Origin of the sequence: Streptomyces sp. NPDC059989 (genome assembly GCF_042736975.1) — a bacterium.
Lineage (GTDB): Bacteria > Actinomycetota > Actinomycetes > Streptomycetales > Streptomycetaceae > Streptomyces.
This window is the reverse complement of sequence record NZ_JBHWUO010000038.1, coordinates 1-56,793: the sequence shown is the minus strand read 5'-3', so window position 1 is coordinate 56,793 and position 56,793 is coordinate 1. Positions and strand designations below refer to the sequence as shown.

Annotated in this window: 47 protein-coding genes, 1 tRNA gene and 1 pseudogene (1 of these 49 only partly in view); 20 read left to right on the top strand and 29 right to left on the bottom strand. The window is 71.3% G+C overall.

The genetic code is table 11. From position 1 onward, the window contains the following. Window positions 1-1,616, top strand: partial view of an LCP family protein gene (locus ACFWBN_RS28555; protein WP_385180791.1) — the 3' portion only. The gene continues 67 nt to the left of window position 1, outside the view; 1,616 of the gene's 1,683 nt are visible here — the last part of the coding sequence; its start codon lies off the left edge, out of view; it ends in the stop codon at window positions 1,614-1,616. Between the two features lie 66 nt (window positions 1,617-1,682). Here ACFWBN_RS28555 and ACFWBN_RS28550 read toward each other — a convergent pair whose 3' ends face one another. Continuing rightward, the gene (locus ACFWBN_RS28550; RefSeq protein WP_385180787.1) at window positions 1,683-2,708 is read right to left on the bottom strand and encodes a glycosyltransferase family 2 protein; all 1,026 of its coding nucleotides are present in this window, start codon (window positions 2,706-2,708) and stop codon (window positions 1,683-1,685) included. 294 nt (window positions 2,709-3,002) lie between these two features. Here ACFWBN_RS28550 and ACFWBN_RS28545 point away from each other — a divergent pair, with 294 nt between their 5' ends. After that, window positions 3,003-4,382 (top strand): LCP family protein, encoded by a 1,380-nt coding sequence (locus ACFWBN_RS28545; RefSeq protein ID WP_385180852.1) that lies wholly within the window; start codon window positions 3,003-3,005, stop codon window positions 4,380-4,382. A gap of 18 nt (window positions 4,383-4,400) precedes the next feature. On the opposite strand, the gene ACFWBN_RS28540 is transcribed toward ACFWBN_RS28545, so the two are convergent. After that, entirely contained in the window at window positions 4,401-4,937 is a 537-nt protein-coding gene (locus tag ACFWBN_RS28540; RefSeq protein ID WP_385180784.1) for an acyl-CoA thioesterase, read from the bottom strand. 106 nt (window positions 4,938-5,043) lie between these two features. Between ACFWBN_RS28540 and ACFWBN_RS28535 the strand changes: the two genes are divergently transcribed. Beyond that, window positions 5,044-6,387, top strand: a complete 1,344-nt coding sequence (locus tag ACFWBN_RS28535) for an LCP family protein (RefSeq protein WP_385180781.1) — start codon at window positions 5,044-5,046, stop codon at window positions 6,385-6,387. A gap of 74 nt (window positions 6,388-6,461) precedes the next feature. Here the strand turns inward: ACFWBN_RS28535 and ACFWBN_RS28530 are convergent, their stop codons facing one another. Then, complete coding sequence (locus tag ACFWBN_RS28530; protein ID WP_385180778.1) at window positions 6,462-7,544, bottom strand: sugar phosphate nucleotidyltransferase; 1,083 nt, start codon at window positions 7,542-7,544, stop codon at window positions 6,462-6,464. A gap of 249 nt (window positions 7,545-7,793) precedes the next feature. On the opposite strand from ACFWBN_RS28530, the gene ACFWBN_RS28525 reads away from it, so the two are divergent. Together ACFWBN_RS28525 and ACFWBN_RS28520 are read left to right on the top strand one after the other, a co-directional pair. Further along, on the top strand, window positions 7,794-9,833 hold the full coding sequence (locus tag ACFWBN_RS28525) for a calcium-binding protein (protein WP_385180775.1): 2,040 nt from the start codon (window positions 7,794-7,796) through the stop codon (window positions 9,831-9,833). A 192-nt stretch (window positions 9,834-10,025) separates the two neighbouring features. Further along, entirely contained in the window at window positions 10,026-11,435 is a 1,410-nt protein-coding gene (locus ACFWBN_RS28520) for a hypothetical protein (protein WP_385180773.1), read from the top strand. Window positions 11,436-11,505: 70 nt separating this feature from the next. Here the strand turns inward: ACFWBN_RS28520 and ACFWBN_RS28515 are convergent, their stop codons facing one another. Continuing rightward, a complete protein-coding gene (locus ACFWBN_RS28515) occupies window positions 11,506-12,663 on the bottom strand; it encodes an acyl-CoA dehydrogenase family protein (protein ID WP_385008545.1) in 1,158 nt (385 codons plus the stop codon). 194 nt (window positions 12,664-12,857) lie between these two features. Here ACFWBN_RS28515 and ACFWBN_RS28510 point away from each other — a divergent pair, with 194 nt between their 5' ends. Further along, a complete protein-coding gene (locus ACFWBN_RS28510) occupies window positions 12,858-14,201 on the top strand; it encodes a UDP-glucose dehydrogenase family protein (RefSeq protein ID WP_385180770.1) in 1,344 nt (447 codons plus the stop codon). Window positions 14,202-14,487: 286 nt separating this feature from the next. Here the strand turns inward: ACFWBN_RS28510 and ACFWBN_RS28505 are convergent, their stop codons facing one another. Then, window positions 14,488-15,300 carry a glutaminyl-peptide cyclotransferase gene (locus tag ACFWBN_RS28505; protein ID WP_385180767.1) on the bottom strand — a complete coding sequence of 271 codons (813 nt, stop codon included), beginning with the start codon at window positions 15,298-15,300 and terminating at the stop codon, window positions 14,488-14,490. Window positions 15,301-15,634: 334 nt separating this feature from the next. Here ACFWBN_RS28505 and ACFWBN_RS28500 point away from each other — a divergent pair, with 334 nt between their 5' ends. Further along, window positions 15,635-17,389 carry a DUF6923 family protein gene (locus ACFWBN_RS28500; protein WP_385180764.1) on the top strand — a complete coding sequence of 585 codons (1,755 nt, stop codon included), beginning with the start codon at window positions 15,635-15,637 and terminating at the stop codon, window positions 17,387-17,389. 204 nt (window positions 17,390-17,593) lie between these two features. Here the strand turns inward: ACFWBN_RS28500 and ACFWBN_RS28495 are convergent. From ACFWBN_RS28495 to ACFWBN_RS28475, 5 genes and pseudogenes are all read right to left on the bottom strand, one after another. Beyond that, window positions 17,594-17,837: pseudogene (locus ACFWBN_RS28495) on the bottom strand (IS5/IS1182 family transposase); the annotation flags it as partial. A gap of 46 nt (window positions 17,838-17,883) precedes the next feature. Further along, window positions 17,884-18,948, bottom strand: coding sequence for a membrane dipeptidase (locus ACFWBN_RS28490; protein ID WP_385180762.1), 1,065 nt, complete (start codon window positions 18,946-18,948; stop codon window positions 17,884-17,886). Between the two features lie 215 nt (window positions 18,949-19,163). After that, window positions 19,164-20,342: a dipeptidase gene (locus ACFWBN_RS28485; RefSeq protein WP_385180759.1), complete on the bottom strand. Its 1,179-nt coding sequence runs from the start codon at window positions 20,340-20,342 to the stop codon at window positions 19,164-19,166. Further along, a complete protein-coding gene (gene purE, locus ACFWBN_RS28480; RefSeq protein WP_385180756.1) occupies window positions 20,339-20,875 on the bottom strand; it encodes a 5-(carboxyamino)imidazole ribonucleotide mutase in 537 nt (178 codons plus the stop codon). The genes ACFWBN_RS28485 and purE overlap by 4 nt, the downstream gene beginning before the upstream one ends. Then, window positions 20,872-21,990, bottom strand: coding sequence for a 5-(carboxyamino)imidazole ribonucleotide synthase (locus ACFWBN_RS28475; protein ID WP_385180849.1), 1,119 nt, complete (start codon window positions 21,988-21,990; stop codon window positions 20,872-20,874). The genes purE and ACFWBN_RS28475 overlap by 4 nt, the downstream gene beginning before the upstream one ends. Window positions 21,991-22,267: 277 nt before the next feature. Here ACFWBN_RS28475 and ACFWBN_RS28470 point away from each other — a divergent pair, with 277 nt between their 5' ends. After that, window positions 22,268-22,831, top strand: a complete 564-nt coding sequence (locus ACFWBN_RS28470) for a GtrA family protein (protein ID WP_385180846.1) — start codon at window positions 22,268-22,270, stop codon at window positions 22,829-22,831. A 20-nt stretch (window positions 22,832-22,851) separates the two neighbouring features. On the opposite strand, the gene ACFWBN_RS28465 is transcribed toward ACFWBN_RS28470, so the two are convergent. Both ACFWBN_RS28465 and ACFWBN_RS28460 read right to left on the bottom strand, forming a co-directional pair. Next, window positions 22,852-24,117 carry an ATP-binding protein gene (locus ACFWBN_RS28465; RefSeq protein WP_385180753.1) on the bottom strand — a complete coding sequence of 422 codons (1,266 nt, stop codon included), beginning with the start codon at window positions 24,115-24,117 and terminating at the stop codon, window positions 22,852-22,854. Between the two features lie 13 nt (window positions 24,118-24,130). Then, window positions 24,131-24,808 carry a response regulator transcription factor gene (locus tag ACFWBN_RS28460; protein ID WP_030961403.1) on the bottom strand — a complete coding sequence of 226 codons (678 nt, stop codon included), beginning with the start codon at window positions 24,806-24,808 and terminating at the stop codon, window positions 24,131-24,133. A 494-nt stretch (window positions 24,809-25,302) separates the two neighbouring features. Here ACFWBN_RS28460 and ACFWBN_RS28455 point away from each other — a divergent pair, with 494 nt between their 5' ends. Continuing rightward, complete coding sequence (locus ACFWBN_RS28455; RefSeq protein ID WP_385180750.1) at window positions 25,303-26,820, top strand: peptide MFS transporter; 1,518 nt, start codon at window positions 25,303-25,305, stop codon at window positions 26,818-26,820. Between the two features lie 68 nt (window positions 26,821-26,888). Here the strand turns inward: ACFWBN_RS28455 and ACFWBN_RS28450 are convergent, their stop codons facing one another. From ACFWBN_RS28450 to hutU, 8 genes are all read right to left on the bottom strand, one after another. Further along, the gene (locus ACFWBN_RS28450; RefSeq protein ID WP_385180748.1) at window positions 26,889-28,193 is read right to left on the bottom strand and encodes a hypothetical protein; all 1,305 of its coding nucleotides are present in this window, start codon (window positions 28,191-28,193) and stop codon (window positions 26,889-26,891) included. Next, entirely contained in the window at window positions 28,193-29,287 is a 1,095-nt protein-coding gene (locus ACFWBN_RS28445; RefSeq protein WP_385180745.1) for a hypothetical protein, read from the bottom strand. The genes ACFWBN_RS28450 and ACFWBN_RS28445 overlap by 1 nt, the downstream gene beginning before the upstream one ends. Further along, entirely contained in the window at window positions 29,284-30,351 is a 1,068-nt protein-coding gene (locus ACFWBN_RS28440; protein ID WP_385180742.1) for a hypothetical protein, read from the bottom strand. Before ACFWBN_RS28440 ends, ACFWBN_RS28445 begins: the two co-directional genes overlap by 4 nt. 17 nt (window positions 30,352-30,368) lie before the next feature. After that, window positions 30,369-31,049, bottom strand: coding sequence for an LPXTG cell wall anchor domain-containing protein (locus ACFWBN_RS28435; protein WP_385180739.1), 681 nt, complete (start codon window positions 31,047-31,049; stop codon window positions 30,369-30,371). 121 nt (window positions 31,050-31,170) lie between these two features. Next, a complete protein-coding gene (hutI, locus tag ACFWBN_RS28430) occupies window positions 31,171-32,349 on the bottom strand; it encodes an imidazolonepropionase (RefSeq protein ID WP_385180736.1) in 1,179 nt (392 codons plus the stop codon). 257 nt (window positions 32,350-32,606) lie between these two features. Continuing rightward, window positions 32,607-33,947 carry a formimidoylglutamate deiminase gene (locus ACFWBN_RS28425; protein WP_385180843.1) on the bottom strand — a complete coding sequence of 447 codons (1,341 nt, stop codon included), beginning with the start codon at window positions 33,945-33,947 and terminating at the stop codon, window positions 32,607-32,609. Next, window positions 33,938-35,128 carry an allantoate amidohydrolase gene (locus tag ACFWBN_RS28420; protein ID WP_385180840.1) on the bottom strand — a complete coding sequence of 397 codons (1,191 nt, stop codon included), beginning with the start codon at window positions 35,126-35,128 and terminating at the stop codon, window positions 33,938-33,940. Before ACFWBN_RS28420 ends, ACFWBN_RS28425 begins: the two co-directional genes overlap by 10 nt. Before the next feature lie 11 nt (window positions 35,129-35,139). After that, complete coding sequence (gene hutU / locus ACFWBN_RS28415) at window positions 35,140-36,804, bottom strand: urocanate hydratase (protein WP_385180733.1); 1,665 nt, start codon at window positions 36,802-36,804, stop codon at window positions 35,140-35,142. Window positions 36,805-36,908: 104 nt separating this feature from the next. Between hutU and ACFWBN_RS28410 the strand changes: the two genes are divergently transcribed. Next, window positions 36,909-38,249, top strand: a complete 1,341-nt coding sequence (locus tag ACFWBN_RS28410; RefSeq protein ID WP_385180730.1) for a diaminopimelate decarboxylase — start codon at window positions 36,909-36,911, stop codon at window positions 38,247-38,249. 25 nt (window positions 38,250-38,274) lie between these two features. Here ACFWBN_RS28410 and ACFWBN_RS28405 read toward each other — a convergent pair whose 3' ends face one another. Beyond that, entirely contained in the window at window positions 38,275-39,117 is an 843-nt protein-coding gene (locus ACFWBN_RS28405; protein WP_385180727.1) for a MurR/RpiR family transcriptional regulator, read from the bottom strand. Window positions 39,118-39,257: 140 nt separating this feature from the next. On the opposite strand from ACFWBN_RS28405, the gene ACFWBN_RS28400 reads away from it, so the two are divergent. Next, entirely contained in the window at window positions 39,258-39,629 is a 372-nt protein-coding gene (locus ACFWBN_RS28400; RefSeq protein WP_385180725.1) for a hypothetical protein, read from the top strand. 475 nt (window positions 39,630-40,104) lie between these two features. Here ACFWBN_RS28400 and ACFWBN_RS28395 read toward each other — a convergent pair whose 3' ends face one another. Further along, a complete protein-coding gene (locus ACFWBN_RS28395; RefSeq protein ID WP_385180837.1) occupies window positions 40,105-41,490 on the bottom strand; it encodes a cystathionine beta-synthase in 1,386 nt (461 codons plus the stop codon). Window positions 41,491-41,630: 140 nt separating this feature from the next. On the opposite strand from ACFWBN_RS28395, the gene ACFWBN_RS28390 reads away from it, so the two are divergent. The 3 genes from ACFWBN_RS28390 to ACFWBN_RS28380 all read left to right on the top strand — a co-directional run bounded on the left by ACFWBN_RS28390 (window position 41,631) and on the right by ACFWBN_RS28380 (window position 45,432). Next, entirely contained in the window at window positions 41,631-42,674 is a 1,044-nt protein-coding gene (locus ACFWBN_RS28390; RefSeq protein ID WP_385180723.1) for an SGNH/GDSL hydrolase family protein, read from the top strand. Between the two features lie 341 nt (window positions 42,675-43,015). Next, window positions 43,016-44,236 carry an acetyl-CoA C-acetyltransferase gene (locus ACFWBN_RS28385; protein WP_385180721.1) on the top strand — a complete coding sequence of 407 codons (1,221 nt, stop codon included), beginning with the start codon at window positions 43,016-43,018 and terminating at the stop codon, window positions 44,234-44,236. A 389-nt stretch (window positions 44,237-44,625) separates the two neighbouring features. Continuing rightward, window positions 44,626-45,432, top strand: a complete 807-nt coding sequence (locus tag ACFWBN_RS28380) for a hypothetical protein (protein WP_385180834.1) — start codon at window positions 44,626-44,628, stop codon at window positions 45,430-45,432. Here ACFWBN_RS28380 and ACFWBN_RS28375 read toward each other — a convergent pair. Then, the gene (locus tag ACFWBN_RS28375) at window positions 45,416-45,766 is read right to left on the bottom strand and encodes a hypothetical protein (RefSeq protein ID WP_385180719.1); all 351 of its coding nucleotides are present in this window, start codon (window positions 45,764-45,766) and stop codon (window positions 45,416-45,418) included. The genes ACFWBN_RS28380 and ACFWBN_RS28375 overlap by 17 nt on opposite strands. Window positions 45,767-45,867: 101 nt before the next feature. Between ACFWBN_RS28375 and ACFWBN_RS28370 the strand changes: the two genes are divergently transcribed. Next, window positions 45,868-46,098, top strand: coding sequence for a DUF4287 domain-containing protein (locus ACFWBN_RS28370; protein ID WP_215017512.1), 231 nt, complete (start codon window positions 45,868-45,870; stop codon window positions 46,096-46,098). Between the two features lie 117 nt (window positions 46,099-46,215). On the opposite strand, the gene ACFWBN_RS28365 is transcribed toward ACFWBN_RS28370, so the two are convergent. After that, on the bottom strand, window positions 46,216-47,073 hold the full coding sequence (locus tag ACFWBN_RS28365) for a Bax inhibitor-1/YccA family protein (protein WP_385180716.1): 858 nt from the start codon (window positions 47,071-47,073) through the stop codon (window positions 46,216-46,218). A 147-nt stretch (window positions 47,074-47,220) separates the two neighbouring features. After that, a tRNA-Leu gene (locus ACFWBN_RS28360) sits at window positions 47,221-47,302 on the bottom strand. 441 nt (window positions 47,303-47,743) lie between these two features. Here ACFWBN_RS28360 and ACFWBN_RS28355 point away from each other — a divergent pair. Continuing rightward, window positions 47,744-48,508 (top strand): ABC transporter ATP-binding protein, encoded by a 765-nt coding sequence (locus tag ACFWBN_RS28355; RefSeq protein ID WP_385180831.1) that lies wholly within the window; start codon window positions 47,744-47,746, stop codon window positions 48,506-48,508. 56 nt (window positions 48,509-48,564) lie between these two features. Further along, window positions 48,565-51,114, top strand: coding sequence for an ABC transporter permease (locus tag ACFWBN_RS28350; protein WP_385180713.1), 2,550 nt, complete (start codon window positions 48,565-48,567; stop codon window positions 51,112-51,114). Between the two features lie 67 nt (window positions 51,115-51,181). Here the strand turns inward: ACFWBN_RS28350 and ACFWBN_RS28345 are convergent, their stop codons facing one another. The 4 genes from ACFWBN_RS28345 to ACFWBN_RS28330 form a co-directional block, all read right to left on the bottom strand. Next, window positions 51,182-52,564, bottom strand: a complete 1,383-nt coding sequence (locus ACFWBN_RS28345; protein ID WP_385180710.1) for a class I SAM-dependent methyltransferase — start codon at window positions 52,562-52,564, stop codon at window positions 51,182-51,184. A gap of 146 nt (window positions 52,565-52,710) precedes the next feature. Then, window positions 52,711-54,096, bottom strand: a complete 1,386-nt coding sequence (locus ACFWBN_RS28340) for an NAD(P)/FAD-dependent oxidoreductase (RefSeq protein ID WP_385180707.1) — start codon at window positions 54,094-54,096, stop codon at window positions 52,711-52,713. A 396-nt stretch (window positions 54,097-54,492) separates the two neighbouring features. Then, window positions 54,493-54,711, bottom strand: a complete 219-nt coding sequence (locus ACFWBN_RS28335; RefSeq protein ID WP_385180704.1) for a DUF397 domain-containing protein — start codon at window positions 54,709-54,711, stop codon at window positions 54,493-54,495. Then, the gene (locus ACFWBN_RS28330) at window positions 54,708-55,571 is read right to left on the bottom strand and encodes a DUF5753 domain-containing protein (RefSeq protein WP_385180702.1); all 864 of its coding nucleotides are present in this window, start codon (window positions 55,569-55,571) and stop codon (window positions 54,708-54,710) included. Before ACFWBN_RS28330 ends, ACFWBN_RS28335 begins: the two co-directional genes overlap by 4 nt. Window positions 55,572-55,753: 182 nt before the next feature. On the opposite strand from ACFWBN_RS28330, the gene ACFWBN_RS28325 reads away from it, so the two are divergent. The 3 genes from ACFWBN_RS28325 to ACFWBN_RS28315 are packed head-to-tail and all read left to right on the top strand — an operon-like array spanning window position 55,754 to window position 56,697. Continuing rightward, on the top strand, window positions 55,754-56,113 hold the full coding sequence (locus ACFWBN_RS28325; RefSeq protein ID WP_385180700.1) for an ATP-binding protein: 360 nt from the start codon (window positions 55,754-55,756) through the stop codon (window positions 56,111-56,113). A gap of 45 nt (window positions 56,114-56,158) precedes the next feature. Next, window positions 56,159-56,431 (top strand): type II toxin-antitoxin system Phd/YefM family antitoxin, encoded by a 273-nt coding sequence (locus ACFWBN_RS28320; protein ID WP_385180697.1) that lies wholly within the window; start codon window positions 56,159-56,161, stop codon window positions 56,429-56,431. Further along, entirely contained in the window at window positions 56,428-56,697 is a 270-nt protein-coding gene (locus ACFWBN_RS28315) for a type II toxin-antitoxin system RelE/ParE family toxin (RefSeq protein WP_385180694.1), read from the top strand. Before ACFWBN_RS28320 ends, ACFWBN_RS28315 begins: the two co-directional genes overlap by 4 nt. Window positions 56,698-56,793 lie beyond the last annotated feature (96 nt).

Genomic DNA, 56,793 nt, shown 5'->3' with positions numbered 1-56,793 from the left:
GTGCGGACGCGCCCGACACGGTGCCCCGACCGCGGGGCGGGTCCCGGGCGGCCCGCCGGGCGGCGGCCCGTCCCACTCGGCGGGGCCGGCGGCGCGTCCTGCGCTGGGTGTCGTCCGTGCTGTCCCTGCTCATACTCGGGACGGGGGCGGCCGGTTACCTGTACTACCGCCATCTGAACGGCAGCATCAAGACGGACCCGCTGAACCTCGGCGAGACCCGACTGGGCGGTTCCAAGCCCAACGCCTTCGGGCAGACCCCCCTGAACATCCTGCTCATCGGCTCCGACGCGCGCAACGACGAGGCGAACCAGGCCCTCGGCGGGGCGTCCGACACCTTCGACGGAGCCCCGCTGGCGGACGTGCAGATGCTGCTGCACCTGTCCGCGGACCGCAGCAACATGTCCGTGGTGTCGATGCCCCGCGACACGCTGCTGATGATGCCCAAGTGCACCGAGCCGGGCGGCAAGGTGCACCCCGCCAGCAAGGGCCTCGTCCAGACGAACGAGTCGCTCCAGCGCGGCGGACCCGGCTGCACGGTCGCCGCCTGGACCGAGCTGACGAAGATACCCATCGACCACTTCATGATGATCGACTTCAAGGGCGTGGTCTCGATGGCGGACGCCATCGGCGGCGTCCCGGTCTGCGTCGAGCAGAACGTCCACTCCCGCACCCGCGACGGCAAGGGCTCCGGCCTGAAGCTGGAGAAGGGCACGACCAAGATCCAGGGCGAGCAGGCCCTGCAGTGGCTGCGCACCCGGTACGGCTTCGAGGACGGCACGGACATCGGCCGCACCCACGCCCAGCACCAGTACATGTCCTCGTTGGCCCGCGAGTTCCGCAAGAACGCCAAGCTCACCAACCCGGTGAAGATGAACAGCCTGGCGCAGGCGGCCATCGACGCCATGGTCGTGGACCCCGGCCTGAACAAGATCGACAAGCTGTACGACCTCAGCATGGAGCTCAAGAAGGTCCCGCCGCAGCGGATCACCATGACCACCATGCCGTGGGTGTACAGCACCCGCGAGGAGGGCCGGGTGGAGCCCGAGGCGGGAGCGGCCGAGGCCGTGTTCCGGATGGTCCGCGAGGACATCCCGCTCGACGGCAAGGGATCCGGTACCCCCGCGGACGGGGCTTCCCCGTCGCCGGGTGTCTCCGCGACCCCGACCGCCCCGGCCGCCCCGACCACGGCCCCGGCCGCGGCACCCGCGAAGATCGCGGTCTCCGTCCGCAACGCCAGCGGCGGCAAGGACGGCGCCCAGGCCAGGGCCAAGAACCGGGCGACCGACGTCGCCGCCCTGCTGACCGGCAAGGGGTTCACCAAGGCCTCCGCCGAGAACCAGACCGGGGCCGAGGACACCACGGTGATCCGCTTCGCCACCGACGCCCAGGCGGCCGACGCGGCCGCCGTGGCCACCGCACTGGGCCTGCCGGCCGGCTCCGTGCAGAAGTCCGACGAGGTCTCCGGGATCGTCCTGTTCGTCGGCAAGGACTGGCGGACCGGCGACGCGCCGACCCCGCCGCCGCCCGCCCCCACCGCGCTCCCGACGTCCGCCCACGCGCTCAACGGCGACAACGAGGGCGCCTGCATGGCGATCCAGCCGGGCTTCACCTGGTAGTTCGTCCGTACGCGGAAGGGGCCCGGTGCTGCTGCACCGGGCCCCTTCCGTACGTACGGACGCGTCTCAGACCTGCGAGGTGTCGCGGTGCACCGCCGGGCGGCGGCTCGCGATGACCTTGTTCGCGAGCGCGCGCGGGCTGGTCAGGAAGCCGAAGCCCCAGCACAGGTGCATGGTGGCCAGCGCGACCGGGATCTGCGCCCGGGCCTTGAGGGAGAGGCCCTTGCCCGCCGGGACGGAGCCCGCGGCGATCGCCGCGAGGTAGCCGGCCGGGACGGCGAAGCCGAGCGGGGTGAGCGCCACGCCCACGACCACGCCCGCCGCGATCGCGCAGACCAGGGTCGGCGGGGCCAGGTAGCGCACGTTGATGGAGCCGGAGTGGTAGCGGGCCACCACGTGCCGCCACCGCCCGTAGTCCTTGTACTGCTTGGCGAGGGCCCGTACGGAACGCCGCGGGCGGTACTGGACCTTCAGCTCCGGGGAGAACCAGATCAGACCGCCGGCCTCGCGGATGCGGAAGTTCAGCTCCCAGTCCTGGGCGCGGATGAACTCCTCGTTGTAGCCGCCCTGCTGCTCCAGCGCCTCGCGGCGGAAGACACCGAGGTAGACGGTCTCGGCCGGGCCCGCCTCGCCGCCGGTGTGGAACTTCGCGTTGCCGACACCGATCTTCGAGGTCATCGCGGCGGCGACGGCCTCTTCCCAGGCGTTCTCGCCCTCGGCGTGCATGATGCCGCCGACGTTCTGCGCACCGGTCTCCTCCAGGAGGCGGACTGCGGTGGCGATGTAGTTCGGCGAGAGCATGCCGTGGCCGTCGACGCGTACCACGATCGGGTGACGTGAGGCCTTGATGGCGGCGTTGAGGGCCGCCGGGGTCCGGCCGGTGGGATTCGGGACGGTGTGGACTCGGGGATCCTCGGCGACGAGCTCGGCGGCGATCTCGTCGGTGCGGTCCGTGGACGGCCCCAGCGCGATCACCACCTCCATCTCGCCCGCGTATTCCTGTTCCAGGATGTGGCGGACGGAGTCGCGGAGGTAGTGCTCCTCGTTGAGCACCGGCATGATCACCGAGACTGCGGGCTGCTGGGCGGGCATGTGGTCCTTCACGGTCGGGTATCGGTGCCACGTTACCGCGTACGGGGGAACCGGGTGCGCGCCGAGCGAGCGGTACGGACAGAGGCTGATCGTATGGGCCTACTGTTCTGACGAATCAGACCGATCTGACCCGTCTCCCCTCGACTGGTCTCCCTGCTGATCGCCGCGGAGGTGTCCACCGTGCCCCAGCCGCACCGTCCCACCCGTCCCGCCAGGCCGCCCCAGCCGCAGCGCGCACGGCGCGGCGGTACGGGTGGACCGGTCCGGCGCCGCGGTGAGCGGCCCCGGTGGGGGGTGCGGCTCGCGGGCGGGCTGGCGGTGGTGGTGCTGGGCTCGGGGGCGATCGGGCACGCGGTGATGACCGGGCTGGACACCGGGATCGAGCGGGTGGACCCGTTCAAGGACATGAAGAACCGGCCGCAGGCCGGGCACGGCCTGAACGTCCTGCTGGTCGGCACCGACGGCCGGGAGAAGATCACCCCGGAGGAGAAGCGCGAGTACCGCCTGGGCGGGGCGCCCTGCCACTGCACGGACACGATCATGCTGGTGCACCTGTCGGCGGACCGGGAGCGGGCGAGCGTGGTCAGCCTGCCCCGCGACAGCTACGCCGAGGTGCCCGCGCACCGGGACCTGGTCACCGGCAAGGCCCACAAGGCGCACCCCGTGAAGCTGAACGCCGCCTACGCGGAGGGCGGGCCCAATCTGACCGTGCGGACCGTCGAGAACATGACCCGGGTGAAGATCGACCACTACCTGGAGGTCGACTTCACCAGCTTCATGAAGACGGTCGACGCGATGGGCGGCGTGGACATCTGCACCGCCAAGACCATGCGCGATCCGAACACCGGCCTCGACCTGCTGCCCGGCAACCACCGGCTGAGCGGCGGACAGGCCCTGCAGTACGTGCGCTCGCGCCATGTCGACGGGGCCTCCGACCTGGGCCGGATGCAGCGCCAGCAGCGGTTCATGGCCGCCCTGATCAAGCAGGCGACCGGCGGCGGGGTCCTGCTCAACCCCGTGAAGTTCAAGCAGGTCAGCTCCACGCTGCTCGGCTCGGTCCGGGCCGACACGGGCTTCGGATCGGAGCAGATGCTCGCCCTCGGACAGGCGATGCGCGACTTCACCCCGTCCTCCTCCGAGTTCGCCTCGGTGCCCGTCGGCAATCCCTCCTTCCCGGTCAAGGGCATCGGCTCGACGGTGAAGTGGGACGAGCCGAAGGCCGCCAAGCTGTTCGAGGCCCTGCGGGAGGACCGGCCGCTCGCCCCGGCCCGGCCCGGGAAGACGGGCACCCGGCCGGCGGCGGTGCCGGTGGACGTGCCCCCGCAGCAGATCCGGGTCCAGGTCGAGAACGGGACGCGGATCGACGGGCTGGGCGGCCGGGTCGACGCGGCGCTGCGCGCCACCGGCTTCGACACCACCCGGGCCCCGGGCAACGGCGCCAGCCGCGAGGTCAAGCGCACGGTGGTCGCGTACGACCCGCGCTGGGACCGCTCCGCCCGGTCGGTGTCGACGGCGCTGCCGGGCAGCGAGCTGCGGGCGGTGTCGGGCCAGGGCCGGACCGTGCTGGTGATCGCGGGCGCGGACTACCGCAAGGTGGTACCGGTGCGGGCGGAGGACCCGTACCAGGGCTCCTTCGGGGTGGTCACGGGCGACCAGGTCGTCTGCGGGAAGTGAGGGCGGCGGCCGGCGGGATCATTCGTCGAAGCCCTGGGCCGCCCGCTCCTCGCGCAGGGCCATGATGGCCTGGCGCCGGGCGAGGCGGTGGGTGCGGCGGATCTGGGCCTCCTGGTTGCGCCGCTCGTCCTGCTCCGTCTCGGGGATCACGGGCGGGACGGTGCGGGGCTTGCCGTCGGCGTCCACGGCCGCGAAGACGAGGTAGGCGCTGCCGACCTGGGTGGCGGGGGTGGACTCGTTCCACCGCTCCGCGAGGACCCGTACGCCGATCTCCATGGAGGACCGGCCGGTCCAGTTGACCTGCGCCTTCACGTGCACGAGGTCGCCGACCCGTACGGGAGCCAGGAAGGCCATCTCGTCCATGGACGCGGTGACCGCCGGGCCGCCGGAGTGGCGGCCGGCCACGGCGCCGGCCGCGTCGTCCACCAGCTTCATGATCACTCCGCCGTGCACCGTGCCGAGGAGGTTGGTGTCGTTGGCGGTCATGATGTGGCTGAGGGTGGTCCGGGAGGCCGAGACCGGCTTCCCCGCCGGCGCGTCCGATATCTCTGTCATACGGCCACCTTAGATGCGGGGGGCAGGCATCAGCTCTGCAACAGCCCCGGTACGGAACCCGCCCCGGGCTGTCGGACGACACGCCCGGGCAGGCATTCTTGTCCGCATGAATGAATGGCCTGCAGGGTGGAACGGCGACCGCGAGGACCGCGGCCGCCGCGACGACGGGTACGGGCGCGGCAGCGCGCAGGCGCAGCCCGAGGGCGCGCAGCGGATGCGGCACGTGCAGCGGCAGCCGGGGCCCCCGCAGCCCGCACGGCCCGCGCAGCCCCCGCAGCCCCAGCGCCCGGCGAGGCCGTCGGTGCCCCCGCAGCAGGCGCAGGGCCACGACACCTACGGCGGCTACGACAGCGGCTACAACACCGGCCAGGTCTACGGTTCGCCGGCGGGCCCGGGCGGCCCGCCGAGGGGCCCGCGCGGAACGGGCGGACCGGGCGGACCGGACGGCGGACCGGTCCCCGTCCGGGTCGTCGTCGACTGGCGCAAGCGGATCAAGATCGGCTCCATCGTGCTGGTCTCCGCGCTGCTGGTGACCTCGGTCGCCACCTACTTCTGGGCCGACTCCAAGGTGCGCCGCGAGGTGGACCTCTCCAAGGTCATCGAGCGCCCGAAGGAGGGCGACTGCACGACGTACCTGATCGTGGGCTCCGACAGCCGCGAGGGGATGTCCGACGAGGAGAAGAAGAAGCTCCACACGGGCTCGGCCGAGGGCAAGCGGACCGACTCGATGATGATCCTGGCGAAGTGCTCCAGCGGGAACACCATGATCTCGCTGCCGCGCGACTCGGAGGTGGAGATCCCCTCCTTCGTCGGCTCCCAGTCGGGCAAGAAGTTCCCGGCGCAGGGGCGGCGGGTCAAGCTCAACGCGGCGTACGCGGAGGACGGGCCCGAGCTGCTGGTGCGCACGGTGGAGCACAACACCGGCCTGCGGATCGACCACTACGCGGAGATCGGCTTCGCCGGCTTCGCGAACATCGTGGACGCGCTGGGCGGTGTGGAGCTGGACATCGAGCAGGGCTTCAAGGACGAGAAGTCCGGCGCCGACTTCAAGGCCGGCAAGCAGACGCTGAACGGCGAGCAGTCGCTGGCCTTCGTACGGACCCGCTACGCCTTCGCGGAGTCGGACCTCCAGCGGACGAAGAACCAGCAGAAGTTCCTGTCGGCGCTGGCGAGCCAGGCGGCGACGCCGTCCACGGTGCTCAACCCGTTCGAGCTCTACCCGGTGCTGGGCGCGGGGCTGGACACCCTGATCGTGGACAAGGACATGGGCCTGTACGACATGGGCCAGATGTTCTTCGCGATGAAGGGCGTCAACGGCGGTGACGGCGTGTCGATGAACATGCCGATCTCCGGGCAGCACGCCGGCAACCTCGTCTGGGACAAGGCGAAGGTGCAGCAGCTGGTGAAGCAGATCCAGAACGACGAGAAGGTCACCGTCCGCGGGAACTGACCGCGCCGGCCCGGCCCCGGTCCCGGAACCTGATCGGGGTCGGGGTCGGGGTCTTAGCGCCGGGCGTCAGGCCGTCAGGCGTCCGGGGAGAAGCGGATCGCGGCGGCGGGGATCTGCGCCCCGCACCACACCCGGGCCCCCGCGCGCAGTTCGTTGTCGGCCCCCACGACGGCTCCGTCGCCGATGACCGCGCCGTCCAGCACCGTACGGGCGCCCACCGAGGCGCGGGCGCCGACCAGGCTGGCGCTCAGCTGCGCGTCCGCGCCGATGACCGCGCCCTCCAGCACGATGGTGCCGTGGACGGCCGCGCCCGCCTCGATGCGCGCTCCGGCGCCGACGACGGTGCCCCCCGACAGCTTGGCCCCGGCCGCCACCTCGGCGCCGGGCAGCACCAGGGACTCCCCGCGGCGGCCGGGTACGGCCGGGGAGGAGACGACGCCGCGGACCAGGTCGGCGGAGGCCTGGATGATGGACTCGGGCCGGCCGAGGTCCATCCAGTAGCTGTTCTCGGTGACCCCGTGCAGCCTGGCCCCGGCGGCGAGCAGGCCGGGGAAGGTCTCGCGCTCGACGGAGACCGGGCGGCCGGCCGGGATGGAGTCGATCACGCTGCGGCGGAAGACGTAGCAGCCGGCGTTGATCTGGTCGGTGATGATCTCCTCGGGGGTCTGCGGCTTCTCGGTGAAGTCCAGCACCCGCCCCTCGGAGTCGGTGGGGACCAGGCCGAAGGCCCGCGGGTCCTCGACCCGCACCAGGTGCAGGGAGACGTCGGCGTCGGCGGTCTTGTGGGAGGCGACGAGCCCGGCGATGTCCAGGCCGGTGAGGATGTCCCCGTTGAAGACGAGCACGGAGGAGTCCGGGCCGCCGGTCAGCCGCTGCGCGGCGTTGCGGATGGCTCCGCCGGTGCCCAGCGGCTCCTCCTCGACGACGTACTCGAGGCGCAGGCCGAAGTCGGATCCGTCGCCGAAGTAGGGCTCGAAGACCTCGGCGAGGTAGCAGGTCGCCATCACGATGTGGGTGACACCGGCGGCGGCGGCCCTGGCTATCTGGTGGGCGAGGAACGGGACGCCTGCCGTCGGGACCATCGGCTTGGGTGTGTTCACCGTCACCGGACGCAGCCGCGTCCCCTGTCCGCCGACCAGCAGGATCGCTTCCGTCATTGCGTTCTCCCCAACCGATTCCGGCGTACGAAGGGCCAAATTTAGCCCATCCGGGAGCCCCCCAGAGGCCGGAGGCGGGGAACGGCGCCGGGGGCCCGCCGACCGGGGCGCACGTCGGCGTGAACGCGCACGCCCGTACAGCGGAAGCGCCCGGCGTGTCCCGAAATGCCCGGGCGACGCAGTCGATCATGGCTCCTGGGTTCCGTCGCGCGGGTCCCCGGCCGCTCGCCATCCGAAGGAGTCGTCTGCATGTTCACGCCCCTCGCCGGTCTCCGAAGGAGACTCCGCCTGACCTGTGCGGCGACCGCCGCCGGTGCGGCACTGCTGCTCACGGTGCCCGGTACAGCGCTGGCGGCGCCGGGAGATCTGGACCCGGCCTTCGACGGCGACGGGAAGGTCGTCACCGACCTCATCTACTACGAGGACAGCCAGGACATGGTCCTCCAGCCCGACGGCAAGATCATCACCGTCGGCAGCCTCACGCCGGCCGAGGGCGGGGAGAACGGCAGCGACTTCTCCCTCCTGCGCTACAACCCGAACGGCTCCGCGGACGCGACCTTCGGCGAGGGCGGGGCGGTGACGACGGACTTCAGCAGCGGTGACGGGGGCCACGCGGTGGCCCTGCAGGCGGACGGGAAGATCCTCGTCGGCGGGATCAGCATCGTGGAGGAGGGCGGCGTCAGCTGGGGTCAGTTCACGGTCCTGCGCTACACCGCCGGCGGTCAGCTGGACCCGACCTTCGGCACCGGCGGCCGGGTGTCGCCGGACTTCGGCCGCGGATCCTCGGCGGGCGCGCTGCGGGTCCTGGGCGACGGCAGGATCCTCGCCGCCGGCGGAGCCCAGGGCGCCTTCGCGCTCGTCCGCCTCACGCCCGAGGGCATCCTCGACGACACCTTCGGCGAGGGTGACGGCCGGGTGACGACCGAGCTCGCGGGCGGCGGCGCGTCCGTCGAGGACCTGGCGCTCCAGCCCGACGGCAGGATCGTCGCCGTCGGCCGGGCCGGGTACACCTCCCCCAATTACTCCACCAATACGGCCCTGGCCCGCTACACGGCGGACGGCAGCCCCGACACCACCTTCGACAACGACGGGAACGCGACCGTCGACTGGGGAAGCGCGGCAGACGCCGCGAACGGCGTGGTCCTCCAGCCGGACGACAAACTGGTCGTGTCCGGGTACGGCTCGGAGGGCTTCACGACGGCCCGCTTCAACACCAACGGCACCCCGGACACCACCTTCGGCGGGGACGGCCGGGTGGGCACCCCCTTCGAGGCCGGCCTCGGCGCGGCCCACGACGTGGCCCTCCAGTCCGACGGAAAGATCGTCACCGCCGGTTCCGGAGCCGGCCCCGGCGACGGGCACGACTTCGCCGTGGTCCGCCTCAACACCGACGGAGTCCTCGACAACACCTTCGGCGGCGACGGCAAGGTGACGACCGACGTGGGCCCCTTCTACGAGGACGACTGGGAGGAAGGCCACTCCGTCGCCATCCAGCCGGACGGAAAGATCGTCGTGTCCGGCGTCACGGAGGACGGCACCGCCCGCGGCGTGGTCCGCTATCTGGTGTCCGGCACCACCCCGCCGAGCGCGGACCTGTCGGTGACGAAGTCCGGCGCGACCACCCTCTCCCTCGGCGACCCGGTCACCTACAACGTCCGCGTGACCAACAACGGCACCTCCCCGGCGACCGGCGTCCAACTGACGGACGCCCTCACCGGCACCTCCGGCGGCACGGTCCTCTCCACCACGACCACCCAGGGCAGCTGCACCACCACCCCGAGCCAGGCCACGTGCGCCCTCGGCACGCTCCCCGTCGGAGCCACCGCCACGGTGACCGTCACCGCCGAGCCCTCCCGTACGGGCACCCTCACGGACACGGCAACGGCCACCGCCGCCCAGGCGGACCCCGTCCCCGGCAACAACACGCGAAGCGTCACCACAACGGTCTCCAACACCCGCGGCTGCACCATCGTCGGCACCAGCGGCAACGACACCCTCAACGGCGGCTACGGCAACGACGTGATCTGCGCCCTCAGCGGCAACGACACCGTCAACGCCTCCTTCGGCAACGACACCGTCCACGCCGGCTCCGGCAACGACCGCGTCGACGGCAGCTACGGCAACGACAACCTCATCGGCGGCCCCGGCAGCGACAACCTGCTCGGCGACTTCGGCAACGACCTCCTGAACACCGTCGACGGCGTCCCGGCCAACGACATCGCCAACGGCGGCTACAACACCGACACCTGCACCACGGACCCGGGCGACACCCGCATCAGCTGCCCCTGACCGGCCCGCCTTTCACGGCCTCGGGCCCGGCTCCGCCCTACGGAGCCGGGCCCGTTGGCGTGCCGGCGGGCCAACACACGCAATTCGCAGGGTCGGTGACGAGGCACACAAGTCGGTCATCGTCCTGGACATGACAGCGAGCGCGTTGGGATGATCACGGGCTTCCCCCCTCCCCGTGAGTAAAGGTCAGAAATGACGACATCTCATACGCCCTTCCTCCGGTGCGCCGGCTGGCTCGCCGTGCTCGCCGCGGCCGTGCTGTCGGTGCCCGCACTCGGCGCCCCCGCGCAGGCGGCCCCCGGCGACCCGGCAACCGCCTCCTCCTTCAACCTCAAGTCCGGACCGGACCTGAGCGGCCACGTGGCCGATCTGAAGGCGGCTCTCCCGACACAGGGCGTCCAGGACCTGCTCGACCAGGGCAACCGGGTCGCGAAGACGGGCGCCTCCTGCACCACGGACCCGTTCGGCACCGGCGACAACAACACCGTGCTGCCTCCGGCCAGGAAGTTCTGCTGGGACGCGGGCGACTCCACCACCGAGGAATGGATACCGCAGGGCATCACCGGCGCCTCGGACGCCCAGGCCGACGAACTCTGGGGCTCCCGGAAACCGCTGGTCACCGCCTGGTACGACAAGGCCGGCGACAGGGGTGTGCGGCTGTCGTTCCTCGACCCGGAGACCGCGGTGCCGGGCAACCCCGAGGGCCGCCGGTACCGTCACGTCCTGCTGGTCGAGCCGTACTACAACACGTACGGCCACATCTCCTACAAGGCGATCAACGTCCACGCCGGCGGCATCGCCTGGTACAAGTACCACCTGTACGTCACGGACACCATGAACGGCCTGCGGGTCTTCGACATGCGTTCCCTTCTGGACCTCAACCCGGACCAGGACGCCTCGGTGGACGACACCACGCTCGACGGCCTGAAGAGCAACGTCAGGGACGAGACCAGGATCGGCCGGCAGAGCAACGTCTACTACGGCCACACGTACCGCTACGTGATGCCGCAGGTGGCCTCGTACAAGTTCGTCAGCGCCCAGGGCAACTCGTCCGCGGGCACCTGTGTCGCGACCGGGGCGCCCAAGGCGTCCTACATCTCGATCGACCGCAGCGACACCGCCGCTCCGGCGCTGATCATGGGCGAGTACTGCGACTCCGACGACGCGCACCCCGAGAAGGGGCGGGTCGGGGCACTCCCCATCGACGACGGCACCGGACTCCTGAAGGCGGCCAACGGCGTGGTCGGCGCGACGAGCGCGTACTACCTGCCGCGCGACCTGACCCAGGGCGCGGCCCGCTACGCCGGCACGTACTACTTCAACCGCAGCTGGCTGAACCACAGCGGCAGCCTGCGGCGGGCCACCGTCTCCGGCGGCCGCCTGGTGGACTACGGCGGCAACATCACCAACGCGGTCGGGCCCGAGGACCTGTCCTTCGAGCACGCGCAGAGCGTCCTTCCCGCGGGCACGGGCACCCAGTACCTCTGGTCGCTGACCGAGCACCGCGCGGACACCGCGGACCCGGGCTGCACCGACGCCGGGTCCCCCTGCGGCCGGGTGGTCTACGCACACCGCGTGAGCGACGTCATGGGCCGCCCGTAGCCCCGGCTCCAGGGACGAAAAGGCCCCCGGCACGATGCCGGGGGCCTTGGCGTGTGCCCGCTCAGGAGTGCTACGGCAGGTTGCGCGCCATGACGATGCGCTGGACCTGGTTCGTGCCTTCATAAATCTGCGTGATCTTGGCGTCACGCATCATGCGCTCCACCGGGTAGTCACGGGTGTAGCCGTAGCCGCCGAGGAGCTGGACGGCGTCCGTGGTGACCTCCATGGCGACGTCGGAGGCGAAGCACTTGGCCGCGGCGCCGAAGAAGGTGAGGTCGGCGTCGACGCGCTCGGACTTCGCGGCGGCCGCGTAGGTCAGCTGGCGGGCGGCCTCGATCTTCATGGCCATGTCCGCGAGCATGAACTGCACGCCCTGGAAGTCGCCGATCGGCTTGCCGAACTGCTTGCGCTCCTGGACGTAGCCCTTGGCGTAGTCCAGGGCGCCCTGGGCGATGCCGAGCGCCTGGGCCGCGATGGTGATGCGGGTGTGGTCCAGGGTCTTCATCGCGGTGGCGAAGCCGGTGCCCTCGGCGCCGATCATGCGGTCGGCCGGGATCCGGACGTTGTCGAGGTAGACCTCGCGCGTCGGGGAGCCCTTGATGCCGAGCTTCTTCTCCGGGGCGCCGAAGGAGACGCCCTCGTCGGACTTCTCGACGACGAAGGCCGAGATGCCCTTGGAGCGCTTCTCCGGGTCGGTGACGGCCATGACCGTGTAGTAGTCGCTGACGCCCGCGTTGGTGATCCAGCGCTTGACGCCGTTGAGCACCCAGAAGTCGCCGTCGCGGACCGCGCGGGTCTTCATGCCGGCCGCGTCGGAGCCCGCGTCGGGCTCGGAGAGCGCGTACGAGAACATCGCGTCGCCCTTGGCGAGCGGGCCGAGGTACTTGGCCTTGAGCTCCTCGGAACCGGAGAGGATCACCGGGAGCGAGCCGAGCTTGTTGACCGCCGGGATCAGGGAGGAGGAGGCACAGACGCGGGCCACCTCCTCGATCACGATCACGGTGGCGAGGGCGTCGGCGCCCGCGCCGCCGTAGGTCTCGGGCACGTGGACGGCGTGCAGGTCGCTGGCGACCAGGGCGTCGAGGGCCTCCTGCGGGAAGCGGGACTCCTCGTCGACCGCGGCGGCGAACGGCAGGATCTTCGCCTCGGCGAGCGAGCGGACCGACTCGCGGAGCATGTCGTGCTCCTCGGCCGGGCGGTACAGGTCGAAGTCGGCAGAACCCGCCAAGATCTCTCACTCCCCAGGGTGATGCGTGATGCTAACTACCGTTAAGTAACCCAAGCTTAGTGGCCCGCTCACGGATGGCGATATGGGCGGCCTACGTGAGTTGCGTGACAGCAGTCCTCTCCTGGGGAACGTCCCCGCCGGTGGGCCCGACTATGCTCAGTGGCCGCAAACGGCCCCGCACCTCTGGAGCACCCATGGCCCCCCTCAGGATCACTGTGATCGGCACCGGCTACCTCGGCGCGACGCACGCCGCGGCGATGGCGGAGCTCGGGTTCGAGGTGCTCGGGCTGGACGTGGTGCCCGAGAAGATCGAGATGCTCGCCTCGGGCCGGGTGCCGATGTACGAGCCCGGGCTGGAGGAGCTGCTGGGCGCGCACGTGGCCGGGCTGCCGGGCTCGACGGGGCGGCTGCGCTTCACCCACTCCTGGGAGGAGGTCGCCGAGTTCGGCGACGTCCACTTCGTCTGCGTGAACACTCCGCAGAAGCACGGGGAGTACGCCTGTGACATGTCGTACGTCGACTCGGCGATGGAGTCGCTGGCCCCGCACCTGACGCGGCCGGTGCTGGTCGTCGGCAAGTCGACGGTGCCGGTCGGCTCGGCGGAGCGGCTGGCCGCGAAGCTGGCCGCGCTGGCCCCGGCGGGCGAGGAGGTGGAGCTCGCCTGGAACCCGGAGTTCCTGCGGGAGGGCTTCGCCGTGCAGGACACCCTGCACCCGGACCGGATCGTGATCGGCGTACAGGGCGAGCGCGGCGAGAAGCTGCTGCGCGAGGTGTACGAGACCCCGATGTCGGAGGGCACCCCGCTGGTGGTGACCGACTTCCCGACGGCGGAGCTGGTCAAGACGGCGGCCAATTCCTTCCTCGCGACGAAGATCTCCTTCATCAACGCGATGGCGGAGGTGTGCGAGGCCGCGGGCGGCGACGTGGTCAAGCTGGCGGAGGCCATCGGCTACGACGAGCGGATCGGCGCGAAGTTCCTGCGCGCCGGGATCGGCTTCGGCGGCGGCTGCCTGCCGAAGGACATCCGGGCCTTCATGGCGCGGGCCGGCGAGCTGGGCGCCGACCAGGCACTGACCTTCCTGCGGGAGGTCGACTCGATCAACATGCGGCGGCGCGGGCACATGGTGGAGCTGGCGCGCGAGGCGGTGGGCGGGTCCTTCCTGGGCAAGCGGGTCGCGGTGCTCGGCGCCACCTTCAAGCCGGACTCGGACGATGTCCGCGACTCCCCCGCGCTGAACGTGGCCGGGCAGATCCACCTCCAGGGCGGGCAGGTCACCGTCTACGACCCCAAGGGCATGGACAACGCGCGGCGCGTCTTCCCGACGCTGGGGTACGCGGACTCCGCGGTGGAGGCGGCCCGGGGTGCGGAGGTCGTCCTCCACCTGACGGAGTGGCGCGAGTTCCGGGACCTCGACCCGGCGGAGCTGGGTGAGGTCGTTACGGACCGGCTGATTTTGGACGGCCGCAATGCGTTGGACTCGGCCGTGTGGCGGGCCGCCGGGTGGACCTACCGGGCGATGGGCCGCCCCCGGGCGTAGCCCTCTGGCCTGGCGGGGGTGCGGTTCGACTGTCCGGGCCGTCCGGGCGTGGGCGGGTGCGGCGCCGCTGCGGGGGCTCTGCCCCCGGGCCCCCGCGCCTCAAACTCCCCCACAAGTACCTGTTCCTGAACCTCGAGTGTGTGCGAGGTCTGCTCCTGTGGTCAGGGGTTTCCACCTCTTTGTGGAGGCTGCCGTCGAGTTTTGGGCGCGCCGCCGAGAAGCTTGAGGGGTCGGTGCCGCCTGGCCGTCTACGCGTGGTCCAGCCTGTCCATCAGACCCTGTCGTGTCATTCAGGGGTGGTCCACTGGACGAAGCGGACTCTGTAGATGGTGGGCCAGTTCTTGCCCGTGATGAGGAATTGATCGGTTCCGGGAATCGCAGCGATGCCGTTCAGAAGGCCTGCCTGCGTTTCGGTGTTGAGGATTCCTCCGGCGTTGACAGTGGCTGTCATTTTGCCGGTCGTGGTGTCGATCTTCGCGATCGTGTCGGTTCCCCATACGTTGGCGTAGACGGTGTCGCCGACGCATTCGAGCTCGTTGAGGTGGGTCACCGCACGCCCGTAGTCTGTGACGGAGATTCGGCTGATCTCTCTCAGGTTCTCCGGGTCGCGGTAGGTGAGCTGGGCGGACCCGTCGCTGGTGACAACGCGTCGGCGGTGACGCTGATAGCAGATCCCCCACCCTTCCGCTGCGTAGGGCAGTCGGCGCAGTTCCTCCAGTGTCTGGCTGTCCCGTTCGATGGCCACTCTGTTCTGCCAGGTCAGCTGCCACATCGTTCGACCGATGACAGTGATGCCTTCCCCGAACAAAGAGTCCTCCAGCTGTGCGCGCACAGCCGGTGTCCGACCTGGCGGGCCGGCGCGGACCGAGGACCGTCCCAGCACGCCTGTGCTCTCGTAGAGCCGGCCCCCGTACATCTCCAGTCCCTGGGTGAATGCTGCGGAGTCGTGGGGGAGTGCTTCCAGCACTTCAACCTGCAGCCGCTGCGGTGCGGGTCCCCCCGCAGTGGCTTTCCGTTGTCCACCACCGGAGCCGGCCATGCCGGGAAGACTTCCCAGGAGGGAGCAGGCGGTCAGGGAGATCAGCACAAATCTGCGCACAAGACCACGGTGCCGCCGGCAAGGTGCCGCCGTGGGGAAGCGCCGCCGACTGTCACTGCATCAGCGGAGCCGGCGTTTCGAGCGGCCGGCCGAATCGGCGGAGCTTGTAGCCGAGCACTCCCCAATGTCCTCCGGGCCGACGCTTCCTGCCAGGCAGCGCCCATGGCTTGCCCGGGCGGCGGCTTGCTCCGGTGGAGTGGAGCTTTTTACCCCGCCGGTGGCGCCATAGGACAGAGCATCCGATAGATGGTCGAATCACCCCCCGCAATGACGCTACAGCACGTAACTGGCGTGCACTCAACGTAACGCTGGTCGTGCTGCATCCACAGAAGAGGTGGTTCCCATCACCGGTCTCAAGCGCATGTGGCGTACGGCCGCGGTCTCCACGGTCGCGCTCATGACCCTCGGCGCGCCCCTGGTGCAGGCGCAGGCCGCGCCGCCGGATGCTCAGACGACAAAGGCCGCTCAGCCTGGAACGCCGTTCTCCTGCCAGGGCCAGATCATGGTCTCGGCGGGGAACGTCGCCAACGACACCGTCCAGCTCTTCCTGGCGCAGCAGCAGCAGGCCGGATCGGTCGCCTTCGTACCGCTGGGACCCGTGACCGGGTACTACGACGCGATCGGCGTGGACACCACCAGCCGCTTCCTCTACGGCATCGACCAGAGCCCGAACCTGTCCGGCCCGGCCCACCTGATCCGGGTCGACGCCACAGGCACAGCGACCGACCTCGGCCCGATCGCCGGCCTGCCCGCGAACCCCGGCGCCCTGCTCATCGGCGCATTCGACAACGCAGGCAACTACTACGTCCAGCCTGAGGCATTCGATCAGCTCAGCGATCAGGTCTACGTCATCGACCCCGACACCAACACCGTGATCCGGACCCTCACGCTCAGTCAAGCGACCGGTCGGTCCGACTGGGCGTTCGTCGACGGGTACTTCTGGCAGTACGACCACACCACGCACGTCTTGAACCGCATCGACCCCAACACCGGTCAGGTCACCGAGATTCCGTTCGCGGACGGCCCGGACGACAACGACGCGCTGTTCGCGTACGGCAACGGGGACCTCGGCCTGATCTCCTCGGCAGGTGTGCTCACCCGGGTGGCGATCAACAACGGCACCGGTGCCAACCCCACCGTCACGGTGGTCTCCGAGCAGACGTCCCCCGGCACCGTCAACATGGACGCCACGTCCTGTTTCCTGGCCGAGACCGACCTGTCCCTGACGAAGACCTCGAAGCCGAGCTCGTACCGGCCCGGACAGACGATCACCTACACCCTGACGGTGACCAACAACGGGCCGAACCCCTCCTCCGGCTACACCGTCACCGACGCGTTCCCCGCGGGCCTGACGAACGTGACCAGCACGACGCCGGGCTGCACCGTGACCGGCCAGGACCTGTCCTGCACCGGGGCCGCTCTGCCGGTCGGCCAGTCGCGGGAGATCACCGTCACCGCCACCGTCGGACCCAACCAGACCGGCACCCTCACCAACCAGGCCTGTGTGCGGGGCAACGACCCCGACACCAACGCCAACAACAACTGCGACAGGGTCCCCCTCACCCCGAAGCATGCCAAGCCGAAGCTCAAGGTGAAGAAGTGGGTGTCGAAGGAGCACGCCCAGCCCGGCCAGGAGGTCAACTACACCTTCGAGGTGACCAACAACAGTGACGTCCCGGCCACGAACGTGACCGCGACCGATGACCTGTCGGATGTGCTGGACGACGCCGACTACAACAACGACGCCCAGGCTTCCACCGGCAACGTCAACCTCTCCGATTCCACGCTGACCTGGACCGGGGACCTCGACCCCGGCGAGACCGCCACCATCACCTACAGCGTCACCGTCGACCGCAACGACGGCGGCGACCACCGCCTGCACAACACCGTCAAGGTCGAAGCCCCCGGCACCAACTGCGCCGAGGACGACCGCAGCGGCGGCCGTGACACGTGCACCGCCTCCACCAAGACCACCATCGAGGACAGGGACCAGGACGAGGACAAGGACCACCAGAAGCCCGGCCACCACAAGCCCGGCCACCAGAAGCCCGGCCACCACAAGCCGGGCCACCACCCTGCCGCCAGCTGATCCTTCCCGGGATGGTCGGCCCGGTTCCCGGTAGCCGGCCGCCACCCGGCTCCTGGTGCCCGGCCGTCGGCAAGTGACGGCCGGGCACCACCATGTCCACACCCCTTCCCCAGCCCCCGCCTGGGGAGTCGGGGCGGGGCAACACCCCGGGCGGCCCCACCCATGTTCCCGAGAGGCCGACTGACTGGCCCGGCGGGACTGCCGACGGGTGATGCGCCTGGTCATGAGGGTGATCGCGGCCCGGGTGATCAGCGATTCGAGTGCTGGATGAGCCGCTCGTAGCCTCGGGCGTGCAGGCGATCGACCTTTCGACCACCCAACGGCGGGGCAGGACGACGAACCCGACCGCGTTCTTCGGCCGGCTCACCGTCTTGACCGTGAGGTTCAGGTACTTCTTCGCCCAGGTCACGAGCTGTCCGGCGTAGGCGGAGTCGGCCCAGACGATCGTGCTCAGGCCGGGAGGCGCCCCGGCGCCGAGCGGTGCGGGTGAAGCGTTACGAGGGAGCGGCGCGGCGGTGGTGGGCGGCGCGGGAGGTGAATTCCGCGTCGCGGAGGACCCGTTGGGCGTTGCCCCAGGTCAGTAGGGAGAGGTCGGACTCCGGCCAGCCGCGTTCCAGGAGTTCCGCGATCAGGAGCGGGTAGCCGGAGGGGTCGGTCAGGCCGGCCGGGCGGGGGTCGCGGGGTTCGGCGCCGAAGGCGGCGCCGAGGCCGACGCACTCGGGGCCCGCGACCGCGCGGACGTGGTCGAGGTGGTCGGCCACCGCGTGCAGGGAGTCCCCGGTGCGCGCGGTGTCGAAGGTGATCATCGCCAGGCCGTTGGCCGCGCGCAGGGCGAGCAGGACCTCGTCGGTCACGTTGCCCGGATGCGGGTTCAGCGCCGCCGCGGCCGTGTTCGAGATGATCACCGGCGACTTGGAGGCGCCCGCCAGCTGGCAGGCCGCCACCGGCGGGCACCCGGTGAGGTCCAGCAGCATCGCCAGCCGGTTCACCTCCTTGACCACCTCGTGCCCGAAGGCCGTCAGGCCCTCCTGGGCCCAGGGCGCTCCCGCCGGCGCGAGGATCCGTACGCCCAGCGCGTGGAAGGCGCGCAGCGCGCCCAGGGAGTCGGTCAGCGTGCGGCCGGGCACCGGGCCCAGGAACGAGGCGATCCGGCCGCGGTTGCGGGCGTCCGCCATGTCGTCGGCGGTGAGCGCCAGGGTCAGGCTGTCGGGGTAGCGGCGCATCAGGGCCAGCGCCACGTCGATCTGTTCCAGGGTGTCGGAGACCACCTGGTCGGCGACCGCGGGCCCGGGCGGCGGGGTGAGCAGGGACCAGAACTGGGCCCCGACCCCTCCGGCGCGCAGCCGCGGGATGTCGGTGTCGACACCGGTGTCGGGGGTGTCGATGTCGTGGTACGGGCTCTGGCGCAGCGTCCAGACGAGGGTGTTGCACCCGTCCGCGACGGGATGCACGGACAGCAGCACGGCGGCCCGGTCGAGGGCGCCCGCCACCTCCGTGGGTGCGGGAAGGTCTTCTGCTCCGATGCCCACGGAGTGGGGTTCATCCTGCAGGTCGGCCATGGCGTTTGCTCCGGTCTCGGCGGCAGCAGGGAGAGATGGAGCCACCGTGACACGCGGGGCGGGTGTGGTGCCCGGCAGGTGTGGCGTTCGGGTGGTGACCCTTGCCGTTGCTGCGCGGGGCGGGTGTGGTGCCGGTGCGCGGAGCCGCTCCTCAGACGCCGGAGGGGCCGGATTGGCCCTGCGGGCAATCCGGCCCCTCCGGCCTGGCGGCGTGCCTACAGCACCGCGTTCGACGGCCGCCGGGTCGCCGACAGGTCGCGGGAGACCGATTCCGCGTCGCGGAGGGCGCGGACCGCGTTCGACCAGGTCAGCTTCGACAGGTCGGACTTCGACCAGCCGCGTGCCAGCAGCTCCGCGATCAGGTTCGGGTAGCCCGCCACGTCGTCCAGACCGGACGGGGTGAAGGCCGTGCCGTCGTAGTCCCCGCCGATGCCGATGTGGTCGACGCCGGCCACCTCGCGCATGTGGTCCAGGTGGTCGGCCACCGTCGCCGCCGTGGCGACCGGGCGCGGGCGCTCCGCCTCGAAGGCCCGGTGCAGGGCCATCGCCTCGGGCGTGGTGTCGAGGTGGTGCAGGCCGTGTGCGCGCAGGTTCTCGTCCGCGGCCTGGGTCCAGGCGACCGCCGCCGGGAGGATGAACTTCGGTACGAAGGTGGCCATCGCCACCCCGCCGTTGCCGGGGAGCAGCGCGAGCACGTCGTCCGGGATGTTGCGCGGGTGGTCGCAGACCGCCAGCGCGGACGAGTGCGAGAAGATCACCGGCGCGGCCGAGACCGCGAGGGCGTCGCGCATCGTCGTCGCGGCCACGTGCGAGAGGTCCACCAGCATGCCGACGCGGTTCATCTCGCGGACGACCTCGCGGCCGAAGTCCGTCAGGCCGCCGTGCCGGGGCTCGTCGGTCGCCGAGTCCGCCCAGTCGATGGTGTCGTTGTGCGTGAGCGTCATGTACCGCACGCCCAGCTGGTGCAGGGCGCGCAGGGTGGCGAGCGAGTTGTTGATGGAGTGGCCGCCCTCGGCGCCCATCAGCGAGGCGATCCGGCCCTCGGCGCGGGCCGCCTCCATGTCGTCCGCCGTCAGCGCCCGTACCAGGTGGGCGGGATAACGGTCGATCAGCTGGTCGACCGCGTCGACCTGTTCCAGGGTGGCGCTGACCGCCTCGTCGCCGGTGAGCTCGGTGCTGACGTACACCGACCAGAACTGCGCGCCGACGCCGCCGGCCCGCAGCCGCGGGATGTCGGTGTGCAGGTACGCCGACTGGTCGCCGGCGATGTCCCGCCGGTCCAGGTCGTAGCGGACCTGCTTGCGCAGCGCCCAGGGCAGGTCGTTGTGGCCGTCCACGACGGGGTGCTCGGCCAGCAGCTCGCGCGCCTCGTCCAGACGCTGCGCGGCGCTCACTTGCCGAACCCGAAGGACTCCGCGTTCGCGACCTTCGTACGCAGCCGCTTGCCCTTCTCGGTGGCCTGGTCGTTGAGCTCCTGCTGGAAGTCGCGCATCCGGGCGAGGAGGTCCTTGTCGTGCGCGGCGAGCATGCGGACGGCCAGCAGGCCGGCGTTGCGCGCGCCCGCGACGGAGACCGTGGCGACGGGAACCCCGGCCGGCATCTGGACGATCGACAGCAGCGAGTCCATGCCGTCGAGGTACTTCAGCGGCACCGGGACGCCGATGACCGGCAGCGGGGTGACCGAGGCGAGCATGCCGGGCAGGTGGGCGGCCCCGCCCGCGCCCGCGATGATCGCCTTGAGGCCGCGCCCCGCGGCCTCCTCCCCGTACGCGACCATCTCGCGCGGCATCCGGTGCGCGGAGACGACGTCGACCTCGTAGGGGATCTCGAACTCGTCCAGGGCCTGGGCGGCGGCCTCCATGACCGGCCAGTCCGAGTCCGAGCCCATGACGATGCCGATGACGGGGCCTGCGGCGGAGGTGCTCATTCGGTGACCGTTCCTCTGAGGTAGTCGGCAGCGTGGCGTGCGCGCTCCAGCACATCGTCCAGGTCGTCGCCGTAGGTGTTGACGTGGCCGACCTTGCGGCCGTGTTTCACGTCCTTGCCGTACATGTGGATCTTCACCTGCGGGTCGTGGGCCATGCAGTGCAGGTACGCCGCGTACATGTCGGGGTAGTCCCCGCCGAGCACGTTCGCCATGACCGTCCACTTGGCGCGGGGGCGCGGGTCGCCCAGCGGGAGGTCCAGGACCGCCCGTACGTGGTTGGCGAACTGGGAGGTGATGGCCCCGTCCTGGGTCCAGTGGCCGCTGTTGTGCGGGCGCATGGCCAGTTCGTTGACGAGGATGCGGCCGTCGGTGGTCTCGAACAGCTCCACGGCCAGGTGGCCGGTCACGCCGAGTTCCTTGGCGATGCGCAGGGCGAGGGCCTGGGCCTCGCCCGCCAGGGCTTCCGAGAGGTTCGGGGCGGGGGCGATCACCGTGTCGCAGACCCCGTCCACCTGGACGGACTCAACGACGGGGTAGGCCACCGCCTGGCCGTGCGGGGAGCGGACGATGTTGGCCGCGAGCTCGCGGACGTAGTCCACCTTCTCTTCGGCGAGGACGGGGACACCCGCCCGGAAGGGCGCGTCCGCGTCCTCCGGGGTGCGGACGAACCACACGCCCTTGCCGTCGTACCCGCCGCGCACCGTCTTGAGGATGATCGGGAAACCGCCCACCTCGTCCGCGAAGGCCGCCACGTCCGCCGGATCGCGCACGATCCGGTGGCGGGGGCTCGGCGCGCCGATCTCGTCGAGCTTGGCGCGCATCACCCCCTTGTCCTGGGCGTGCACCAACGCGTCGGGCCCCGGGCGGACGGGGATGCCGTCCGCTTCCAGGGCCCTGAGGTGTTCGGTGGGTACGTGCTCGTGATCGAAGGTGATCACGTCGCAGCCGCGCGCGAAGGCGCGCAGCGTCTCCAGGTCGCGATAGTCGCCGATGACGACGTCGCTCACGACCTGGGCCGCCGAGTCCTGTGGGGTGTCACTGAGGATCTTGAATCTGATGCCGAGGGGGATACCCGCCTCGTGGGTCATGCGGGCGAGCTGTCCGCCGCCGACCATGCCGACTACCGGGAACGTCACTCCTCCAGGGTATCCGGCGGTATTCCGCCATCCGGACGTGGGCTCTGGCGCGGACCCGTCGGTCGGCCCTCGGCCGGCCCTCGGCCCGCCCAGGCTCCGGCCCGGGTCCGGCCCGGCCGCGTCCCTGGTGTGCCGTGCGTCGCACGCTGCCCGAAGGCACAGACGGACCACAGGGGCGACACTTACGATGGGCGGGTTGACCGAAAACACCGGACGCCCCGTACGGGGCGGTGACCGACAGGGACTGAACCATCTGATGAGCACGCCGGGGAACGGATCTGTCCTCGAACGGGCCCGCGCTCTCGTCCGCGAGGTCGCGAAGTTCGGGGCGGTGGGCGGTCTGGGTGTGCTGGTCAACCTGGGTGTCTTCAACCTGATCCGGAACACCACCGACCTCCAGGTGGTGCGCGCGAGCGTGATAGCCACCGTCGTGGCCATCGCCACGAACTACATCGGCTTCCGCTACTTCGCCTACCGGGACCGCGCCAAGAGCGGCCGGACCCGCGAGCTGGTCCTGTTCGCCGCCTTCAGCGCGATCGGCCTGGTCATCGAGAACGGCGTGCTGTACACGGCCACGTACGGCTTCGGCTGGGACGGCCCGGTCGCCACCAACGTCTTCAAGTTCATCGGCATCGGCACCGCCACCGTCTTCCGCTTCTGGTCCTACCGGACTTGGGTCTTCAAGGCCCTGCCGGTGCCTGCCGACGCCTCCGCGGCCCCTCCGGCCTCCGCGGCCGAGCCCATGCCCGAGCCGGCGCCCCTGCCCCGGCCGGAGCGCCGTCCCGAGCCCCTTCCCGCGCCCGAGCCCGCGAACAACTAGCGGGGCCCGACCACCCGGGCTCAGCGGACCGTGGACTCCGGCTCGGCCCGCTCCGGCGCCGTCCGGCTGAGGAAGAGGGCGAAGACCGGCGGCTGTGCCTGGAGCAGCTCCAGACGCCCGCCGTCCGCCTCCGCGAGGTCCCGGGCGACCGCGAGGCCGATCCCCGTGGAGTTGCGGCCGCTGATCGCCCGCTCGAAGATCCGGTTCCCGAGGTCCGGGGGGACCCCCGGACCCTCGTCCGTGACCTCCAGCACCGCCTGGTTGCCGACCACCCGGGTCCGCAGGGCGACCGTGCCGCCCCCGTGCATCAGGGCGTTCTCCACCAGCGTCGCCAGGACCTGCGAGACCGCTCCGGGGGTGCCGACGGCCCGTACGCCCTGCTTCCCGGAGCGCACGATGGCCCGGCCGGCGCTGCGGTAGGCGGGCCGCCACTCCTCCACCTGCTGTTTGACGACCTCGTCGAGGTCGAAGGGGACCGCGGAGCCCGTCCGCGGGTCCCGCGAGTTCGTGAGCAGCCGCTCGACCACGTCCGTGAGCCGCTCCACCTGGGTGAGGGCGATCGTCGCCTCCTCCCGTACGGTCTCCAGGTCGTCGGTGACCGTGATCTCCTCCAGCCGCATCGACAGCGCGGTGAGCGGGGTGCGCAGCTGGTGCGAGGCGTCCGCGGCCAGCCGCCGCTCGGCGGTGAGCATCCGGCCGATCCGCTCGGCGCTGGAGTCCAGTACGTCCGCGACCCGGTCCAGCTCGGGGACCCCGTACCGCTTGTGCCGGGGCCGCGGGTCGCCCGAGCCCAGCCGCTCGGCGGTCTCGGCGAGGTCGGTGAGCGGGGAGGCCAGCCGGTTCGCCTGCCGTACGGCGAGCAGTACGGCCGCCACGACGGCCAGCAGGGCCACGGCGCCGACCACCGCCAGGGTCCGCCCGACCTCCTTGGTCACGGTGGAGCGGGCCGCCTCCACGACCACGACCTCGCCCTGCTCGCCGCGTGCGGTGCCCCGGATGACGCTCTCGGGGATCCGCTCGCCCACCTCGACGGCCGGCTGCCCCGGGATCGTGATCCGGGCGTAGCGGCCGGTGTCGAGCTGCTCGGCGAGCGCGTCGGGGTCGACCTGCTTCTTCTCCAGGACGTTCGACTCGACGATGCCCACCAGGCGCAGCGCCTCGGATTCGACCCGGTCCTGGGCGCTGCTGGTGATGGTCCGGGTCTCCACGATCACCAGGGAGACCCCGAAGACGGCGATCACGACGAGGACCACGGCGAGCGTGGAGTTGATCAGGCGGCGGCGCATGACTCAGTACGTACTAGCTCTTCTCGAAGCGGAAGCCGACGCCCCGCACGGTGGCGATGTAGCGGGGGTTCGCCGCGTCGTCGCCCAGCTTCTTGCGCAGCCAGGAGATGTGCATGTCGAGGGTCTTGGTGGAGGACCACCAGGTGGTGTCCCAGACCTCGCGCATCAGCTGGTCGCGGGTGACGACGCGGCCGGCGTCGCGGACCAGGACCCGCAGCAGGTCGAATTCCTTGGCCGTGAGCTGGAGCTCCTCCTCCCCCATCCACGCGCGGTGCGACTCGACGTCGATGCGCACGCCGTGGGTGGCGGGGGGCTGGGCGGCCTCGGTGGCGCCGCGCCGGAGCAGGGCCCGGACCCGGGCCAGCAGCTCGGCGAGGCGGAAGGGCTTGGTCACGTAGTCGTCGGCGCCGGCGTCCAGGCCGACGACCGTGTCGACCTCGTCCGCGCGGGCGGTGAGGACCAGGATCGGGAAGCCGTGGCCCTCGGCACGCAGCCGGCGGGCGACTTCCAGGCCGTCCATGCCGGGCAGGCCCAGGTCCAGGACGACGAGATCGACGCCGCCCTGCAGCCCGGCGTCCAGGGCGGTGGGGCCGTCCTCCCGGACCTCGACCTCGTACCCCTCCCGGCGCAGAGCGCGGGCCAGGGGTTCCGAGATGGATGCGTCGTCCTCGGCGAGCAGTACACGCGTCATGTGGGTGATGGTAGTCCGCAAGGCGTGAAAGGAGGGTCCTGCCTGCAGACCCCTGCCTATCTGCGCTTATGAACTACTAAGCACCTTCGAATATGGTGAACGGTTGCAGCGGCGCCCTGTGATCCATATCTCAAGTCCATTCATATGCCGCAGTGTCGTGTCGTATGGTGGCGAGACGCCTGATGCACTACCTCAGGGACCTTTGTGCCGAAAAGCGCGCCGAAGGTCTCTATTTCTGTCCTGACCGGGCCGGGCAGTCTTGATGGACTGACCTGTCCGGGCTTGATGACAGTGAATGACCTGTGGGCCGGGCCCCTCGCGCGATGGTGCGCAAGTGGGCGTGGATCCCGGTTACGGATGTTCCTTCACTCCCCGCACGAGGGGGGGTGGATCCCCGGGCGTGGGGTAGGGCCTCCGTCGCCGGTGCCGGCCACCCCCCACCGGGCGCTGTTCCGCTCACGAAGCGAAGCGTCCCGAGCAAGCAAGGATCGACCATGGCTTCCAGCCTGACGAGGGACTCTGCGGCTCCGTCCGCCGAAAAGACCTTCTTCGGACACCCCCGTGGCCTGGCCACTCTGTTCATGACCGAGATGTGGGAGCGTTTCTCCTACTACGGTATGCGCGCCCTGCTGGTCTACTACCTGGTCTCGGGCGGCGCCGACGCCGCCACGGGCAGCCAGGGCGGCGGCCTGGCGATGACGGCGGCCACGACCACGGCCATCTACTCCGTGTACGTGTCGATGGTCTACTTGATGGCCATGCCGGGCGGATGGTTCGGTGACCGCGTCTGGGGCGCCCGCAAGACGGTCGCCATCGCAGGCTTCGTGATCATGGCTGGTCACCTCTCGCTGGCCCTCCCCGGCCAGGCGATGTTCTTCGTCGGTCTGATCCTCGTGGCGGCTGGTTCCGGCCTGCTGAAGGCCAACATCTCCACGATGGTCGGCCACCTGTACGACGGCCCCGAGGACCCCCGCCGCGACGGTGGCTTCACCCTCTTCTACATCGGCATCAACCTCGGTGCCTTCGTCGCCCCGCTCGTCGTCGGCACGGTCGGCAAGGAGCACAACTGGCACCTGGGCTTCGCCCTCGCCGCCGTCGGCATGGGCCTGGGCCTGACCCAGTTCCTGCTCGGCACCAAGCACCTGAGCCCGAAGAGCAGCCAGGTCCCGAACCCGCTGTCCCCGGAGGAGCGCAAGGCCGTCCTCACCAAGGTCGCGCTCGCGGTCCTGGGCATCGCCGTCTTCTACGGCGCCGTGGTCGCGCTGGGTGCCTACACCCTGAACTGGGCGCTGGTCCCGCTGACCCTGGCCGGTCTGTTCATCCCGATCGCGGTGCTGACGCGCATCAAGCGCGACAGGGACCTGTCGGGCGCCGAGCAGTCGAAGATGACCGCGTACATCTGGTTCTTCATCGCCGCCGCCGTCTTCTGGATGATCTACGACCAGGGTGGCTCCACGCTGTCCCTGTTCGCGGACGACAAGACCGCCGGCACCATGTTCGGCTTCGACTTCTCGGCCACCTGGTACCAGTCGCTGAACCCGCTGTTCGTGATGGCGCTGGCCCCGGTCTTCGCCTGGCTGTGGCTGTGGCTGGCCCGTAAGAACCAGGAGCCGAACACCATCGTGAAGTTCGCGATGGGCCTGGTCCTGATCGGCGCCTCGTTCTTCGTCTTCATCGTCCCGATGGGCATGGCGGGCGACGGCACCAAGGTCTCCCCGATGTGGCTGGTCTCGATCTACATGATCCAGACCATCGGCGAGCTGTGCGTCTCCCCGGTCGGCCTCTCCGTGACCACGAAGATGGCCCCGCAGAAATACGCCTCCCAGATGATGGGCGTCTGGTTCCTCGCGGTCACCGCCGGTGACTGCATCACCAGCCTCCTGTCCATCGGCGGCGTCGACCTCAACGGCACCTGGGTGATCGCCTTCCAGGCGCTCGCCGCCGCCCTGGCCGGCTTCGCGGTCTACTCGTACCGCAAGAAGGTCCAGGCGCTCATGGGCGGCGTGCACTGACGCACCCCCCGAACGCGCGCAGCGGCCCGGCACACCTCCTGGTGTGCCGGGCCGCTGCGTTGTACGGGTTAGCGCGTGCCGCGCAGGCGGCGCCACGGGGTGAAGGTGAACACCGCGCCGCCGAGCAGGATCACCGTGCCGGCGACCAGGGCCAGGGCCTTGATGCCGCCCTCGTCCTCGGCGCCGGTCTCGGCGAGGCCGCCGGAGGCCGTGGCGGTGGCGCCGGTGGTGGACGGGGATCCGGAGCCGCCGGGCTGGGCGGCGGTGTCCAGCTCCAGCGAGACGCCGCTGCTGGTCGCCTTGCAGGGGACGTTGATCGGCGTCGAGCCCGGGGCCATGGTGACGTCGATCGTCAGCTGGTCCGGGCTCAGCGTGACCTTGCCGGTCTTGCCGGGCTTGTAGGTCCCGGTCATGTCGCTGAGGCTGACCGGCGCCTTGTCCGGGATCGGCTCCGCGTTGGCGGGGCCGGAGACCTTGACCATGCCGCTGTCGGCGCCGCCGAGCTTGACGTTCATCGAGGGCTTGAGGGCCCCGGCCGGCAGGGCCATGGGCGCGGCCATGGCTCCCTTGGCGGTCTTGACCGTCAGGTCGTAGCTGCCGCCGTTCTTCTTGGCGTTGATCGTGACCGGGGTCTTGATGCCCCCGGGGACGACCGGGCCGCAGTCGAAGGCGACCTCGACGGCCTTGCCCGGGAAGTCGGTCTGGCCGCCGCCTCCGCCGCTGGTGGTGCCGCCGTTCGTGGTGCCGCCATTGGTGGTGCCACCGTTCGTGGTGCCCCCGCTGGTCGTGCCCCCGTTGGTCGTGCCGCCATTGGTCGTGCCGCCGCTGGAGCCGGCCGCGACGTCGATGGTGGCCCCGCCCTTCACCTCACCGACCGGCGCGCACTTGGTGACGAAGGTGCCGAAGGAGAACGTGACGGCGACCTCGTACTTGCCGGGCGTCAGGGTGATCTTGCCTGCCTTGGTGAGCTTCAGCTTGCCCTTCATCGTCGACATCACCATCGGCGCCTTCTTGGGGATCGGCGGGTTCTTCTTCTCCCCGACGACCTTCAGCTCACCGCCCCCGCCGCCCACCGTGATCCAGCCGGTGGGCTGGACCGAGTCCTGCGGGATGTCCATCAGGTCCGTGTTGTTCGAGGCCGGCTTGACCGTCTCCCAGGACACGTCGACCTCGTCGCCGACCTTGGCGGTGGCCGGAGCCGTGACCTTGGCGGTGGTCTCACCCTCCACCGGATCGCCGCCGCCGGCCGGCGGAACGCACTTGACCTTGAATGTGGCCTCGGCGGCCTGGGCGGGAGAAGCCGCCATGGCGATGCCCGCGCCGCCGAGCAGCAGCGCGACCACGGCCGCGCTCACCCTCCGTTGGGTCTTCACTATGGTCCCTTCGTCGTCGAACGGTTCTCAGACGGTGCGGACGCCTGTGGTGCTGTGCCCGGCGCGCTGTCCGGGGTGAACCACGGCAGGACCGCCGTGGTCGTCTGGGGGGATCCCGCCGGCGGCTGCGACCCGGCCGGCGCGGGGCCCCGTACGGCGGGGATCCTCGGCAGCCGGGCCGTCACGGCCGCCGCCGCATCGGGGAGCCGCGCCCCCCGGTGGCGGCCGCTCGCGCCGGGGGTGCGGGGCCGGACCTTGTCGACGACGGCCATGCCGATACGGAAGACGGCGGCCGGGATCACCAGCAGGAGCAGGCCCCAGAAGAGCAGGACCCCGTACGGGCGGTCCACGCCCCAGGGCTGGGTGGCCACGACCGTCTCGCCGTACTTGAGGGAGATCGTGTAGTCGCCGTACGCGCCCGCGGTCAGGGCGGTGTCCAGGGCGATCTCCGCCTTGCCGCCGGGCGGGATCGTGCCCTTCCAGCGGACCTCCTCCCACAGCGGGGCGAACACCCCGTGGGCGGTGCCGAGCTGGAAGACCGGGTCCTTGACCGGGGCCGAGCCGAGGTTGCCGACGGTGACCTTGAACTTCCTGCTCGGCGGGGCGCCGAACCAGGTCAGCACCCCGTCGTCGCCCTCCAGCCGGACCCCGGTGAGCATCGCGAGGCGGGCCGTGCCGGATTCGGCGGGCAGCTCGGCCACCGGGTGGTCGGTGATCTTCAGGGCGGTCGCGACGGTGGACTGGTCCCCGTTGACGGAGGTGACGTTGACGACGCAGGGGCAGGGCTTGGGGGGTGCCACCACGGGCAGCCGGGCGGTGAAGCGGCCGTCCTCGGCGACCGAGACGGCGGTGCCGTCGGCGTTGGCGCAGCTGTTGGTGCCGCCGATCATGTTCTGTCCGCAGACCAGCAGCATCACCAGCGTCTTGGCGGGCCAGCCGGTGCCGTTGACGGTGATCTCGGTGCCCTTGGCGGCCTCCTGGAGCGAGAGCGTCACGGCGGGCTTGCCGTCGGCCGCCGTGGCCGGGGCCGCCGGGAGCAGCGCGAGCGCGCACACCGCCAGCCCGGCGGCGAGCAGGGCTCCGAGTCTTCTCACCTGGAGGCTCCCGTCAGTTCGTGTTCCGGTGCGGAGGTGGTCGGTTCGGCCGCGGGCACCGCGCCGTCCTGGGGGTCCCCCCGGACGGAGTCTGGGGGAGGGTCCCGGCGGGTCCGCCGGTTGCGTACGAGGAACAGCGCGGCCAGCGTGGTCCCGCCGAGGGCGAGCAGGCCGAGGCCGGTCCGGGCGGCGATCCCCCAGGGCACGAACCAGGCGGACGCGGTGGCGGTGGCCCGGGCGCCGCCGGGGGCGGTGACCGTGAGATCGAGGCGGACCTTGTCGAGCACCGGGGCGCCGGGCCAGGGTTCGGTCAGCTCCACGCGCTGGCCGGGGAGCAGTTCCACGGGCAGGGTGCGGGCGCTGCGCCCGGGGACCGCGCCGAAGAGGCCGTCGGCGTGGAGGGCGAGCTCGGGGGTGAGGGCCACGTTGCCCCGGTTGACGAGGGTGTACGCGACGGCCGCGGCCGAGCCCTTGCCGCGTACGGCGACGTCCTCGACCGTGAGGGCGGCCAGGGTGGGGCCGCCGACCCGCAGGTGGACCCGTACGCCCACCTCGCGGCCGGCTTCGGTGGCGACCACGGCGGCGGGATGGTCGCCGGGCGGGGACGCGGGCGGCACGGTGACGGTGAAGGGGACGACCGCGCGGGTGCGGGGCGGGACCTTCACCGTGGCCCCGGCGCCGAAGCTGATCCAGGCCCCGGCGGCGGTCCCTGGCCCTGTTGAGCGGCCTCCGGCCGCGGGTTTGGCCGGGCGCACCGCGAGGGCGCCGTCGGCGGTGTTGTAGGCGTCGGCGCCGCGCAGGGTGATGGTGCGCTCCTGGTCGGTGGTGTTGACCAGGGCGAGGCGGTCCTCCAGCACGGTGCCGGCGGTGCCCGCGAGGTAGAAGTACGGGCGGACGCCGCCGGGCCGGGCGGCGGCCGTCCCGGCGGCGGGCTCGGCGGTCCAGCCGGGCTCGTCGGCGGCGGCCGGGGCCGCGGGGGCCGTGTGGAGCACGGTGGCCGCGAGGAGCGGCACCCCGAGCCTGCGGAGCCTGCTGAGCCGTCGGGGTGGTTGGAGCACTGGCATGGCCGGGGGTGCTCCGTTCAGGACCGGGCCCGCTGGCCGCGCCGGGTCAGCCAGAGCACGCCGGCCGCGCCGGAGAGCAGCACGGTGCCGCCGAGGGTGCCGAGGGCGAGGGCGGAGTCGGTGGGTCCGGTCTGCGGGAGGGTCTCTTCCCCGCTGCCGCCGCCGGACTGGGCGCCGGAGCCGCCGGGGGCGCTGACGTCCAGCTCCAGGGACGGTTTGGGGCTGTTGCCGGGGGTGCAGGTGGTCGTGGTGCCCAGCGCCTTGATGGTGAGCACGCCGGCGGTGAAGGTCACCTTGCCGCTCTTCGTGGGCGTGTAGGTGCCCGAGAGGTCGGTGATCTTGATGGGCGTGTTGGCGGGCACCGCCTCGGGGTTGGGCGCGCCGGAGACCGGTACCGAGGCCTTCTCGGCGCCGTCGACGAGGATGACGGCGCTGGGGCTCATCGCGCCCTTGCCGAGCTCGACGGGGCTGGACGAGACGCCCTTCTGGAAGGACATCGTCAGCTTGTAGCCGCCGCCTTCCTTGACGGCCTTGATGTCGATGGGCGATACCGCCGACTTGTCCCCGATCGGGGTCTTGCAGTCGTATGCCACGTCGACGACGTCGGCATGGGCTGCGGGGGCGGCCAGCAGGACCGCCGATCCGGCCGCCAGCGCGGAGGCCAGCGCGAGCGCGGTGGAGCGTTTCCGGTCGGACACCTTCGTCTTCCCCTCGGACCTCGGGACCACAAGTTACTGACGACACATCAGATTGGTGGCTCAAGGTACGCCCGGGTCCTTACGGAGGGAAGACAAAGGACAGGCCGGAATTGACCGTTCGTCAGTGCGCGCGGACACCCTTCTGCCACACCGCGGAAACGAGCGGGACACCCGGGCGGTAGGCCAGGTGGACGTGGCTGGGGGCGTCCAGCAGGGCCAGGTCGGCGCGCGCTCCGGGGGTGACGGAACCGATGTCGGTACGGCGCAGGGCGCGGGCGCCGCCGGCCGTGGCCGCCCACAGGGCCTCGTCGGGGGTCATGTGCATGTCCCGGACGGCGAGCGCGATGCAGAACGGCATGGAACTCGTGTAGGAGGAGCCGGGGTTGCAGTCCGTGGAGAGGGCGACGGTCACGCCCGCGTCGATCAGGCGGCGGGCGTCGGGCCACTGGGCGCGGGTGGAGAACTCGGCGCCGGGCAGCAGCGTGGCGACGGTGGTGCCGGCGGCCTGGGCGAGGGCGTCCACGTCGGCGTCGGTGAGGTGGGTGCAGTGGTCGGCGGAGGCGGCCTCCAGCTCCACGGCGAGCTGGACGCCGGGGCCGTGGCCCAGCTGGTTGGCGTGGACGCGGGGGACCAGCCCGGCGGCGGCGCCGGCGGTGAGGATCGCGCGGGCCTGGTCCCCGTCGAAGGCGCCCTTCTCGCAGAAGACGTCCACCCAGCGGGCGTACGGGGCGCAGGCCGCCAGCATCTCGCCGGTGACGAGGTCGACGTAGCCGGCCGGGTCGTCCGCGTAGTCGGGGGAGACGATGTGCGCGCCGAGGTAGGTGACCTCCTCGGTGTGCGCGGCGGCGATGCGGAGTGCTCGTGCCTCGTCCTGGACCGTGAGGCCGTAGCCGGACTTGGTCTCGAAGGTGGTGGTGCCCTGGCGGCGGGCCTCGTGGAGGTGGCGCAGCAGGTTGGCTTCGAGCTCGGCGTCGGTGGCGGCGCGGGTGGCGGCGACGGTGGTGCGGATGCCGCCGGCGGAGTAGCTGCGGCCGGACATGCGGGCGTTGAACTCGGCGGTGCGGTCGCCGGCGAAGACGAGGTGGGAGTGGGAGTCGACGAATCCGGGGATCAGGGCGCGGCCCTGGGCGTCGAAGACGCCGTCTGCCGGCGGGGCCTTGTCGGCGGGGCCGACCCAGGCGATCTTGTCGTCCTCGATGACGACCGCCGCGTTCTGGACGAGCCCGAGGGGGCTGCCGTCGCCGAGGGCGGGGTCGTTGGTGACGAGGCTGCCGATGTTGTGGATGGCGGTGGTGGTCATGATTCCTCGTGGTGGTCGAGTGGTTGTTGTTCCCCCACCCCGCCCCTTCCCGAAACTCGGGGCTCCGCCCCAAGACCCCGTTCCCGGGGGCTCCGCCCCCGGACCCCCGCGCCTCAAACGCTGGCGATCCAGCCCGCCCGGCGTTTGAGGGCACGGGCGCGAAGCGCACGTACGGGGTCTGGGGCGGAGCCCCGGTTTCGGGAAGGGGCGGGGTGGGGGAAAGGCCCGCCGCAGGCGTCACGCCACGGGCGGCACGGTCAGGCGCGGAGGGCGGCGATGGCTGCGGCGAGGGCGGACGGGACGTCCGGGACCAGGGTGTGGGCGCCGTCGCGGACCACGTGGCGGCCGCCGACCACCGTGTGCCGGATGTCCGAGGCCGTCGCCGCGAACACCGCGGTCTCGGCGCCCAGCCGCGCCACCGGACCCGCCGTGCGGACCGAGTCCAGCGCGACCGTGGTGAAGTCCGCGAGCGCGCCCGCCTCCAGCCGCCCCGCCTCGGGGCGGCCGAGGGCGGCGTGGCCGTCGGCCGTGGCGGCGGCCAGCAGCGCGTTCGCCGTCCAGTGCCCCCGCGTCCGGCTGCGCAGCCGCTCGTTCAGCTCCATCGCCCGAGCCTCCTCCAGCAGGTCGATCACCGCATGGCTGTCGCTGCCCAGCGAGAGCGGGCTGCCCGCCTGCTGGAGGCGGGTCGCCGGGCCGATGCCGTCGGCCAGGTCGCGCTCCGTGGTGGGGCACATGCACGTGCCGGTCGTGGAACCGCCGAGGAGGGCGATGTCCGTGTCCGTGAGGTGCGTGTTGTGGACGCCGGTGGTGCGCGGCCCGAGCACCCCGTGGTCGGACAGCAGCTGGGTCGGGGTGCGGCCGTGGGCGGCCTGGCAGGCGTCGTTCTCGGCGGTCTGCTCCGAGAGGTGGACGTGCAGGGGCGCCTGCCGCTCCTCGGCCCAGCGGGCGACGGTGGCCAGCTGCGCCGCCGGCACCGCGCGCACGGAGTGGATCGCGGCGCCGATCAGCGCGTGCTCGCGCGGCTTGAGGGCGCTCACCCGCTCCGCCCAGGCCTCGGCGGTGCCGTCGGAGAAGCGCAGCTGGTGCTGGTTCGGGGCCTCTCCGAAGCCCGCCGACAGGTAGGCCGTGTCCAGGAGGGTGATCCGGATCCCGGCCGCGGCGGCCGCCTCGATCAGGGCCTCGCCCATGGCGTTCGGGTCGGCGTACGCGGCGCCGCCGGGGGCGTGGTGGACGTAGTGGAACTCGCCGACGTTGGTGATGCCGGCCAGCGCCATCTCCGCGTACACGGCGCGCGCGAGCGCGAAGTAGCTGTCCGGGGTGAGGTTCTGGGCGACCTTGTACATGAAGTCGCGCCAGGTCCAGAAGGTCCCGGAGCCCACCTGGACCGTGCCCCGCAGCGCCCGGTGGAAGGCGTGGGAGTGCGCGTTGGCCAGGCCCGGCAGGGTGAGCCCGCGCAGGACCTCCGCGCCGGGCGGCGGGGCGTCCACACCGGTGCGCAGGGCGGCGATCCGGCCGTCTTCCGCCACCTCAAGGGCGACGCCCGGCTCGACGTGGGTGCCGAGCCAGGCGTGTTCCAACCAGTACGTCTTCACCGGCAGGCCAGTCCTTCCAGTACGTCGGCCAGCGCGAGGACGCCGGCCACGCAGTCGTCCTCGGCGGCGAACTCCCGCGGGGAGTGGGAGACGCCGGTCGGGTTCCGTACGAACAGCATCGCGGTCGGCACGGCCGCGGAGAGGATTCCGGCGTCGTGTCCCGCCCCGGTTCCGAGGACGGGGACGGACCCGCCCAGGATCCGGTTGAGCTCGTCGCGCAGGGCGTGCTCGAACTCGACGACCGGGGTGAAGGACTCCCGGACGATGTCCAGGTCGATCCCGTCCCGGTCGGCGTACTCGCCGGCGGCCTTCTCGATGGCGGTGACGACCGTGTCGAGGGTGGCCTGGTCGGCGGCCCGGGAGTCGAGCCAGCCGCGGACGAGGGAGGGGATGGCGTTGACCCCGTTGGGCTCGACCGCGATCTTCCCGAAGGTGGCGACGGCCCCGGCGAGGGCCGCCTCCTGGCGGGCGGCCAGCACGGTCGCCGCGTAGGTGAGCATCGGGTCGCGGCGGTCCACGAGGCGGGTGGTGCCGGCGTGGTTGGCCTCGCCGTGGAAGTCGAACCGCCAGCGGCCGTGCGGCCAGATCGCGGAGGCGATGCCGACGCGGTCCCCCGAGAGGTCCAGGGCCCGGCCCTGCTCCACGTGGAGCTCGACGAACGCGCCGATGCGGGCGAGCCGTTCGGGATCGGCCCCGATGGTCTCGGGGTCGTAGCCGGCGGCCTCCATGGCCTGCGGGAGGGAGATCCCGTCGGCGTCGCGGAGCTCGTACGCCTTCTCCTTGGTCAGCTGCCCGGCGGCGAGCCGGGAGCCGACGCAGGCGAGGCCGAACCGGGCCCCCTCCTCGTCACCGAAGTTGGTGATGGCCAAGGGCCTGGCGAACTCCGCGCCCCTCCTGCGGAGTTCGTCCAGGGCCGCGAAGGAGGACACCACCCCGAGGGGGCCGTCGAAGGCCCCGCCGTCGGGGACGGAGTCCAGGTGCGAGCCGGTGACCACGGCGTCGCCCGCGAGGGGATCGCCGAGCCAGGCCCACTGGTTGCCGTTGCGGTCGGTCTCGTACGTCAGCCCGCGCGCCTCGGCCTGCGCCTGGAACCAGGTCCGGCAGTCGGCATCGGCCCCGGTCCACGCGAAGCGGCGGTAGCCGCCGGATTCCGCGTGGCGGCCGATGGGCGCGAGGTCCGCCCACATCCCGTGGAACGTCACGCGTCGTCGCCCTCACGCATCGGGATGCGGACGCCGCGCTCGTCGGCCACCGTCTCGGCGATGTCGTAGCCCGCGTCGACGTGGCGGATGACGCCCATGCCCGGGTCGTTGGTGAGGACGCGGCGGATCTTCTCGCCGGCCAGCGGGGTGCCGTCGGCGACCGTGACCTGGCCCGCGTGGATGGAGCGGCCCATGCCGACGCCGCCGCCGTGGTGGATGGAGACCCAGGAGGCGCCGGAGGCGACGTTGACCATGGCGTTGAGCAGCGGCCAGTCGGCGATGGCGTCGGAGCCGTCGAGCATGGCCTCGGTCTCGCGGTACGGGGAGGCCACCGAGCCGCAGTCGAGGTGGTCGCGGCCGATGACCAGCGGGGCGGCGAGGGTGCCGTCGGCGACCATCTCGTTGAAGCGTTCGCCGGCCTTGTCGCGCTCGCCGTAGCCGAGCCAGCAGATGCGCGCCGGCAGGCCCTGGAAGTGGACGCGCTCGCCCGCCATCTTGATCCAGCGGTGCAGGGACTCGTTCTCCGGGAAGAGCTCCAGCATCGCCTTGTCGGTCTTGTGGATGTCCGAGGCCTCGCCGGACAGGGCCGCCCAGCGGAAGGGGCCCTTGCCCTCGCAGAACAGCGGCCGGATGTAGGCGGGGACGAAGCCGGGGAAGGCGAAGGCGCGGTCGTAGCCGGCCAGCTGGGCCTCGCCGCGGATGGAGTTGCCGTAGTCGAAGACCTCGGCGCCGGCGTCCATGAAGCCGACCATGGCCTCGACGTGCTTCGCCATCGACTCGCGGGCGCGGGTGGTGAAGCCGGCCGGGTCCTTGGCGGCGTAGGCGGCCATGTCGTCGAGGTCGACGCCGACGGGGAGGTAGGCGAGCGGGTCGTGGGCGCTCGTCTGGTCCGTCACGATGTCGATCGGCGCGCCCTCGGCCAGCATCTGCGGGAGCAGCTCGGCGGCGTTGCCGAGCAGGCCGATGGAGAGCGGCTTGCGGGCGTCGCGGGCCTCGACGGCCAGCTGGAGGGCGTGGCGGAGGTTGTCGGCCTTGACGTCCAGGTAGCGGTGCTCGATGCGGCGGTCGATGGCGCGCGGGTCGACGTCGATGCAGATCGCGACGCCGTCGTTCATCGTCACGGCGAGCGGCTGGGCGCCGCCCATGCCGCCGAGGCCGGCGGTGAGGGTGATGGTGCCGGCCAGGGTCCCGTTGAACTTCTTCGCCGCTACGGCCGCGAAGGTCTCGTAGGTGCCCTGGAGGATGCCCTGGGTGCCGATGTAGATCCACGAACCGGCCGTCATCTGCCCGTACATGGTCAGGCCCAGGTTCTCCAGGCGCCGGAACTCCTCCCAGTTGGCCCAGTCGCCGACCAGGTTGGAGTTCGCGAGCAGGACGCGCGGCGCCCACTCGTGGGTCTGCATCACGCCGACCGGGCGGCCGGACTGGACGAGCATCGTCTCGTCCTGCTTGAGGGTCTGGAGGGTGCGGACCATCGCGTCGTACGAGCGCCAGTCGCGGGCGGCCTTGCCGGTGCCGCCGTAGACGACCAGCTTGTCGGGGTGCTCGGCGACCTCGGGGTCGAGGTTGTTCTGGAGCATCCGCAGCGCGGCCTCCTGCTGCCATCCCAGGGTGCTGAGCTCGGTGCCTCGCGCGGCACGTACGGGGCGGGGTCCTGACATGGCGGTGCCTCCTCCGATGTTGGTTAATCCATTCACATCCTGGACGCCTGAATAGATTCAGTCAACAGCTGCGGGCGGACCCGCCGGATGATTGGCTGAGGGGCATGGCTGCCGAGACGCACACGGAAGGCGCCGCCGAGCGCCGCGACCTGGCCGTACGGGCCGCCGTCGAACAGGGCCTGCTGGACTCCGAGCCCGTCGCCTGCCTGCTGGACGTGGCCGGGATCCGGGCCTCCGCCGCCGCCCTGACCGGCGCGTTCGCCGCCGCGCTGCCCGCCGGCACGCCCGTCCTGCACGCCTTCGCCGTCAAGGCCGCCCCGCTCGTCCCGGTCCTGCGGCTGCTCGCCGACGCCGGGCTCGGCTGCGAGGTCGCCAGCCCCGGCGAGCTGGCGCTGGCCCAGGCGGCCGGGCTGCCCGCCGGGCTCACCGTCCTGGACTCCCCCGCCAAGACCCCGGCCGAGCTGCGCGAGGCGCTGGCGCTGGGCGTCGCCGTCAACGCCGACAACCGGCAGGAGCTGGAGCGCCTCGACGCCCTCGTCGCGTCCGCCCCCACCTCCTCGCCGCTCGGGGTGCGGATCAACCCGCAGACCGGCGCGGGCACCATCGGCGCACTGTCCACCGCCACGGCGACCTCGAAGTTCGGGGTCCCGCTGCGGGATCCGGGCGCGCGCGCATGGCTCGTACGGGCGTACGCGGACCGGCCGTGGCTGACCCGGCTGCACACGCACTCGGGCTCGCAGGGAGTGCCGCTGCCGCTGATCGCGGAGGGCGTACGGGAACTGCACGCCCTGGCCGAGGAGATCAACGCGGCGGCCGGGCGCCGCCAGGTCGACACCCTCGACATCGGCGGCGGCCTGCCGGTGAACTTCACCTCGGACGAGCACACCCCGACGTACGCGGACCACGTCTCCGCCCTGCGCGAGGCGGTACCCGCCCTCTTCGACGGCTCGTACGGCCTGGTCACCGAATTCGGACGGTCCCTACTGGCCAAGCACGGGCTGGTCCTCGCCCGGGTGGAGTACACCAAGTCCACCGGCGGCCGCCCGATCGCCGTCACCCACGCGGGGGTCCAGCTGGCCACCCGCACGGTGTACGCCCCGGCGGCCTGGCCGCTGCGGATCCTGCCGTACGACGCCAAGGGCACTCCGCGCACCGGCCCCCCGGTCCCCCAGGACATCGCGGGCCCAGCCTGCTTCGCGGGCGACCTCCTGGCCACGGGACGGGGGCTGCCCCTGCTCGCTCCCGGCGACGTGATCGCCGTCCCGGACACGGGCGCGTACTTCTTCACCGCCCACTACGGCTACAACAGCCTCCCGCGCCCGGCGGTCCACGGCTTCACCCTCTCGAACACCGACGACGTCCGCTTCACGCAGGCCCGCCCGGCGCAGAGCCTGAGGGACATCGTGGCGGAGGGGGGCGGGGAGTGGCGGGACGCGCTGCTGTGAGGGGCGGGGTTTTCGCCCCTGCCCCCTACTCCACGAAGAGCCCGCGGGCCGCGGCCCGGGCGTCGAAGGCTTCCAGGCGGGCCTGGGCGTCCGGCAGGGCGTCCGCCATGGCCTCCAGCAGCACCCGGCCCAGCAGCATCGGCGCGCACGCCGTGTCGAAGGCCAGGCCGGTCCCGACCGGCGCCGGGATCAGCAGGTCCGAGTGGCGGGCCACCGGCGCGAAGGCCGAGTCGGCGACCGTCACCACGGTCAGGCCGGCCCGCCGGGACCGCTCCAGGGCGTCAACGACCTCCCGGGGGTGGCGGGGCAGCGCGAAGCACAGGAGCGCCGAGGCCCCCGCGCCGACGGCCGCGTCGATGCGGTCGTCCATCATCGAGCCGCCCTCGTCGAGGAGGCGTACGTCCGGGTGCACCTTGGCGGCGAAGTACGCGAACCCGCGCGCCTGCGAGGACGCCGCCCGCAGCCCCAGCACGGGCAGCGGGGTCGAGGCGGCGAGCAGCCGGCCCGCCTCCTGGACCGGCGAGGGGTCGGCGAGCATCGCGGCGAGCTGCCGCAGGTTCTCGATCTCGCCCTGGACGGCCTGCTGGTATTCGTTGTACGAGTCCTCGTGCGCGGCGTCGGCCCGCTCGGCGGGGGCCACCTCGCGCAGGTGGCGGCGCAGCGCGGGATACCCGTCGAATCCCAGCGCCACCGCGAACCTGGTCACCGACGGCTGGCTCACCCCCGCCAGCTCGGCGAGCTCCACGCTCGACAGGAACGGCACCTCCGCCGCTCCGCGCACCATGCAGTGCGCGATCCGCCGCTGGGTCGGCGTCAGCCGGTGCCCCTCGAACAGCTTCTGCAGCCGCGCGGCCGGGCTGTCGCTCATGCCGTCCCCTCCGTCCCGGTGAGATATTCAGTCACGGAGCACTCTGCATGCGGTTATGCAGCTCGGCAAGCCGCGCCCGCGATGCGGATACGGGGGCTAGCCCCAGTGCCGGCGCCTCCGGCGGTTTCTACGGTGGGGGGATGGACGCGCACGCCCGAGAGCTGAAGAAGGAACTCGACGCCACGCTGGACGCCCGGCGGGAGCTGGGTCCGGAGTACGAGTCCGCGCTGGTGGACTCGTTCGTCGAGAAGGTCGACACGCAGGTCCGGCGGCGGCTGGCGGAGGAACGGCTCCTCCACGCCCGCGGGGGCCGGTCCGAGCCGGTGGACGGGAACTTCGGCGAGCGGTTCGGCTTCGCCATCATCACGCTGGTGCTGGCGATCCCGCTCTCGGCCATTGCTGCTGCGCAGGCGCATCTGGCGGGGCTGGTGGTCGCCTGGGGCGGGATTGTCGGGGTCAACTTCATCCACGCCAGGGGGCTGCGCCGCCGGAGCGGGGACACCCCCGCCTGATCTGCGCGTTGTCGGGTGCGGCGCCTCCCCCAGACTCCGTCCGGGGGGACCCCCAGGGGGCTCTGCCCCCGGACCCCCGCGCCTCAAACGCCGGCGAGGCTGGATATGCCCCGCCCAGGGGCTTCGTATGGGGCGAGCCGAAATGCCCACCGCCGCACAGCCTGGAGGTGCCCGGACAGGCCCGGGAAAAGACTTGGGCGGGGACCGCCGCACCCCGGTTGCCCGGGGGCGGGACGACGGCGGTCCCCGCGAAGGACACGGGCCGGGTCAGGGCCGTCCGCGTCCGTGGCGTCCACGCGGTCCGGGAGCCGCTCCGGAGGTGCGCAACGCCGTTCGGTGGTGCCGGCCGGGTTTCCGGTTTCCCGGGCTTCCCTGCCGACAACCACCACTGTGCCGGAGCCGTGTTAAGCCGGTGCTGCCGTCACATGTCGGGCCCGTACCTTTTGCACGACGGCCATGCGCGGCTCCGTAACGGCTACTTGGCGGACTTCGCCAGGAACGCCAGCAGGTCCTGACGGCTCACCACACCCGTCGGCTTGCCCTCGACCAGGACGATCGCCGCGTCCGCCTCGCCGAGCACCGCCATCAGCTCGGACACCGGCTCGCCGGAGCCGACCTGCGGGAGCGGCGCGCTCATGTGCTTCTCCAGCGGGTCGCTCAGCGAGGCCTGCTTCGCGAACAGCGCCGACAGGAGCTCCTTCTCCACCACGGAGCCGATGACCTCGGCGGCCATCACGTCCGGGTGGCCGGCGCCCGGCTTGACGATCGGCATCTGGGAGACGCCGTACTCGCGCAGGACCTCGATGGCCTCGCCCACCGTCTCCTCGGGGTGCATGTGGACGAGGGAGGGCATGCCACCGTCCTTGTCGTTCATCACGTCACCGATGCGCGCGGAGGGGCCGGCCTCTTCGAGGAAGCCGTGTCCGGCCATCCACTCGTCGCTGAAGATCTTGCTGAGGTAGCCGCGGCCGCTGTCCGGGAGGAGGACGACGACCACGTCGTCCGGGCCCAGGCCCTCGGCCGCCTTCAGCGCGGCGACGACCGCCATGCCGCAGGAGCCGCCGACGAGGAGGCCCTCCTCCTTGGCGAGGCGGCGGGTCATCTGGAAGGAGTCCTTGTCGGACACCGCGATGATCTCGTCGGTCACGTTCGGGTCGTAGGCGGTCGGCCAGAAGTCCTCGCCGACGCCCTCGACGAGGTACGGACGGCCCGTGCCGCCGGAGTAGACCGAACCCTCGGGGTCGGCGCCGATGACCTTGACCTTCCCGCCGCTGACCTCCTTGAGGTAGTTGCCGGTGCCGGAGATCGTGCCGCCGGTGCCGACGCCCGCGACGAAGTGGGTGATCTTCCCGTCCGTCTGCTCCCACAGCTCGGGGCCGGTGGTCTCGTAGTGCGAACGGGGGTTGTTCGCGTTGCTGTACTGGTCCGGCTTCCAGGCGCCGGGCGTCTCGCGCACGAGGCGGTCGGACACGTTGTAGTACGAGTCCGGGTGCTCGGGGTCGACGGCGGTCGGGCAGACCACCACGTCGGCGCCGTACGCGCGCATGACATTGATCTTGTCCGCGGACACCTTGTCAGGGCAGACGAAGATGCAGTGGTAGCCCTTCTGCTGGGCCACGATGGCGAGTCCTACACCCGTGTTGCCGCTGGTCGGCTCCACGATGGTGCCACCGGGCTTGAGGGCTCCGCTCTGCTCGGCGGCCTCGATCATCCGTACGGCGATCCGGTCCTTCACGGATCCACCGGGATTGAAGTATTCGACCTTCGCAAGGACGGTGGCCTGCAGGCCTTCGGTCACACGGTTGAGCTTCACCAGCGGGGTGTTGCCGACGAGGCTGATCATCGAGTCGTGGAATTGCACCATGTTCTCCAAGGAGGGGACTCCACGGGTTCTCCGGGAGGCACGGCCAGAGTATGCGGAAAGGGATTGGCCGACCGTCCGTACGGGGCAGGTAGGTCAACAAGGACCGAGGACCAGGGACCGAGGAGGTGGCCTGCAGGGTGTCCAGGGCGAGAACGGCCCGCCGGATCGCGGCGGGGGCAGCGTACGGCGGGGGCGGACTCGGACTGGTCGGGGCCGCCGCGGTGGGGCTGGTGCTGGCGGAGGTGCAGTTCGCCAAGCGGACGGTGGGCACCGGGCTGGGGGATCCGCCGCGCGCGGACGGGCTGTACGGGAGCGAGTTCGGCGGCCCGGAGCAGAGCCCGGGGCCGCTGCGGCTGGGCATGCTGGGCGACTCCACGGCCGCGGGGCTGGGCGTACGGCGGGCCCGGCAGACTCCGGCGGCCCTGCTGGCCTCCGGGCTGGCGGCGGTGGCCGAGCGGCCGGTGGAGCTGCGCAACGTGGCCGCGTCGGGGGCGATGTCGGACGACCTGGACCGGCAGGTGGGGCTGCTGCTGGATGGTGACCGGCCGGCCCCGGACGTGTGCGTGATCATGATCGGCGCGAACGACGTGACCCGGCGGATGCCGCCGACCCAGTCGGTGCGGCTGCTGACCGCGGCCGTACGGAGGCTGCGGCTCGCGGGCTCCGAGGTGGTCGTCGGGACCTGCCCTGACCTGGGCACCATCGAGCCGGTGTACCAGCCGCTGCGGTGGCTGGCCCGGCGGGTCTCGCGGCAGCTGGCCGCCGCGCAGACCATAGGGGTGGTCGCGCTGGGCGCCCGTACGGTGTCGATGGGGGACCTGCTGGGTCCGGAGTTCGCCGCGAACCCGCGGGAGATGTTCGGGCCGGACTCCTACCACCCGTCGGCGGAGGGGTACGCGACCGCCGCCATGGCCGTCCTGCCCACCCTGTGCGCGGCGCTGGGGCTGTGGCCGGAGTCGGACCGGCTGGACGTGTCCCGGAACGAGGACATGCTGCCGGTGGCGAAGGCCGCGTCGGCGGCCGCCGGCTTGGCGGGTACCGAGGTCACGGCGGCCCGTGGGCCCTGGGTCCTCCTCAAGCACCGCCGTCGGCGCCGGGTCCAGGCCGAGGACGTCACGTCCCCCGCCGACCCCGGCCCCGCCCCGGGCACCCCGACCGCCGGCGTCTCCGGCCCGGCCTGACCGCTGCGCGGAGCGGGTCCCCTACCCGCCCTTCCGCCGTTCCCCGGGCTCCGCCCGGACCCGTCCAAGACCTGGGGCTCCGCCCCAGACCCTCCCCCAGACTCCGTCCGGGGGACCCCCACTCCTCAAACGCCGGAGGGGCTGGATCTGCCTCGGCCGGAGCCAACCCCAGCCTCGCCGGCGTTTGAGGCGCGGGGTCTGGGGCAGAGCCCCAGCGGCGGCGCCGAGCCAGGGCCACCCCGCGGGAGCGACCGGCATCACACTCCCCACCCCGTGAATTCCACCGTACGGGCCGGTAACTTCGCATGCGGTCCCGCAACGACGCACCCCTTGGAGTCCCGATGCCCGAAGCCGTCATCGTTTCCACCGCCCGCTCGCCCATCGGGCGTGCCTTCAAGGGGTCCCTCAAGGACGTCCGCCCCGACGACCTGACCGCCACGATCATCCAGGCCGCCCTCGCCAAGGTCCCCGAGCTGGACCCGCGCCAGATCGACGACCTGATGCTCGGCTGCGGCCTCCCCGGCGGCGAGCAGGGGCACAACCTCGGCCGTATCGTCGCCGTGCAGATGGGCATGGACCACCTGCCGGGCTGCACGATCACCCGTTACTGTTCCTCCTCGCTCCAGACCTCCCGCATGGCCCTGCACGCCATCAAGGCGGGCGAGGGCGACGTCTTCATCTCGGCCGGCGTCGAGATGGTCTCCCGGTCCGTGAAGGGCTCCTCCGACGGCATGGAGGGCACCCACAACCCGCTCTTCGCCGACGCGGAGGCCCGCACCGCCGCCGTCGCGCAGAGCGAGGGCGCGTCCTGGCACGACCCGCGCGAGGACGGCCTGATCCCCGACGCGTACATCGCGATGGGTCAGACCGCCGAGAACCTGGCCCGCCTCAAGGGCGTGACCCGCCGGGACATGGACGAGTTCGGCGTCCGCTCGCAGAACCTCGCCGAGGCCGCGATCAAGAACGGCTTCTGGGAGCGGGAGATCACCCCGATCACCACCCCCGACGGCACCGTGGTCAGCACCGACGACGGTCCGCGCGCCGGGGTCACCCTGGAGGGCGTCGAGGGCCTCAAGCCCGTCTTCCGCCCCGACGGCCTGATCACGGCCGGCAACTGCTGCCCGCTCAACGACGGCGCCGCCGCGCTGGTCATCATGAGCGACACCAAGGCGCGGGAGCTGGGCCTGACCCCGCTGGCCCGGATCGTCTCCACCGGCGTCACCGGCCTCTCCCCCGAGATCATGGGCCTCGGCCCGGTCGAGGCGTCGAAGCAGGCGCTGAAGCGGGCGGGCCTGACCGTCGGCGACATCGACCTCTTCGAGATCAACGAGGCCTTCGCCGCCCAGGTCATCCCGTCGTACCGGGACCTGGAGATCCCCCTCGACAAGCTGAACGTCAACGGCGGGGCCATCGCCGTCGGTCACCCGTTCGGGATGACCGGTGCGCGCATCACCGGCACCCTGATCAACAGCCTGCAGTTCCACGACAAGCAGTTCGGTCTGGAGACCATGTGCGTCGGCGGCGGCCAGGGCATGGCCATGGTCATCGAGCGGCTGAGCTGAGCCGTAGCGGAGGGTAGGGGTCGCCCCGAGGAACGAGGGGCGGCACCTGCCCGCAGCGGTGGCGAAGATCAGCGCGACCACGAGAGAAGAGCGCCTCAGCTAGGGCGGCACCCCAGCCGCCGCAAGGGATCCGGCCGGATCCCTTGCGGCGTACTGACGCCGAATCTAATCCCGCCGCAGCCGACCTGTGACCGAATCTCCCCCAGGATGTGACCTATGTCCCGGGGGAGTGGCATATCCGCAGGTCAGCGCTGGTACACCTGGGGCCGGTGTGACCAAAGCCCTGTCCAATTCGTGACGTAATGCACTGCACGCCATTCCCAGGTCAGGACACTCTGATGTAGGAAGTCGGGGGATCGAATCACCTCAGGAGTTAGTCAGTGAGCGCCATGTCTCTTGCCCTGCTGCTGACCACAGCCGCTGCCACGGCCGTGGGCGCTGCTGCGCTGCACGCCGTCCACGGCCTGCGCAAGCAGGTCACGGCCCTGCGCGGCGAGCTGGCGGTGCCGGTCCAGCCTCGCGGTGCGACCGTCCCGCACGCCCGTAGCGCCGTGGAGTCCCCCGCCGCCGAGATACGAGCCGCCGTGGCCGAAGCCCTCGCCGAGGAGCGCGAGCGCGAGCTGGCCGAGGCGCGTGCCTTCTGGGCCGCGCAGGAGGCCCGTGACGCCGCCGACGCCCCTTCGCTGCTGGGCGGCCTGCCCGGCCTCGGTGAGGACAGCCCCGTCTTCCTGCCCCGGCAGGCGGACATGGTGGGTCTGGAGCCGGTCCTCGGCGACGAGATGGTCGAGGAGTACCCGGAGGATTCGGCCGAGCTGGCCGCCGCCCGCCGGCGCCACCCCTCGCACCCCGACTTCGTGCCCGTCCAGGCCTCCGCCCCCGGCGCCGACCACGAGCGCACCGTCAGCCGCCTGGAGGAGCTCGCCGAGGCCCGTACGGCCCTCGCGGACGTCCGCCCCGGCCCGCTGGGCACGCTCGACGTGTACGTCTTCACCGACGGCACCACGCTGTGCATGACCCCCGGCCACCGGGAGACCGCGGAGCGCCTCGCCGAGGCCCTGCGCTCGGGCACCGCGCCGGTCCTGCTGGGCGGCTCGGGCATCTCCGGCGCCTACGCGCTGACCTTCTCCTGCGGTGACGCCGAGGACCCCGACAGCAACGTCTACATCCTCGCGGACCGCGTCATCGCATCGCTCTGACTTCCGCCCGCTCCACCAGCGCCACGGCCTCGTCCAGCATCTCGGACGGGGCCGTCGCCACTTCCCCGGACGACGCTGCCCCGGCCCGTACGCCGCGCAGCGCCTCGGCGAGGTCGAGGCCGGCCACCGCCACCTGGTCCCCGACGACGAAGATCCCCGCGTCCGGCATCTCCCGTACGGGGGCGCCCTCCAGGCCCTGGGCCCGGACGGAGAGCTCGCGGGCGAGCTCCAGCGCCGCTGCCGCGGCCCCCTGCTGGAGGCGGCTCTGCGGCGCGGCCCGTAGCCGGTCGGCGAAACGTTCCACAACGGCGGTCAGGGGCGAAGTATCCAGCACCCGGCCGACCTTACGCGCCGTCCGGGCACCATTGCCAACGGGCGAACTCTCCGGCACGGTTGCGTGAAGAGAACAGCACGGCGATACCTCCGGAGGCGCCCATGTCCGTAGAGTTCTCCGAGCAGACACACCGCAACATGATCGACAGAATCCCCGAAACCACCGGTCGTGAGGTCTCCGACTGGCTCCGTGCCGTCGACGACGGCCCCTCCCTCGTCCGGTTCGAGGAGAAGGTCAGCTGGCTGCGCGGCGCGCACGAGCTGTCCTACGGCCAGGCCAAGGCGATCATCCACGAGTACGACCTGCGCAGAGCCGCACGCCGGTTCGGCTGAGCCCTCTCTCCCTCTCCCCCGACTCCATACCACCTGGACGCGGGAAGGCCCCGCGAGCGGTGTGCTCGCGGGGCCTTCCCCATGCTGTGGACAGCCGCGGGGCGGCTGCCGGTCCTGCTAGTCGTCGCCCGAGAGGATCTGGAAGATGCGCAGCATCTCCAGGTAGATCCACACGAGGGTCAGGGTGAGGCCGAAGGCCGCCAGCCAGGCCTCCTCGCGGGGGGCGCCGTAGGCGATGCCGTCCTCGACCTGCTTGAAGTCCAGGGCGAGGAAGCAGGCACCGAGGATGACGCCGATGGCGCCGAACAGCAGGCCGAGGCCGCCGCTGCGGAAGCCGAGGCCGTCACCGCCGCCGAAGACCGCGAACAGGGTGTTCACGAGCATGAGGAGGATGAAGCCCAGGGCGGCCGCCATCACGAAGCCGTAGAAGCGGCGGGTGACGCGGATCCAGCCCATCCGGTAGCCGAGGAGCACGGCGGCGAAGACGCACATCGTGCCCATGACGGCCTGGATGACCACGCCGGGGCCCAGGTAGGTGCTGGTCGCTGCGCTGATGACACCGAGGAAGACACCCTCGAGGGCCGCGTAGCCCAGGATCAGGGCCGGGACCGGCTTGCGCTTGAAGGACTGGACCATCGCCAGGACGAACGCGACCAGGGCCGCGCCGATGCCGATGCCGTACGACGTGCCCAGGTTCTCCGGGTCGACCGGCAGGAAGATCCAGGCCAGGGTCGCCGTGACGATGAGCGTGCCGAGCGTCATGGCCGTACGGCTCACGACGTCGTCCATGGTCATCGCGTTGGTGCGCGCCGGCGCCTGCGGCATACCCGTCGCCGGGTCGGTCGCGTACGGGTTCGTCGCGTACGGGTTGGTCGCGGTCCCGGCCTGCTGGTGCTGCTGCGCGTCAAAACCCGCGTAGCCACCGTTGTCGCGGCTGAACCCCCGTCGCGAGAAGACCGGGTTACTGCTCCTCATCTCACTCCTCCGTGGCCACCGAGCGCGGCCTTGCAACAAGAGTAATGCGCTCGCAAAGAAAGCACCCTACTGCTGGAGGAGGATCTTAGGAGAAGGCAGGGCGAAGCGCAGGGGGATAAGGACGGGAACCTCGCGGGACCTGCGGAGTGCCCGGAGCCGGACTTGAACCGGCACGGCCCTAAGGCCAGCGAGGTTTAAGCTCGCCGTGTCTGCATTCCACCATCCGGGCAGGGCGTAGCGACCCCCGTAGCAAAAGCCGTGAACGCTGTGCCGAGCCTATCCGGATCGCCCTGTCGACAACCGGGCCGTCTTTCCGATGTTGTCTGATTTTATTGACGCTTGAGGGGCCGTCAGGCGGCAGAACACACGGTGGGCCCGTTCTCGGGGACGATCACATCCGTTACGGGAATGACGGGATTTCGATGGCCCCCGCCACCCCGTGCGCCACCCTCCGCCACCCCGCGCCTCCGCCCCGCGCCCCGGCCCGTGCCTCCGCCCCGGGTCAGGGTCCCCGTCATACCAGAGGAGGACACGCGTGCCCCGGTGGTCAGCCTCCAGTGGGCCGGAGAACGGGCACGTCGGCTGATTCGGAGCGGGGGTGGGCGCCGCGAGGATGGAGGTGTCTTGCCGATCATCAGACTGCAGCCGAGGAGTCGCTCCCGTGACCACCATGAACTACGCCCCGCACACCACCCAGGCCGTGGCCGCCCGCGCCACCGGCCTCTCCAAGGTGTACGGCCAGGGCGAGACCCAGGTGGTCGCGCTGAACAACGTGTCCGTGGACTTCGCCCAGGGCCAGTTCACCGCGATCATGGGCCCCTCGGGCTCCGGCAAGTCCACGCTGATGCACTGCGTCGCCGGGCTGGACACCTTCTCCGCCGGCTCCGTCCGCATCGGCGAGACCGAGCTGGGCTCCCTCAAGGACAAGCAGCTCACCCAGCTGCGCCGGGACAAGATCGGCTTCATCTTCCAGGCCTTCAACCTGCTGCCGACGCTGACGGCCCTGGAGAACATCACGCTCCCGATGGACATCGCCGGCCGCAAGCCCGACAAGCAGTGGCTGGACACGGTGATCCGGATGGTCGGCCTCTCCGACCGCCTCTCGCACCGCCCCACCCAGCTCTCCGGCGGCCAGCAGCAGCGCGTGGCCGTGGCCCGCGCCCTGGCCTCCCGCCCCGAGATCATCTTCGGTGACGAACCGACCGGAAACCTCGACTCCCGCTCCGGCGCCGAGGTCCTCGGCTTCCTGCGCAACTCGGTGCGCGAGCTCGGCCAGACCGTCGTGATGGTCACCCACGACCCGGTCGCCGCCTCCTACGCGGACCGCGTCATCTTCCTCGCCGACGGCGCGATCGTCGACGAGATGCACAGCCCCACCGCCGACGGCGTGCTGGACCGCATGAAGGCGTTCGACGCCAAGGGCCGCACCAGCTGAGGGACCGCCCCTCCCCCAGTCCTCCGCCGACCCCCGACATCCTGGACTCCTCCACCATGTTCCGTACCGCCCTGCGCAACGTCCTCGCGCACAAGGCCAGGCTGCTGATGACGGTGCTCGCCGTCGTCCTCGGCGTCGCCTTCGTCTCCGGCACCCTCGTCTTCACCGACACCCTCGGCAAGTCCCTCAGCAACCAGTCCGCCAAGAGCTACGAAGGCGTCGCGGTCTCCGTCACCTCCTACGGCCAGACCCGCGACGACAACGGCCAGAAGCAGGGCGAGCCCGGCATCGGCCAGCAGACGCTCGACAAGGTCAAGGCCCTGGGCGGCGTCGACGTCGTGAGCGGCCGGGTCTCCGGCTTCGCCGGCGTCGGCGACGAGAACGGCAAGCTGATCGGCCAGGGCTGGGCCAACAAGGGCTCCAACTTCGCCCCCGTCAAGGACGGCAAGGACCCGCGCTACACCTTCACCGACGGCACCGGCCCGGCCAAGGACGACCAGATCGCCCTCGACAAGGACACCGCGGCCAAGGGCAACTACAAGGTCGGCGACAAGGTCCGCGTCGCCACCAACGGCCCCGTCAAGGAGTACGCCCTCGTCGGCGTCTTCACCACCGAGGACGGCTCCGTCAACGCGGGCGGCAGCCTGGTGCTGTTCGACACCGCCGTCGCCCAGCAGCTGTACCTGAAGCCCGGCTTCTTCGAGGAGCTCTCCGTCAGCGCCAAGGCCGGCACCACCGCCGACCAGCTGCTCTCCGAGGTCAAGCCGCTCCTCGACAGCAAGAACACCAAGGCCCAGACCGGCGCCCAGCTCGCCAAGGACCAGGCCAAGGAGATCGAGAAGGGGATGAGCGGCATGAACACCATGCTGCTGATGTTCGCCTTCATCGCGCTCTTCGTCGGCGTCTTCCTGATCTACAACACCTTCACCATGCTGGTCACCCAGCGCACCAAGGAGCTGGCCCTGCTGCGCGCCGTCGGCGCCAACCGCGGCCAGGTCATGCGCTCGGTGCTCGCCGAGGCCCTGGTCGTCGGCGTCGTCTCCGCCGCGATCGGCCTCGTCACCGGCATCGGCCTCGCGGTCGGCATGCGCTCCCTGATGGACTCCCTCGGCGCCAAGATCCCGGCGGGCGACCTGGTGGTCTCCCCGACCACGATCATCGCGGCCCTGGTCATCGGCGTCCTCGTCACCGTGCTCGCCGCGCTGCTGCCCGCCTGGCGCACCGGCCGGATCGCCCCGGTCGCGGCCATGGGCAGCGCCCACCTGCCGGCCACCGCGAAGTCCCTGGTCCTGCGCAACATCATCGGCAGCGTCTTCGGCCTGATCGGCATCGGCCTGGTCATGCTCGGCGTGTCCATGGGCGGCGACGGCCGGATGGTCATCGGCGGCGGAGCGTTCTTCCTGCTCATCGGCCTGATCGTGCTGCTGCCGCTGCTGTCGCGGCCGGTCATCTCGGCCCTGCGGCCGCCGCTGCAGAAGGTCTTCGGGGTGCCCGGCAAGCTGGCCGCGCAGAACGCCCTGCGCAACCCGCGCCGCACGGCCGTCACGGCCGCCTCGCTGGCCATCGGCCTGACCCTGGTCACCGCGCTCTCGGTCATCGGCATCACCATGGGCAAGGCCGTGGACCGGATGAGCACGGACAAGATCAAGGCCGACTACAAGATCTCCATGAACGGGGGCATGGGCAGCCTCGACACGTCGGTCGCCGAGACCCTCGCGAAGGCCCCCGGCATCAAGGCCGTCTCCCCGCAGACCGCCGGCTCGCTGCAGATCGGCGGCGACTTCCACGCGGCATCGGGCGTCAACCCGGCCGCGATCGGCGAGATGCTCAACATCGACGTCGTCAGCGGTTCGCTGAGCAGCCTGGCCAAGGGCGAGGTCGCCGTCGCGGACAAGACCGCGGCCAAGGCCAAGCTCGCGGTCGGCTCGACCTTCGAGGTCATGTACGACGACGGCCAGAAGGGCTCGCTCAAGGTCGGCGCGGTCTACAAGGAGCTGGACGGCCTGCTCTCGCCGTACGTCCTCGACGACAAGGTCCTCAGCGCGCACTCCGAGGACCCCTACATCCCCGAGGTGTACGTCAACGCCACCGGCGGCGAGTCCAAGGCGAGCGAGAAGGCCGTCCTGGACGCGCTCGGCAACAACCCGGCGATCGGCATCGCCACCCAGCAGGACATGCGCAACGAGATGGGCGGCGTGGTCAACCTCGCGCTGAACATCATGTACGGCCTGCTCGGCATGGCGCTGATCATCTCGGTGCTCGGCGTGGTCAACACCCTCGCGATGTCCGTCTTCGAGCGCAAGCAGGAGATCGGCATGCTGCGGGCGATCGGTCTCGACCGCAGCCGGGTCAAGAACATGATCCGCCTGGAGGCCGTGGTCATCTCGCTCTTCGGCGCGATCCTCGGCATCGGCGTCGGCGTCTTCCTCGCCTGGGCCGTCGGCACCACCTTCAGCAAGTCCATCCAGGGCTACGAGCTCGTCATCCCGTACGACCGGATCGGCATCTTCCTGCTGCTCGCCGGCGTGGTGGGCGTCCTGGCGGCCATGTGGCCCGCCCGCAGCGCCGCCCGGCTGAACATGCTGACGGCCATCAAGACGGAGTAGTCGCGGTCGGCGGTACGGAACGGAAGGGCCCCGGGGCACACGCCCCGGGGCCCTTCCCGTTGTCCCGCTACGAGGGCTGCGCGCCCCAGGTGCGCAGCCGCAGCGGCAGCCCGGAGGTCCCGCCGTCCCCGGGGCGGACCGCCAGCACCTGGTTGACCCCGAGCCTGCCGTGCTCGAAGCCGAGCGCGGAGGCCGCCATGTACAGCCGCCAGACGCGCGCCCGCCCGGGCGAGGTGAGGCGTACGGCCTCCTCCCAGTGGTCCTCCAGGCGGGCCACCCAGGCCCGCAGGGTCAGCCCGTAGTGCTCGCGCAGCGCCTCCACGTCGCGGACCTCGAAGCCGGCCCGCTCCAGCTCGCCGACGGTGGTGCCGAGCGGGGAGAGCTCCCCGTCGGGGAAGACGTAGGCGTCGATGAACTCGTCGATCCGGTACGCCTCTTCGTCCGGCTCCGGGGGGCGTGCGATCTGGTGGTTCAGCAGCCGCCCGCCGGGGCTCAGCAGCGCGTACAGGGTGCGGGCGTATTCGCGGTAGCGCTCGGCGCCGACGTGTTCGGCCATGCCGATCGAGGAAATGGCCCCGTACGGGCCGTCCTTGACGTCCCGGTAGTCCTGGACCCGGATCTCGATCCGGTCGGCCAGGCCCTCCTCCGCGACCCGCTTGCGGGCGTAGGCGGCCTGCTCGCGCGAGAGCGTGATGCCGGTGACCTGGACCCCGTACTCCCGGGCCGCGTGCAGGGCCATGGAGCCCCAGCCGCAGCCGACGTCGAGGAGCCGGACGCCGGGGGCGAGGGCGAGTTTGCGGCAGACCAGGTCGAGCTTGTCCCGCTGGGCCCCCTCCAGGGTGGAGCCGGGGCTCCAGTAGGCGCAGGAGTACACCATGGAGGGGCCGAGGACGTGCTCGTAGAACTCGTTGCCGACGTCGTAGTGGTGGCTGATGGCCTGCCGGTCGCGGCTCTTGCTGTGCTGGGGTCCGCCGCGGCGGGCGGCCTCCTCGGGCGGCGGCGCGGGCGCGGGCCACGGCCTGGCCAGGGCGATCAGCTCGCGTACGGCGGCCCGTGCCTGCGGGTCGCGCAGCAGGGCGGCGGTCCCGGTGTCGCCGGCGGACCGGTCGGGCAGGTGCGGGCGCAGCCGGGCCAGGCCCGTCGGGCGGGCCTTGGCGGGCGGCGGGGCTGCGGCCGGGGCGGGCCGTTCCCAGAACAGCCCGGCAACCCGGTCCAGCAGGTCGAAGAGGTCGCCCTCGACGGTCAGGTCGCCGGCGACCCAGGCCCGGGCCAGGCCCAGCTCGCCCGGCTTCCACAGGATGCGGCGCAGGGCGCGCCGGTGGTTCAGCACGAGGGTGGGGCCGGTGGGCGGCCCGGCCTCGCTGCCGTCCCAGGCCCGTATGCGGACGGGCAGGGGGGCGCCCATCAGGGTCTCGGCAACTGCGGCCAGCCGCGGCGCGGCGTCGGTCATCGTAGGCACCTCCAGAAAGCTCCGACGGAACGGCCTACCCACTCCCGGCCCGCGGCATGCCGAAGGGGCCGCCCGCACCACGGATGGCGGGCGGCCCCTTCGGGGACGTGCTGGTACTGCTCAGGGTCCTGTCGGCTCGCGCCGGGTCAGGAGGCCTTGGCCTTCTGGGCCGGTGCCGCGGCGGCGGCCGGAGCCGGGGCCGGCTTGGCGGCCTCGTAGAACTCCTCGCGCGGGGTCTCGAGAGCACCCAGCGAGACGACCTCGCGCTTGAGGAACATGCCGAGGGTCCAGTCGGCGAAGACGCGGATCTTGCGGTTCCAGGTCGGCATGGCCATGCCGTGGTAACCACGGTGCATGTACCAGGCGAGCCGGCCCTTGAGCTTGATCTTCATCTTGCCCATGACGATCATCGCGACGCCCTTGTGGAGGCCGAGGCCCGCCACCGCACCCTTGTTGGAGTGGGCGTACTCCTTCTGCGGGAAGCCCCGCATGCCGGAGATGACGTTGTCGCCGAGGACCTTGGCCTGGCGCAGCGCGTGCTGGGCGTTCGGCGGGCACCAGGCGTTCTCCACGCCGGCCTTGCGGGCGGCGATGTCCGGCACCTGGGCGTTGTCGCCGGCGGTCCAGATGTAGTCCGTGCCCGTGACCTGGAGGGTCGGCTGGGCGTCGACGTGGCCGCGCGGGCCCAGCGGCAGGCCGTAGCGGGCCAGCACCGGGTTGGGCTTGACGCCCGCGGTCCAGACGATGGTGTTGGAGTCGACCTCGAGGCCGTTCTTCAGCACCACGTGGCCGTCCACGCAGGAGTCCATGGAGGTGTTGAGGTAGATCTCGATGCCGCGCGACTCGAGGTGCTCCTTGCCCCAGGTGCCGAGCTTGGGCCCGACCTCGGGAAGGATCTTGTCGGCCGCGTCGACCAGGATGAAGCGCATGTCCTCGCGCTTGATCGTGGCGTAGTACTTCGCGGCGTCGCGGGCCATGTCCTCGACCTCGCCGATCGTCTCGGCGCCGGCGAAGCCGCCGCCGACGAAGACGAAGGTGAGGGCCTTGCGGCGGACGTCCTCGTCCGTCGTGGACTCGGCCTTGTCGAGCTGCTCGAGGACGTGGTTGCGCAGGCCGATGCCCTCTTCGACGCCCTTCATACCGATGCCCTGTTCGGCGAGGCCGGGGATCGGGAAGGTGCGGGAGACGGCGCCGAGCGCGATCACCAGGTAGTCGAAGGGCAGCTCGTACGCCTCGCCGACCAGCGGCGTGACGACGGCGACCTTGCGGTCCTGGTCGATGTTCGTGACCCGGCCGGTGAGAACCTCAGCCTTGGGCAGCACGCGTCGCAGCGGGACGACGACGTGCCGAGGCGAGATGCTGCCTGCGGCCACTTCGGGGAGGAAGGGCTGGTAGGTCATGTACGACCGCGGGTCGACGACCGTGACGGTCGCCTCGCCATAGCGCATCTTCTTCATGATCCGCTTGGCCGCGTACAGGCCTACGTACCCACCTCCTACAACGAGGATCCTGGGACGCTCCGTGGTGCTCATGGAACGAGTATCCAGCACCCAAAGGGGTGCCGCTCGTGAGCCCCTTCACAAGCAGTCGGAGACCCTCTGCTACACTGCGCGGCCCACGTGACGGAGGTCATGGTGTGCAACGGGAACCACGGTGTATCGGGAGTCGTTGTGCACCCGTCCTGAACTGGCCCGTAGGGCCTCAACCGGGCTGGACCACCGGGCTTCGTCCATACCTCTGATGCGGAACCGGTTGCGTCCGCTATTCGTACGAACGCCTTCGAAAAGGGGCCTGTGGGCCTCAGGAGGCACCCAAATGGCGCTTCCCGAGGCCCAACAGGCCCCTTTTCCTTGTGAAGAACTTCACGAACTTCTTGTGGATCACGGGATCAAGGTCCCGCCGGAGCCCCCTCCGGGGCCCCTTCGGGGCTACAGGGAGCCGCGCTTGAGCGCCCCGACCAGCCCACCGAAGGCCGAGTACGAGACCACCAGCGCGGGCCCGGCCGGCACCTTGCTGTCCCGCACGGCGAGCACCCGCCCGCCGTCGGCATCGAGGACGGCGCATTCGACGCACTGCGCGCCGGTGTCGCTCCGCGACGACTTCCACCAGGCGACAGGAAGGGTGGAGGCATCGTCAATGTGCTTCATAGCGCGTTCCTTATCTCGTTGATCATTTCCGCGGACCTCTCGACCGAGGCGGCGGCGGAGGTGAGCCGCCGGGCTGCGTCCCGGTACATGGCGACCTGCTCGTGCCCCTCCACGTACAAGGCGGCGGTCAGCGACTCCGTATGCACGACGTCGAGATCCGCGAGATCGTCGAATCCGAGGATGGAGAAGCTGCCTAGCTGTCCGACATGGGGAGGCGCGTCCGACGGCAGCACCTGGATGTTGACATTGGGGCGCTTGCCCATGGCCAGCAGCCGGCCGAGCTGCTCGTACATGACGGCCGGATCCTCGGTCCGCGTCCGCAGGCCGGCCTCGCCGATGACGGCCCAGAGCGCCAGCGGCTCCTCACGGGTAAGGATGGCCTGCCGCGCGAGGCGGACCTCCACGAGTGCGTCGACCTTGGCCTCGACCCCCTCGGACATGGCCGTCGCCCGAATGATCTGCCGCGCGTACTCCGCCGTGTGAAGGAGGCCTGGAATCGCACCGAGCTGCCAGGTGGTGGCCGAGGTCGCCTCCGCTTCGAGCGAGATCAGGTCTTCATAGACGGGGGTGAGCACACCGCGGTACGAGTGCCACCATCCGCGCTGCCCGCCCTCTTTGGTCAGCGTCAGAAGCGCCGCACGCAGCTCGTCGTCGATGCCCCTGCCGAGGTCGACGTACAAGTCGAGCAGCTCCGCGATGTCCTGCGCCTTGGCTGCGACCTTCGCGGTCTCCAGTCGCGACAGTTTGTGCGTACCGAACTTCCCGCCGGACTTGTCGGCGACCTCGTCGAGAGTGAGCGACCCACGCAGATCGCGCAGCTTTCCGCCGAGTCGGCGTCGGCGCACCGTGGGAGCACTCATCGGGTCCCCTCCCTGATCATGTCTCGGCCGACAGTCTGCCGTGCTCGCGCATGGGGTGTCACGCAAAGCCCCTCGGGCACTCACGCCATCGCGCAGCATCGTGCAATTTTGCATTCACTCGTGCGAGCTATGCTACTTAGTGGCGCGAGGAAGCAACCTAGAGCGACGAGGGCGCCACCTGTGTGCGCCGGACCGCCCGCACATACGTCCGCGAGTTCGTCACCCTTCAAGTGCCGGAGGTCCCCGAGGAACTCCTGTACGACATACAGCTCGTGACCTCGGAGCTGGTGACGAACGCCTACAGGTACGGGACCGAGCCCGGCGACTTCCTGCTCGTCGCACTCACGGCCACGCCGGGAAGGGTCCGCATCGAGGTGCACGACCCGTGCCGGCGCCGGCCGCGGGCACGGGCGGCGAGTTTCGGCCGGGAGCGGGGGCGCGGGCTGATCCTCGTCAGTACGCTCGCCACCGACTGGGGCGTGGCCGACCGGCCAATGGGCAAAGTGGTGTGGGCCGAGCACGTATGGCCGGTGCGCGGATGAGCCGGAGGAGCACTTTGTGTACACGCCCGCGCGTACACTCGACTCATGGACGAAAGCGCTGTGACCGTGCGCGAAGCCCGCGCCCACCTTGCCGAACACATCAACCGAGCCGAGCAGGGCACTCCGACCATAATCACGCGCAACGGTGCCCCAGTCGCAGCGCTCGTACCGATCGCCGACTTCAACGCACTGGAAGAAGCGGCTGACGAACTCCTCGCCCGTGAGGCCGAAGCCGTTCTGGCCGAGGGCGGTCCGACCGTGACCATGGCCGAGCTGCTGGCGGACCTGTTCAGCGAGCGTGGTGAAGGCGCGGCGTGAAGTACGCGTTCAGGTTCACCACGGCGGCCCAGCGCCAGCTGCGGGCTATCGACCGGCCCGCCGCGATGCGCATTCTCGCCGCGCTGACCGCCCTCGGCGACGACCCGTACCGCGAGGACGCCGACATCAAGAAGCTCACCGGGCCGTCGGGGCTCTACCGACTCCGAGTCGGCAGCTACCGGATCGCCTACCAGGTACTGGACGGCGAGCTCGTCATCCTCGTCGTCAAGGTCGGCGACCGACGCGACGTCTACCGCAACATCTGAACACGGCAGCGTGGGTGAGGTGGTGAACACCCCACAACCCCGTTAAACGGGGGCGGGGGCGCGCCCCGCGCAGGCCGCCCAGATGTTGGGGGACCA

Excerpts from the sequence above, each read along its gene's own strand:
- ACFWBN_RS28550 (WP_385180787.1), bottom strand. The coding sequence starts at position 2,708 with ATGCCCGCCCAGCAGCCCGCAGTCTCGGTGATCATGCCGGTGCTCAAC.
- ACFWBN_RS28540 (WP_385180784.1), bottom strand. The coding sequence starts at position 4,937 with ATGACAGAGATATCGGACGCGCCGGCGGGGAAGCCGGTCTCGGCCTCC.
- ACFWBN_RS28535 (WP_385180781.1), top strand. The coding sequence starts at position 5,044 with ATGAATGAATGGCCTGCAGGGTGGAACGGCGACCGCGAGGACCGCGGC.
- ACFWBN_RS28530 (WP_385180778.1), bottom strand. The coding sequence starts at position 7,544 with ATGACGGAAGCGATCCTGCTGGTCGGCGGACAGGGGACGCGGCTGCGT.
- ACFWBN_RS28525 (WP_385180775.1), top strand. The coding sequence starts at position 7,794 with ATGTTCACGCCCCTCGCCGGTCTCCGAAGGAGACTCCGCCTGACCTGT.
- ACFWBN_RS28520 (WP_385180773.1), top strand. The coding sequence starts at position 10,026 with ATGACGACATCTCATACGCCCTTCCTCCGGTGCGCCGGCTGGCTCGCC.
- ACFWBN_RS28510 (WP_385180770.1), top strand. The coding sequence starts at position 12,858 with ATGGCCCCCCTCAGGATCACTGTGATCGGCACCGGCTACCTCGGCGCG.
- ACFWBN_RS28490 (WP_385180762.1), bottom strand. The coding sequence starts at position 18,948 with ATGGCCGACCTGCAGGATGAACCCCACTCCGTGGGCATCGGAGCAGAA.
- purE (WP_385180756.1), bottom strand. The coding sequence starts at position 20,875 with ATGAGCACCTCCGCCGCAGGCCCCGTCATCGGCATCGTCATGGGCTCG.
- ACFWBN_RS28475 (WP_385180849.1), bottom strand. The coding sequence starts at position 21,990 with ATGGTCGGCGGCGGACAGCTCGCCCGCATGACCCACGAGGCGGGTATC.
- ACFWBN_RS28470 (WP_385180846.1), top strand. The coding sequence starts at position 22,268 with ATGAGCACGCCGGGGAACGGATCTGTCCTCGAACGGGCCCGCGCTCTC.
- ACFWBN_RS28465 (WP_385180753.1), bottom strand. The coding sequence starts at position 24,117 with ATGCGCCGCCGCCTGATCAACTCCACGCTCGCCGTGGTCCTCGTCGTG.
- ACFWBN_RS28460 (WP_030961403.1), bottom strand. The coding sequence starts at position 24,808 with ATGACGCGTGTACTGCTCGCCGAGGACGACGCATCCATCTCGGAACCC.
- ACFWBN_RS28455 (WP_385180750.1), top strand. The coding sequence starts at position 25,303 with ATGGCTTCCAGCCTGACGAGGGACTCTGCGGCTCCGTCCGCCGAAAAG.
- ACFWBN_RS28440 (WP_385180742.1), bottom strand. The coding sequence starts at position 30,351 with ATGCCAGTGCTCCAACCACCCCGACGGCTCAGCAGGCTCCGCAGGCTC.
- hutI (WP_385180736.1), bottom strand. The coding sequence starts at position 32,349 with ATGACCACCACCGCCATCCACAACATCGGCAGCCTCGTCACCAACGAC.
- ACFWBN_RS28420 (WP_385180840.1), bottom strand. The coding sequence starts at position 35,128 with ATGTGGGCGGACCTCGCGCCCATCGGCCGCCACGCGGAATCCGGCGGC.
- hutU (WP_385180733.1), bottom strand. The coding sequence starts at position 36,804 with ATGTCAGGACCCCGCCCCGTACGTGCCGCGCGAGGCACCGAGCTCAGC.
- ACFWBN_RS28410 (WP_385180730.1), top strand. The coding sequence starts at position 36,909 with ATGGCTGCCGAGACGCACACGGAAGGCGCCGCCGAGCGCCGCGACCTG.
- ACFWBN_RS28405 (WP_385180727.1), bottom strand. The coding sequence starts at position 39,117 with ATGAGCGACAGCCCGGCCGCGCGGCTGCAGAAGCTGTTCGAGGGGCAC.
- ACFWBN_RS28400 (WP_385180725.1), top strand. The coding sequence starts at position 39,258 with ATGGACGCGCACGCCCGAGAGCTGAAGAAGGAACTCGACGCCACGCTG.
- ACFWBN_RS28385 (WP_385180721.1), top strand. The coding sequence starts at position 43,016 with ATGCCCGAAGCCGTCATCGTTTCCACCGCCCGCTCGCCCATCGGGCGT.
- ACFWBN_RS28380 (WP_385180834.1), top strand. The coding sequence starts at position 44,626 with ATGTCTCTTGCCCTGCTGCTGACCACAGCCGCTGCCACGGCCGTGGGC.
- ACFWBN_RS28370 (WP_215017512.1), top strand. The coding sequence starts at position 45,868 with ATGTCCGTAGAGTTCTCCGAGCAGACACACCGCAACATGATCGACAGA.
- ACFWBN_RS28365 (WP_385180716.1), bottom strand. The coding sequence starts at position 47,073 with ATGAGGAGCAGTAACCCGGTCTTCTCGCGACGGGGGTTCAGCCGCGAC.
- ACFWBN_RS28355 (WP_385180831.1), top strand. The coding sequence starts at position 47,744 with ATGAACTACGCCCCGCACACCACCCAGGCCGTGGCCGCCCGCGCCACC.
- ACFWBN_RS28350 (WP_385180713.1), top strand. The coding sequence starts at position 48,565 with ATGTTCCGTACCGCCCTGCGCAACGTCCTCGCGCACAAGGCCAGGCTG.
- ACFWBN_RS28345 (WP_385180710.1), bottom strand. The coding sequence starts at position 52,564 with ATGACCGACGCCGCGCCGCGGCTGGCCGCAGTTGCCGAGACCCTGATG.
- ACFWBN_RS28340 (WP_385180707.1), bottom strand. The coding sequence starts at position 54,096 with ATGAGCACCACGGAGCGTCCCAGGATCCTCGTTGTAGGAGGTGGGTAC.
- ACFWBN_RS28335 (WP_385180704.1), bottom strand. The coding sequence starts at position 54,711 with ATGAAGCACATTGACGATGCCTCCACCCTTCCTGTCGCCTGGTGGAAG.
- ACFWBN_RS28330 (WP_385180702.1), bottom strand. The coding sequence starts at position 55,571 with ATGAGTGCTCCCACGGTGCGCCGACGCCGACTCGGCGGAAAGCTGCGC.
- ACFWBN_RS28320 (WP_385180697.1), top strand. The coding sequence starts at position 56,159 with ATGGACGAAAGCGCTGTGACCGTGCGCGAAGCCCGCGCCCACCTTGCC.